Below are 48,360 nucleotides of genomic sequence, written 5' to 3'. Positions count from 1 at the left end.
AGGATTGAAGGAATTCGTTCGTTTCTTAGACGGAAACCGTATTCCAATCATCAGCCATGTCATCAGCATGGAAAATGAAAAAGGCGAAGTGCCTGTAGAGGTGGCTTTGATTTACAACGAAAGTTATGCAGAGAATATTTTCTCTTATGTAAATAATATCAATACTCACGAAGGAGGAACGCATTTACAGGGTTTCCGTATGGGATTGACCCGTACGTTGAAAAAGTATGCTGACGCTTCCGGTTTGTTGGAAAAATTAAAATTCGAAATCTCCGGAGATGACTTCCGTGAAGGATTGACCGCGATTATTTCGGTAAAAGTTCAGGAACCACAGTTCGAAGGACAAACCAAAACCAAATTAGGAAACAGAGAAGTAGTTTCTCCGGTTTCTCAAGCGGTTGCCGAAATGTTAGAGAATTATTTGGAAGAAAATCCAAATGACGCCCGAATCATTGTGCAGAAAGTAATTCTTGCGGCTCAGGCGCGCCACGCGGCCAAGAAAGCCCGTGAGATGGTACAACGCAAAACCGTTTTAGGCGGTGGCGGTTTGCCAGGGAAATTGTCTGATTGTTCAGAACAAGATCCGGCAAAATGTGAGGTGTACTTAGTCGAGGGAGACTCGGCGGGTGGAACGGCTAAACAAGGTCGTGACCGTAATTTCCAGGCGATTTTACCTTTGCGTGGTAAGATTTTGAACGTGGAAAAAGCGATGCACCACAAAGTGTTTGAAAACGAAGAGATTCGAAATATATTCACCGCTCTTGGTGTAACTATCGGAACTGAAGAGGATTCTAAAGCGTTGAACTTAGAAAAACTGCGTTACCACAAAGTAATCATCATGTGTGATGCCGATGTGGATGGTAGCCACATTTCTACGTTGATTTTGACGTTCTTCTTCCGTTTCATGAAAGAACTGATTGAAGGCGGACACGTGTATATAGCGGCACCACCTTTGTATTTGGTTAAAAAAGGAAATAAGAAGGAATACGCCTGGAATGATGACCAACGTGATATTGCTAACGAAAAGATGGGTGGAAGCGCGGCAATCCAACGTTATAAAGGTCTTGGGGAGATGAACGCAGAGCAATTGTGGGAAACTACGATGGACCCGAATTTCAGAACCTTGCGTCAGGTTACTATTGATAGTTTAGCCGAAGCCGACAGAGTGTTCTCAATGCTAATGGGGGATGAGGTTCCGCCACGTAGAGAGTTCATTGAGAAGAATGCGGTGTATGCAAACATTGATGCGTAACTAGCCCCGATGGGAGCAAGCTACCGTGTAGCGCGGACAGCGGGAAATAGCTCCTAAAATTAAAAGAAAGAAACAACAAAATTAATATACAAAATGAAAGTTACGATTGTAGGAGCAGGAAACGTTGGGGCAACATGTGCCGATGCTATTGCTTACAGAAGAATTGCCAGCGAAATAGTGTTGGTGGATATTAGAGAAGGTTTTGCCGAAGGAAAAGCATTAGACATTATGCAAACCCAAACGACTTTAGGTTTCAATACCAAAGTGGTGGGAAGTACCAACGATTACAGCAAAACAGCGGGTAGTGATGTAGTGGTAATTACCTCAGGAATTCCGAGAAAACCGGGAATGACCCGTGAAGAGTTAATCGGAATCAATGCCGGAATTGTAAAATCGGTGGCGGAAAGCTTGTTGCAACATTCTCCGAAAGCAATTTTTGTAATCGTATCTAATCCTATGGATACGATGACTTATTTGGCTTATAAATCGTTAGGCTTACCAAAAAACAGAATCATCGGAATGGGTGGAACGTTAGACAGTTCCCGTTTCAAAACCTACTTGTCTCTAGCTTTAGACAAGCCGGCTAACGATATCCAAGGAATGGTAATTGGCGGTCACGGTGATACTACTATGATTCCGTTAACGCGTTTGGCTTCTTATAATGGCGTGCCGGTTTCTCAATTTTTATCTGAAGAAGCATTAGCTAAAGTATCTGCTGATACTATGGTAGGTGGTGCTACGCTTACGGCTTTATTAGGAACTTCCGCTTGGTATGCTCCGGGAGCTTCGGTGGCTTATTTGGTGGATAGTATTTTGAATGACCAAAAGAAACTGATTCCTTGTTCTGTATATGTAGAAGGAGAATACGGTCAGGATGATATCTGCATTGGTGTACCTTGTATTATTGGTAAAAACGGTGTAGAAAAAATAGTTGACATTAACTTAAATGATGCCGAAAAAGCGTTATTTTCAAAAAGTGCTGATGCCGTGAGAAGCATGAATGATGCGCTAAAAACAGTATTGCAATAATATAAAGTTTTAGGATATAAAAAGGACTGCAAAATTTGCAGTCTTTTTTTTGATATTAATCAGTAAATAATTGGTTAATCTTATATAGAATTATATATTTGCACGTTTCAAAAAAAATAGAATTGTTGTAAATTCAATGCTTTAGCTTATAATGTTTTGAATTTCAACACCTTTTGTTTTTATATAAACACTAACAAAACCAAGAATTAATTAATTTTTAGTAATAATGCAGAATAAAGGACTAGTTAAATTTTTCGCAATTCTATTTGCATTGGTAAGTATCTACCAACTTTCGTTCACATTTGTAGCCAATAAAGTAAAAGATGACGCCAAAGCTTTTGCAGGAGGACATCCTGAAAAAGAAGTAAAATATCTTGATTCCATCGGGAAAGAAGATGTTTTCAATCTTGGATTTACCAAGTTTACTTACAACGAAGTAAAAGATAAACAAATCAATAAAGGTCTTGACCTTGAAGGAGGAATCAACGTGATTCTTCAAATATCGGTTAAAGATGTATTGAAAGGATTATCGAACAATTCTAAGAATCCAATATTCAACAAAGCATTAGAAGATGCTAAAGTTAACCAAAAAGGAAATCAAACCTATTTAGATGCTTTCTTCGAAGCATTTGATGCTATCAAAGGGTCAACCAGATTAGCTTCTCCGGATATTTTTGCCAACCGAAATCTTCAGGGAGAAATCGATTTCAAAATGAGCGATGACCAAGTGAAAAAAGTCTTGGCTAAAAAAGTAGACGAATCAGTAGAGTCAGCTTTCGGTGTCTTGAGAAGTCGTATCGATAAATTTGGTGTTACTCAACCAACGATTGCTAAATTGGGACAAACCGGAAGAATTCTTGTGGAATTACCAGGGGCCAAAGATGTGGATCGTATCAAAAAATTATTGTCAAGCAAAGCAGAATTAGAATTCTGGGAAACCTACAAAGCAGACGAAATGATGGGCTTCCTGAGCTCAGCTAACGAAGCTTTGAAAGCTACTGTTAAAGAAGAAAAAGTTGCAGAAGCCAAACCAACAGATTCTATCAGTAAATTATTGACAGATAAAGATAAAGACTCGGCTGTTGCCAAAAAAGGAAACAATCCTTTATTTGATAAATTCGTTTCTCAAGGTGGTGGACCGGTTTTAGTGGTTGCATCTCCAAAAGATACCGCAGCTATCAACGGTTATTTGAAAAGACCGGAAATCCGTTCTTTATTGCCGGCTGACAAACGTTACGTTAAATTCGTTTGGGGTAAACCAAATGTAAAAGTTGACGAAAAAACGAAAAAAGAAACAGAAACATTAGACTTATACGCTTTAAAAGGAAATAGAGATAATGTAGCTCCAATGAGCGGTGGTGTTATTGTTGACGCCCGTGATTCATTTGACCAAATGGGTAAACCATCGGTTACTATGCAGATGAATGGTGCCGGAGCCAGAATTTGGGAAGAATTAACAGGAAGAGCTTATACTCAAAAAAGCTTCATCGCTATTGCGTTGGATGATGTAGTGTATTCTGCACCTGGAGTATCTTCAGGCCCAATTTCAGGAGGAAGATCAGAAATCTCAGGAAACTTTGAAGTATCTGAAACTAAAGATTTAGCGAACGTATTAAGAGCTGGTAAACTACCTGCTGCTGCTGAGATTATTCAGTCAGAAGTAGTTGGACCATCCTTAGGAGAAATTGCTATCCACGCTGGTTTGATTTCCTCAATCGTAGGTTTCTTATTGGTATGTTTCTGGATGGTATTCTATTACGGAAGAGCCGGTTGGTATGCTAATGCAGCCTTATTATTGAACTTACTTTTCTTATTCGGAGTAATGGCAAGTTTTGGTTTTGTATTAACATTACCGGGTATTGCAGGTATCGTGTTAACATTAGGTACAGCAGTAGACGCGAACATCATTATATACGAGAGAGCAAAAGAGGAATTGCGTGAAGGCAAATCATTAGCCGATGCTGTGAAAACATCATACGGTTGGAAAGGCGCTATGCGTTCTATCATTGATGCTAACGTAACGCACGTTTTGACGGGTACTATCTTATTTGTTTTCGGAACCGGATTAATCCAAGGTTTCGCCTTGACACTTTTGATTGGTATTTTCACCTCATTATTCACGTCAATCTTTATTGCGAGAATTTTTATCGACAGAGATATTGCCCACAACAGAGATTTAACGTTTACAACAGGGTTAACTAAAAACTGGTTTACAGGTTTCCATTTTGATTTCGTTGGAATTAAAAAATGGTCTTACTTATTCTCGTCTGCAGTTGTTGTAGTAAGTTGTGTTTCTTTCTACTTTAACGGATTGGATGAAGGTGTTGATTTCGTTGGAGGAAGAACTTTCCAAATCAAATTCGAAAAACCAGTAGAATCTACGACAGTTTCAGATGAATTATCTAAAGCATTCGGAACCACAGTGGAAGCTAAAGTTTTCGGTGAAGACGATCAATTGAAAATTACTACTAAATACAAAATCAAAGAAGAAGGTGTAGAGGTAGATAAAGAAGTAAACGAAAAGTTATACAATGGTTTGAAAAAGTATTTCGGGCCTGGAGTAACTTATGAAAAATTCATCAATACTTACGACGGTAAAAAAGTGGGAGTATTGCAAGCTTCTAAAGTAGGAGCCGCTATTTCTGCCGATATCAAAACGAACTCGTTCTGGGCGGTTATCGGTGCTATGTTAGTAGTTGGTTTATACCTTGTGATATCGTTCCGTAAATGGCAATACTCATTAGGAGCTCTTGCTGCGGTGGTTCACGACGTTATCTTCGTATTAGGAATCTACTCGTTATTCTACAAATATGCGCCTTTCCACATGGAAATGGATCAGCACTTTATCGCGGCCATCTTAACCGTAATTGGTTACTCGATGAACGATACCGTAATTGTATTTGACAGAATCAGAGAATTCCTTGCCGGAGACAGAAAAGGTCACTTTAAAGATGTGGTAAACGCCTCTATTAATACTACTTTATCAAGAACCTTGAATACTTCCTTAACGATGATTATGGTATTATTGATCATGTTCGTTTTTGGTGGAGAATCAATCAGAGGATTTATCTTCGCTATGTTGGTTGGTATCGTTGTAGGTACTTATTCCTCTTTATTCATTGCAACTCCGGTATTAGTAGATACTATGAGTAAAGAAGCAATTGAAGATATCGAAAAAAGACACGGTAACTAATTCTTTAGTTTCTAGTATAAAAAAAGGGTTGTCAATTTGACAACCCTTTTTTATTGAACTTATTTTTTTTAATTATCCTTTTTAATAATGTTTCTCAAAACCGCTTTATCTGTATAATTTATAACTTCTAAGGTTATTTCTTTGTCTTTAGTGGTTTTCCCGTAGATGACGTATAACTTTCCGCCGTCTATAGGCTTGTTACTTTTATCAAAATCAACATCTCCGTAAGTTAAGGTGTTTTTGACATCTATCGTATCAACCCAATCTTCACTTAATCGTCTGGAAGCTTCTGTGTCGTAGATAAAGGGTTTGTTTCTAATGTCGTTGAGCACTCTCGCATTGGGGAAGTAATTGCATCGGGTATCCTTTCCGCTGAGCACCAAAGCCACAAAAAACAACCCGATTACAAAACCTACCATATAGTAGGCAAATCGTTGGTAAAATTTCATTGTAGATTAATTTTTGGCAAAAGTAATCAATGTTCGATATTCAATAAATTTTAATGAAGTTTTATTTTAGAAAACAATCAAATTAATATCATTATCCGGAAGGTTGAACCAATCCCCAATGGCTTTGTTAGTCAAAATTCCATGATACAGATACACGCCATTTTTCAAACCTTTGTTACAACGTATGGCACTTTCCAAACCACCGTCTTCGGCAATTTGAAGTAAGTAAGGGGTAATGATATTGCTGATGGAAAGCGATGCTGTTTTAGAATAACGCGAAGGAATGTTAGGAACGCAATAATGAATGATATTGTTTTTAATGAAGGTTGGCGATTCGTGAGTCGTCACTTCCGAAGTTTCAAAACAACCACCGGTATCAATGCTGACATCCACAATAACAGCACCTTTTTTCATGTGTTCTACCATGGTCTCTGTCACTACCACCGGACAACGGTCTTTGCCACGCATGGCACCAATAGCAACATCACATCTTCGCAACGCTTTTAATAAAGATTTAGGTTGTATGGTAGAAGTAAAAATTCGTTGGTTCAAATTATTTTGAAGACGTCGTAATTTGGTAATGGAATTGTCAAAAACTTTGACACTGGCACCTAATCCTAAAGCAGTTTTAGCTGCGAATTCACCCACCGTTCCGGCTCCCAAAATAACCACATCAGTAGGAGGAACTCCGGTAATGTTGCCTAATAAAAGTCCTTTTCCAAATTGGTTGTTAATCATCAACTCGGCAGCAATAAGCACCGAAGCAGTTCCGGCAATTTCACTTAAGGATTTTACGGCTGGGTAGGAACCGTCTTCGTCTTTGATGTATTCAAAGGCCAAAGCCGTTATTTTTTTCTTGATTAAAGCTTCAAAATATGCAGCTTTTCTGGTTTTCAATTGAATGGCAGAGATGACGATGGCATTTTGATTGACCAATGCAATTTCTTCCATGGTTAATGGCTCCACCTTTAATATTATTGGACAGCTTAATACTTTTTTGGTGTCTTTAGTAATGGTAGCACCAGCATCACTATATTCTTTGTCTGAATAACTGGAACTCAATCCGGCACCGGATTCAATCATCACTTTATGGCCGTGAGAAGTTAGTGAATTAACCGCATCTGGCGTTAAGCAAATTCGTCTTTCCTGATAAGAAGTCTCTTTTGGGATTCCAATAAAAAGTTCACTTTTATGACGGTATACTTCTAATTTTTCCTCTTGAGGTAAAAGTTGTTGCTTGGTAAAAGGGGTGATAGCCATAATGCGCAATTGTAATTTTGTCCCAAATTACAAAATTTTATTCAATTAGGTCAATCTTAAATGTCTTTTGCCATCCACCGTTTGCGATAAATGGATGACAGAGTGCGCCTCCGGAATGAGGTTCGGAATCTTCTCCGCCCATTCAATAAAGCACCAGTTTCCGGAATATAAATAATCGTCAATACCCATATCCATGGCTTCTGTTTCCGATTTTAGGCGATACACATCAAAGTGATACACATACTGATGGTCATCGGTTTCATATTCGTTAACCAAAGAAAATGTCGGACTGCTTGTGGCCTCATGAACGCCAAGTTCTTTGGCTAACGCTTTGATTAAAGTGGTTTTGCCCACACCCATATTGCCATGAAAAAGGATTACTTTATTCGGTTTTTCGGCTATGATTTTTTTGGCAACTTCTTGTATTTCATCAATTGAAAAAATAATTTCCATTGGTAACTCAAACTATTTTGGATTAAAAACTAAAAACGGCACTATCATTTCTTCCAACGAAATACCACCGTGTTGGTAGGTGTTTCGATAGTAACTTACGTAATGATTGTAATTATTAACGTAAGCCAAAAAATAATCGTTTTTGGCAAATATATAAGAACTACTCATATTGATGGTAGGTAAACCAATTTTCTTAGGATCTCTTACGGCATAAACATCTCTGTCTTCATAAGTCAGGCTTCTTCCGGTTTTGTAGCGAAGGTTCAAACTCGTGTTTTTATCACCAATAACTTTGGAAGGATTTTTAACGTTTATCGTTCCATGGTCTGTGGTGATTATCAATTTGAAACCTAATTTTTGGGCTTGTTGGATGATTTCCAAAAGTGGAGAATTTTTGAACCAGCTCAACGTCAATGAACGATAAGCTTTGTCATCGGAAGCCAATTCTTTTACCACATCCATTTCGGTTTTCGCGTGTGAAAGCATATCCACAAAGTTGTATACTACGGTAACTAAGTTGTTGTCTTTTAATCCTTTGAAATTTTCGGCTAATTTTTTGCCACTGGCCAAATTGGTGATTTTGAAATAATCCTGTTTAATATTCAATCCTAATCGCTTCAAATGAGCAGTTAAGAATTCAGCTTCGTAAAGGTTTTTTCCACCGTCTTCCACATCATTTTTCCAATATTGCGGAAACTGTTTTTCCATCTCCAAAGGTGTTAAACCCGAGAAGATTGAATTTCGGGCATATTGTGTAGCCGTCGGTAAACTGGCGAAATACGGAATTTCTTTTTCTAATTTATAATGATTGGCCACTACACTTTCCATCGCTTTCCATTGATCGTAACGCAAATTATCAATCACGACAAACAAAACTGGTTTGTCTTTTTTGACCAATTCGGGCACGACTAATTCTCTGAACAAAGTGTGTGACTGAATGGGTTTATTGGCTTTTGGTTCAAACCAATCTTCATAATTACGCTCAATAAATTTCCCGAATTGCGAATTGGCTTCCACTTTTTGGCTTTCAAGAATTTCAAACATGCTTTGATCGTTGATGTTTTCTAATTCCAATTCCCAAAACAGTAATTTTTTATACAACTCTACCCAATCTTCATAGCTGTTTACCATGGCCATATCCATGGCAATTTTGCGAAATTCTTTCTGATAATCGAGTGTCGTTTTTTCAGAAATCAATCTGGAGTGGTCGAGGTTTTTTTTCAAGCTCAACAAAATCTGATTCGGATTGACCGGTTTAATCAAATAATCGGCAATTTTGGAACCTATGGCTTCCTCCATAATGTATTCCTCTTCACTTTTGGTAATCATAATGACGGGCGTAGAGGATTTCTTTTCTTTCATTTCGGAAAGGGTTTCCAGACCGCTCATTCCAGGCATGTTTTCATCCAGAAACACAATGTCAAAATTCCCGTCTTCGTAGGCATCTATAGCATCACGACCGTTGTTGTAAGTCGTAACCTTATAATTTTTCTTTTCTAAAAATAAGATGTGTGGTTTCAACAAATCAATTTCATCATCAACCCAAAGTATTTTGATAGTATCCATAGTCATTTATTATTTGGTGCAAATTACTATTTATAAAACGCAGTAATATTAAAATTATTATAAAAAAAAGAAAAGTTTTTTGAAATGAAATGCTTGTTAAATTAGTAAGGCTGTTAAAAATCAAAGGAATGTTAAAGAATGTGGCAGTGTCAAAATATTATATACATTTGGTTCACAATTCACACAAAAAAATAATTTAAAATTTATACACATGAAAAAAGTAATTTCTGCATTAGCTATCGCAGCCTTTTTATTTACTGCAAATGTTAACGCTCAAGCCAAACAAGAGAAGAAAAAAGAAACCGCAAAAACAGAAAAATCTTGTTCTGCCAGTGAGAAAAAAGCTTGTGCTGCTGGAGGTAAAAAATCTTGTTGTGCTGCCAAAAAAATGGAAGAGAAAAAGTAATTTTTGTCTTCCCAAAAAAACATAAAAGTGCCTGAGTTATCAGGCACTTTTTTTTATGGGTTTGCTATGAGATTAAACATATTAGTCTACATTTGGTAACATTTTTATTTTATTTAGTCAAATAGTCATCAAAATAATAATTTATGCAATTAAAAACCAAACTTACCCTCAGTATGTTTTCAGCTTTGCTTTTAATCAGCTGTAACAAAAAAGAAGTACAATTTGAAGACCCGTTAGTTACTAATCGTGATACGACCGTTAGTCCGGGCGAAGATTTTTTCCACTATGCCAATGGTGCTTGGTTCAAGAAACATGCTATTCCAAGCAGCGAAAGCAGTAACGGAATCTTCCGAATGATTGGCGACACGATCAACGCACAAATCAAAGACATTTGTGAAAAATCAGCTAAAAACACCGATGCTGCCAAAGGGAGTAACGAACAAAAAATAGGTGATTTTTATGCGTCAGGAATGGACACTTTAGCCATAGAAAAAGCAGGATTAAAACCATTAGCCATGGAGTTTGCCAAAATTCAGGCCATACAGGATGTACCATCGCTAATGAATACTATTGGTTATTTGCACACGATAGGAGCTGGTCCCGCGTTCTCTTTTTATGTTGCGCAAGATGATAAAATAAGTTCAAAGCACGCCTTGTTCTTTAGCCAGGGAGGTTTGGGTTTAGGCAATAGAGATTACTATTTCAATACCGATGAGCAAACCGTTAAAATCAGAACCGAGTATGTTAAGCATTTGCAAACCATGATGCAATTGATGGGAGATGATGCAACCACTGCAAAATCGGCAGCGGCGACTATCATGAAGCTGGAAACCGATTTGGCCAAAAACAGCCGAAAACTGGAAGCACTTCGCGACCCGGTTAAAAATTATAACAAAATGACTTTGGCACAATTCAAAGCTTCTACTCCGGCAATTGCCTGGGAAAATGTTTTGCCACAATTGGGCGTTGCCAAAGCGGATACGGTTATTGTTGGACAACCTGAATTCTATAAAGGGTTAGACAAAATCGTAACGACTTATTCTATTGCTGATTGGAAAACCTATTTGAAATGGGATTTAGTAAATTCATATGCGTCGTTTTTGAACAATGCTATTGAAAAACAAAACTTTGCTTTTTATTCTACCGTTATGAATGGAGTGAAAGAGCAAAAACCAAGATGGAAAAGAGTAGTGGAAGAAACGGATGGTTCCTTAGGAGAATTGGTGGGGCAAGTCTATGTTTCGGATTATTTGCCAAAAGGCTCGAAAGAAAAATTATTAGAAATTGGGAATAATATTCGCGATGTATATGCTGAGCACATCAAGAAATTAGACTGGATGAGCGAAACTACCAAACAAAAAGCATTGCAAAAATTAAGCAAAATTGTAATGAAAGTAGGCTATCCTGATAAATGGAAAGATATGAGTAGCGTGGTTATTAACAGAAATGCGTATTGTGCCAATGTTATGGCAACAAACAAATGGAGTTATAACTATATGGTGAAAAAATTTGGAAAACCGGTTGACAGAACGGAGTGGGATATGTTCCCGCAAACCTACAATGCTTATTACAATCCAAGCAATAACGAAATTGTAGTTCCGGCTTGTAATATTTTAGTACCTGGTTTTGAAGGCAGAATGCCGGATGATGCTATTTTATACGGAATTATTGGTGGTTCTACCTTTGGACACGAAATCACTCACGGTTTTGACGATCAAGGAAGCCAATACGATGAAAATGGTAATTTGAAAAACTGGTGGACAGCTGAAGATTTGGCTAAATTCCAACAAAAAACAAAACTGATTGTGGCGCAATTTAACAAGTTCGAACCTTTAAAAGGGAAGTTTGTAAACGGAGATGCTACACAAGGAGAAAATATTGCTGATTTAGGTGGTGTTGTCATGGGATTTGAAGCTTTCAAAAAATCGGCACAATACAAAAACAAAGAAAAAATTAGTGGTTTAACTCCTGAACAAAGATATTTCCTGGCTTATGGCTACGCTTGGATGATACATGCTAAAGATGAATATCTGTCTAGACAAATTATGACCGATGTGCATTCACCGGCACAATTCAGAGTGAACGGACCGTTAATGAATATTCCGGAATTTTATAAAGCCTTTAATATTAAACCGGGTGATAAAATGTACCAGCCGGATAATTTAAGAGTTGTTATCTGGTAATACTATAAAATAAAAAAATCCCTATCAATTTGATAGGGATTTTTTTTTGAGGCTATTTTTTGGCGACAGCTTCTTCATACCGCTCGGAGACTTTTTTCCAATTGATGATTTTGAAATAGTTCTCAATGTATTTTTTGCGTTTGTATTGGTAATCCAAATAGTAAGCATGTTCCCAAACATCCAGGTTTAATATTGGTGTGCCCGAAACGGTTTGTTTTGGCATCAAAGGATTATCCTGATTTGGAGTGCTGGTAACCACTAATTTTCCTGATTTGTCGACCACTAACCATGCCCAGCCTGAACCAAATTGTTTTTCGGCAGCATCTGCAAATTGATTTTTAAAAGTATCAAAAGAACCAAAATCACGGTTGATTATGGTAGCTAAAGTATCTTTGGGTTGTCCGCCGGCTTTGGCTGCCATGCCTTCCCAAAATAAGGTGTGATTGTAATAACCGCCGGCATTGTTACGCAAATCAGCATTAGTGACGTCTGATTTTTTCAAAATGTCTTCAATAGACAAATCGATTAATGTTGGATCGGCTGCTACTAATTTGTTTAAATTATTGGTATAAGTCAAGTAATGTTTTGAATAATGAACATTCATCGTAAGGATATCGATACTCGGCGAAAGTGCATTGTATTCGTAAGGAAGGGCTACCAATGAAAATTGTCCGTCGTCAGCTTTAACATCATCAGGATGGCCGATGGTAACTTTTTCTTCGGCGGCCGGTAGTGGCACTTCTACTACTTCTTCGAGTTTTTTTCTTTTGCAGGACGGTATCAAAAAAATAAAAGAAAAACACAATGCAATTGAAAAAATCTTTTTCATAATCTACTTTTTATTTTTTGCTAAGGAGTTGATGGCTTCAATATATAATTCTTTAGCTTCGTCAACCGATAAGTGACTGATTTGCATCCAGGCATTGGTTTTAAAAGCATTTCTTAAATCAAAATTAGAAGCGCTGTTGTAATCAATGGTGCCAAAAGTGGCTTGCTTGTAATAGGCATACAACCGCAGTTGTACATCTTGTGGAAGGGATGACTGTGTCATTTTGGAAGCCGTTTCCACCGCTTCCTGAAAACGAATTTCTAATTCTTTTTCAGACATTGTAGTAAGTGTTATGTTGTGGCAACTATCGTTTTTCCGCCAACCGCTTTGTCATTCAAATGTACATTTATTTTGGTTCCCAAGGGCAAATAAATATCGACTCTGGAGCCAAATTTGATAAAACCGGCATCTTCGCCTTGCACCACTTGTTGGCCAACTTCGGCATAGTTTACAATTCGGCGGGCCAAAGCTCCGGCAATTTGACGGTACAATATTTCGCCAAACTCTTTGGTTTCAATCACTACCGTAGTTCTTTCGTTCTCAGTACTGGCTTTTGGATGCCAGGCCACTAAGTATTTTCCGGGATGGTATTTGCTGAATTTTATTTTTCCATTGGCGGCATATCGCGTAACGTGTACATTGATTGGCGACATGAATATCGAAACCTGTAACCGTTTGTCTTTGAAATATTCTTCTTCAAAAACTTCTTCAATTACCACCACTTTTCCATCAACCGGCGCAATGATATGATGGTCATTAATGGTCACCGTTCTTGTTGGGTTTCGGAAGAATTGCAAAATCATGATCAGGAAAAACAGCGTAACCAATTGAATTCCTTTTTCTAACCAAAAATAGTCGGTAAGGAATTTATAGGATAAAATGTAAATGATTATAGTTAATGAGCTTGCTATAGCAATAATCTTTCCGCCTTCTTTATGAAACATAATATAAAATTTGATAAAACAAATAAACAAATGGTGCTGCAAATATAATACTATCTAAGCGATCTAGAAAACCGCCGTGCCCTGGCATGATATTTCCGCTGTCCTTAACGCCGGCATTTCTTTTAAATTTCGACTCAATTAAATCCCCTAAGGTACCAAAGGTGCTAACTAGTACAGCAATGATAATCCATTGAATGATTGATTCGTCTATATAAAACTGCCCCAATAAAAAGCCAGCAATCATTGAAAAGAATAATCCGCCAACAAAGCCTTCGATAGTTTTTTTCGGAGAAACTCTTTCAAATAGTTTGTTTTTGCCGATGCTTCGTCCTACCAAGTAAGCAAAAGTGTCGTTGGTCCAAATAAGCACCAGTATGCTGATGATAACTTTGGGATGGTATTCATTGGCAATGAAGGGTATTTTAGTAAAAATGATAATCGGAATGATGAGATAGCCTATCAGAAAAACATATTTTGAATTTTGCAATAAGGGTTTGCTGTGCTTTTCAAAAAGAAAAAATAAAGCCCTGAATGAAACCAATAAAGCGGCTATCAACAATAAGATTTCGTTGGTTTTAACGGTGTTGTTTAAATTGAAAAGGATAAAGGCCACTGTCGCCAATAGCAATGGGAGTATAGGTTTGAGGTGTATTAGTTTGCAAAATTCCACCACGGAAAAAACTAATAACAAACCAAATAATAATAAAAAACTATACGGTGAGTATAGTGTAGCGCCAATCAGTAGTAGTACATAAACGGCTCCCGAAATGGCTCTTGTTAAGGTTGTTGACATACTATAAATCTTCTAACAGCAAGAGATATAAATTCTTGGCAGTGCTTCCGTATTGCAGAAAGTCTTCGTCTTTTGCTTTTTCGAAATATTTTATGGTAGTGATATTGGTAGGGTAATCTTTGTCATACTTCTTTTTAATCACCCGAAGACCGTCACTTTTGGTTTCTAAAATCTGACTGGTAGTGGCCAAAATAATGATGTTGATTGGCAAGTCGTTCGGTTTGTTTTGCTTGATTTGATTGGAAGAAAAAAGGACAGAACCTTCATCCGCAATCAGATTTTCGCAACTGGCAAATAAAAATTTCGGATTGGCCGGTTTGTCATAGTGTAGCTTGTTTTCATCCAAAATACTATACAGTTTGGGCTCATAGCAAAGCGCTTCACATTCAAACCAATCATTTTCTTCTAAGATGTTTAAAAACTGGTCTTTTACTTCGTTTAGGTTTTCACAATATAAAAACTTACCGCCATTTTTTTTGAAATTATAAGTAAACTTTTCATCTACAGGAAGTAGCGAAAAGCTGGAAGGAGTATTGTTAAATTCGCTTTGACTTTCTTCGTCAGAGGCATCGTTACCAGCGCCAAAAATTTTTCTGAAAAGACTCATGCTTGTGTGGGTATAATCTAGTTTAGAATTTGAAATCTTTCAAAGATAAAAAAATCTTAATTCAAAAACATGTTTTGAATTAAGATTTTAAAAAAATGTTAAAAAAGCTTTTTAACTAAACTATATCGGTTTCTTCCAGCGGAATATTGAAGGGTCTTTTTCCGAAAATGGTTTCTAAATCATCTTTAAAAATCACTTCTTTTTCTATCAATATATTGGCCAATTGTTCCAGTTTTTCTTTGTTGTCTTCCAGGATTTTAATAGCTCTTTGGTATTCGGTTTCGATTAAATTCGAAATCTCTTTATCAATGGTTTGAGCTGTTTCTTCGGAATAAGGTTTAGAGAAATTGTACTCGCTTTGACCCGAAGAATCATAATAGGTTACGTTTCCTAATTTCTCATTCAAACCATAGATGGTTACCATGGCACGAGCTTGTTTGGTTACTTTTTCCAAATCACTTAAAGCACCGGTCGAAATTTTATTGAACATTACTTTCTCAGCGGCACGACCACCCATGGTAGCACACATTTCATCCAGCATTTGTTCAGGTCGAACGATTAAGCGCTCTTCCGGTAAATACCAGGCTGCTCCTAAACTTTGTCCTCTAGGTACAATTGTTACTTTGACTAACGGAGCGGCGTGTTCCAGCATCCAACTAACGGTTGCATGACCGGCTTCGTGAACGGCAATGGCACGTTTTTCATCTGTGGTAACAATTTTATTTTTCTTTTCTAAACCGCCAACTATTCGGTCAACAGCATCCAGGAAATCTTGTTTGTCAACAGCGGTTTTGTTGTTTCGGGCTGCGATTAAAGCAGCTTCGTTACATACATTAGCAATATCCGCACCCGAGAATCCCGGAGTTTGTTTGGCTAAGAAATCAACATCTAAATCAGCTACTTTTTTCAAAGGTTGTAAATGCACCTCGAATATTTCTTTACGCTCTCTAATGTCCGGTAAATCCACATAAATCTGACGGTCAAAACGACCCGCACGCATTAAAGCTTTGTCTAATACATCCGCTCTGTTGGTAGCGGCTAATACAATTACGTGAGTGTTGGTTCCAAAACCATCCATCTCGGTCAATAACTGATTCAGTGTGTTTTCACGTTCGTCGTTCGAACCTGAGAAATTGTTTTTGCCACGGGCACGACCTACCGCATCAATCTCGTCAATGAAAATGATTGCCGGAGCTTTGTCTTTGGCTTGTTTGAATAAATCTCTAACACGAGATGCTCCAACACCAACGAACATTTCTACAAAGTCAGAACCTGACAGTGAGAAGAAAGGCACTTTGGCTTCACCGGCTACGGCTTTGGCCAATAATGTTTTACCGGTTCCCGGAGGTCCTACAAGTAGGGCACCTTTCGGTATTTTTCCACCAAGAGTGGTATATTTATCTGGGTTTCTCAGAAACTCAACAATTTCCTGTACTTCTTCTTTGGCACCTTCTAATCCGGCTACGTCTTTGAAAGTGATTTTCACATCTGTTTTTTCATCAAAAAGCTTGGCTCTTGATTTTCCGATGTTGAAGATTTGGCCACCGCCACCGCCGGCACCACCGCCTGACATACGACGCATAATCAATATCCAAAGCCCAATAATAACAATGATTGGTAACAACCCCATAATTATTTCGCTCCAATTGCTTTTGGCCTTGAAATCGTAATCTTTCAACTTGCCTTCCTGAGCTGCTTTTTCAATTTTATTCTGGAAGCTTTGATCGTTACCAATGTCAAATGAATAATGTGGCCCTTTGCTGGCATTGCCAAGAATGTCTTTAGCCACTTTAGCATTGGTTTTGTCTTTTAGTGCCGCTTTGGTCAGGTAAGCTTCCCCTTCGGTTTTATTGTAGATAACTACTTTCTCGATTTGTCCTTTTTGTAGTAATTGATCAAATTTTGCCGAAGATATCTTGGCAGCATCCTGAAAACTAGAACCACCGAAGTAAACATTGATGGCAATAAAACCGGCAATCAATGCTACGTAAATCCAAATCGGATTTATTTTAAAATTATTGGAATTCTTTTCGTCAGCCATTTTTTAGTGTGAACTTTTAGTAATTGGTTTGTATGGTAGTGATTTTGGCGTCGCCCCAAAGGCCTTCTATGTTATAGAATTCACGAATTTGTTTTTGGAAAACGTGTACTACGATGTTCACATAATCCATTAAAACCCACTCGCCATTGTCTGTACCTTCTACGTGCCAAGGCTTATCTTTTAATTCTTTCGAAACTAGTTTTTGAATGGAGTTAACAATCGCGTTAACTTGGGTGTTTGAGTTACCGTTGCAGATGATGAAATAATCACAAACTGCCGTATCTATGTCTCTCAAATCCAGGATTTCAATATCATTTCCTTTTACTTCTTCTATGCCTTTGATGATGTTCGCTAGGAGTACATCGGTCTGAACTGCTTTTTTAGCCATGTAGTATTTATGTATGTTTGGCAAAGGTATTACTTTTGTCATTATTTTTGCTTAACAAAAGTCTAAAATTTGCTATTAATATCTGTCACAGTATGCCTATAATCAAACTCGATGCCATAGATTCGACCAACGACTATTTAAAGCAATTAGCGAAAGAAAAGGACTTGGAAAATTTTACCATTGTCATGGCTCGCGAACAAACCAAAGGGAGAGGGCAGATGGGAGCAAAGTGGTATAGCGAACCCGGTAAAAACCTCACTATGAGTGTTTTGGTGAAAGATTTGGCAATAAATACAATTTCCATTTATGATCTCAATGTGGTAGTAGCCATGGCAGCTGTCGATGTGCTGACTTCTACCGGTTGTCCGAATGTCAAGATCAAATGGCCCAACGACATTATGGCAGACAATAAGAAAGTGGGTGGCATACTGATAGAGAACAGTTTTAAAACTGATGGTACTTTTACAGCCGTAGTAGGATTTGGACTGAATCTGAATCAAACCAATTTTGAACACCTGCCACAAGCCAGCTCGTTGACCAATGTAACCGGTCAGACTTATGACCTGGAAGCAACAGCCGATTTATTTGTAAAACAATTGAAACTTCAATTGGATTCGCTGCCTGAAAAAACCAATCTCGTTTGGAACAATTACGAAAAGTTATTGTTCAAGCGAAATAAAGCAGTAGCTTTTGAAGATAGTATCGGCAACCGTTTTATGGGCATTATTGAATCGGTAACCCGAGATGGTAAACTTGCTTTACTGCAGGAAGATGACCTACTTCATCACTACGAAGTCAAAGCAATTAAGATGTTGTATTAATGCTAAGCCGCTATCTTCAGCGGTTTCCCCATGTGAATTATACAACTCATGGGATATATTGTATAAGTTAATTGCCCCCACAAGTAACCACCTTTGTAGTCTCTGACAATCATGTCATAGTTAATACACTACAAGATGAAACTTAATCAAATGTTACCTGCATTCGCTTTACTGACAATCGGACTGTTAGGAAGCTGTTCTAATAATGAAACGGCCACCAACACTTCTAAAGCGATGCCCAATCATAACCAGCCATCCAATAAATTGGCCCCCGTGAATTTGAAAACCGCTGCCAATTTTGCCATACTTTCCAAATCAGGGATTACCAATGTATATCCTTCGGTGGTGACCGGTAATGTGGGCTCCAGTCCTATATCGGGTGCTGCTATTCTTTTGTCATGCCCCGAAGTAGCCGGAACTATTTATACGGTAGATGCCGCCGGGCCACAACCTTGCTATGTAACCGATGCATCTAGACTAACTACTGCTGTAAAAGACATGCAAACGGCTTATACTGATGCCGCCGGTAGAAACAATCCGAATTTTTTAAACTTAGGCGCCGGTTCTATTGGCGGACTAACACTAGCGCCGGGTTTGTACAAATGGAGTACTTCGGTAACCATCCCAACGGATATTACTATCTCGGGAACGGCTACCAGTATTTTCATATTTCAGGTAAGCGGAACACTTAACATGAGTTCAGCAGTACGAGTGCATTTGATTGGTGGTGCTTTGGCAAAAAATATTTTCTGGCAAGTATCCGAAGGAGTAACCTTGGGAACTACCAGTCACTTTGAAGGAACCATTTTAGGGCAAACCTTAATTGCCTTGAATACCGGGGCTACTATAAACGGACGATTATTGGCTCAAACGGCAGTAACCTTGCAAACCAGTACCGTTACCAAACCCAACTAATCCGAACGATATTCTATAAAAAAGCCCCTGTCACTAGGGGCTTTTTTTATTTTCTCGGTGTTATTTTTTCATCATACTTACCGGCAAAACGCTCCAAATTTTTCTCGTCAATGCTGCCCGAAACATCAAGGACTTTTTCGGTAAGCAGGAGTTGGATGAGGAATTTCCAGTTGCGGGGGCGAAGAACTTTTGACTCAATCACTATATTTTGCTTGGCAAAAATCAGTTTTTTATAATCATTAACGGCGCTGGTTTCGCTACCGATATGTTGCTGTTGCAGTACCACTAATTCTTCCTGAGTATTGAGTTTGTACAGATGAAACTCATTGTTCAGGTTTTTTTTGTCAAACGAAAAAGCAGGCTTGTCATCTACCAGTACAGTAGTTTCTTTTAGTTTTACTTCCTGCGCATTTATGGCATTCGTCAGTGTTGAGCAAAGCAAAAGGGTGAGGGCATACATCAAATGTTTCATATCATCAGCATTTTATATTAAGGGGCACTGTTTTGCCTTTTTTGATTAGGACAATTTAACACTAAAAGACAGCTCTCTTTGGTTGTTGCCCAGTGTTTTGTTGTTTTATAACGTTTTTGGTAGGGCTAAGATATAAAATAAAATGCTCCCAAAACAGTGAGAGCATTTATGATTTTTGGCCTGTAGCAGTGGAGTACAGTACTGCCGACTTGTTTTTTTAGTTCAAACGCACGGTTCTTGCCGTTATATTTTCATTGTACTTAGTGGCAAATTTTTGCAATTTTTCAGCGTCAATATTTCCTTCTAAGTCCAACACTTTTTCGGTTAACAATAGGGTTACGATATACTTAAAGCTACGGGCTCTGAATAAGGCTGATTCTATGTTAACATTGTTGTTAGGGAAAATAATTTTTTTATAATCATCTTCCAGATACGAAATGGTACTATTGTTACTGTGTTGTATGTACACTATTTCGTCTTTGGTGTTTAGTTTGTAAATGTGAAATTCAAAACCATCTTTGTCATAATCAAAAGTGGGTTTGTCGTCAACAATTATTTTGTCACTTTTCAATTTAACTTCCTGGGCTTTTACATTATTAGTCACTATAGCAGTGAGCACTAGCGCTAGGGCATACATTAGGTTTTTCATAAATAGTTTTTTTAGTTTTAGTGTAGCTAAGATATAAAATTTATTTTCCATTAATCCTCTTATACACGGCCAATTCTATTTCGAGTTTCTCGATGGTTTTGTTTTTTTCATCCAGTTGAGCCAATAGGTTCGTCTCATTGGCGGTGGTGACCGGTATCGGGAGCTGCTGCGCCACATCGGCAATGAAATTGTGCTGCAATGCCAAGCTTAGTTTCCAGAGGATGCCTACCTGCACCGACTCTCGTTTTACATACTCGGTTAAGCCGTTTCGGTTAATACCTAATTGTTTTGCGAGAGCCGCTCGGTTGCATTTATTTACAGTAAAATAAGTTTTGAGCAAGTGGCCTACATGAATCGAAGTCTCTCCGTGGTTTATTTTGTATTTCTTATTTCTATCAATCATAATCTTAAAAAGTTAGTTGATTGGTTTTTCCTAACAGCTGTTAGTTTTATACTGGTATTGCGTATGTTTATACCAACATTGGTTAGGTTTTGTATGGTATAGAGTTAGTTTTATTATACTGTTTAGAGGTTTTTATACTAACAGGCGTTAGTTTTATACTATGTTTAGTTACTTTAAAAATAACTAATGTTAGTTTTATACTGTGTTTAGTTACTTTAAAAAATAACTAATGTTAGTTTTAAACTGTCATTTTTATATTGGTCCACCCGAAATAAAAGCCCTACCTGATGACAGTATAGGGCTTCTTGGTAGTGGTGTCTAAATTTAAGGAGTTGAAGCTGCTGTTGCAGTATTGTTGGTAAAACGCTCTCGGAGTTGGTCATAAACAGCATCGGCACCGGGAACTCCGGCATCCGCGGCGGCGGCAAAGAGTTTGTAGGCGCTCAAGGCCGATACATAGGCTTCGCTACCAGCCAGCAAATGTGTATCGTCTATTTTTTCCTGAAGTTGCCGTACCAAACTCATTATTTTTTCGAGTTGCATGAATAAATTTAGGTCAATTTGCATATCATTCACTTTAAAAAAGGAGGGTAGCATGCTGTTGTTGTTGACCGCGGCATTGATGGCATCTTCTACAAAAGCTTTGTTGCTCACATCAATTTTGGGTAACGAGGTGCGCTCGTCAGTGGTAAGCCCTAATAGAAAAGGTATTTTGTCCTGAATGGTGACTAGAGCGGTTTTTACAGCGACAATGTCTGCTGCGTCCATCGTGGCGATGATTCGATTGTTGGTTAAATTGGCCATGTTTTATAAATTTTGTTAGTGCCTACTCTTTGAAGGATTTTCGGCGAGGTCCTTTGTTTAATTTAAATGTTGTATTACCCTTTTCGCTCCTAAACCTATTATATAGTTTAAGGAAGTTATCAGATTATTTTCTTTTATTAATGTGTTATCAAAATCTTTTCCAAAAGTTAGAGTCAGAATTTGATTATCTCCTAAATCATAGGAAGCATTTAATACCACTCGCCAACTTGGATCAATAGTATCTTTGTTTAATACACTTCTATAGAGTCCTTCTGTACTTATGGATAGTTTTTGTTTTTCCATCTCTTTGTAAATTAATCTGAAACCACCATCTAAGGTTGAAATATTTTTAGTGTCAATCAAACCAGTTTCGTCAGCAAGGATTTTATCGGGTTGATATAAATATCTAGCTATACCTAAGAAATTCCAATCCTTTCCAGTATCGTAGCTTCCGGTTAACCACGCTCCACCTTTTGAAATGCTACTTCTATTAAAAGTTTGTTCTTGGAAATCTAAGACTGAGCCTACGGCAAAATCTAAAAAGAAGCCTTTCCTGTTGAATTTTAAATCTTTGGTTTCTTTGTTAATTTTATCATTTAAATTCGCCTTTGCTTCAACATCAGCTTCCTTATCTATTTGTTGCTTTCTTAGTAATTCAAGTGCATTAATTTCTTTTAATTTTATAAGTTTTTCACTATCACTAAGAGTACTGTTGCTTACATCAATTTTCATGTTAGTGTATGTGTCTAGTACTGAGTCGCTATTATAAGAACCAGCAGTTTTATTGAGTATGGCTGCTTGGTCTGCTTGGATTGTGTTGATCTTTGCTGTTGTAACATCATCAAATTTTGGTCTAAATATTGAGAATTTTATTCCTAATCCTAGTCTTGTCAATTCTGGCGTTTGAGTATCTTCTTTGAGCTCATTTGAAATTCCAAAAGAAAAAGTAAAAGTCTGCTTAAAAACATCATTAATTTTTTCAGAGTTCAATTCATTTGTAGTCATAGTAGTTTTACCAAAAAGAGTAAACGGTAAAATTTCCATAGCATAGTTAGATGGAATTGAAGTGAAATTATTAGAAGCATTTTGTATAGAGGCAGCAAACGTTGTTAGGTCGGTTGGTTTATCTATACTGCTTGGTGAAATCCCTAATAAATTAAAAGCAACCGAAGATGGCGCAGACAGAGCATCAACATTAACTTCTGTTTGTGAATAAATAACGGGGCATAGAGAGCTTGCTATAATTAAATATATTTTTTTCATAATTTCTATTTTATTTAATACATGAAAATTGAATAGTTAACCTCAATTGTTTGGCCAATTGTATTTAATTCTACTCTATCCAATATTGGATATGCAATAGTTCCCTTTCCTCCTTTAAGTATTAAACTAACTTTAAAGTCAGCAGGTAGTGGTGTAGTTAATTCAGTTGCAGTAGCAGCTAAATAAATATCAAAGGTTTTGTTCATTAAATTTGAATTAGTATCAATCGGATAATCCAGTATTGAACCATGAATGTTTTCTAATCCACCAAATACTTGTTTGTTTAAATAAACATTAGATGTAGTAATGACACCGGTGTTGTAAAACAAAAGAGAAAAAGTTACCATATCATCTGGTGAGCTTTTCAATTTGTATAAATCAACCCAAATAATTTTATTATCGACAATACTCACACTTTCAGTTGAGCTTAATTCATCAGATGCGCTTATCAGTTTATCGATTTTTGTTTTTTCTAAACTGAATAATTTATCAATACTCATAATTTCTAAAATTTAAAATTTTGCCTACTCTGGTTCCTCTTTTCAGCTGCCGAGGTAATTCTTAAAGTCAACTTATTATTTTGAAGCTGCAGTAGAAATTTTATTCACGGCATAAGGAAGTAGTCCCAATCCTAGAGCTAAAAGCACATTTGTGATTTGTGATAAATCGGTGCCAATTCCGCATTCAAAATAGCGATAGAGCCAAAAACTACTAAAACTACTGGCTAATCCTAGTGTCATTATTCCCGAGATAAAAGCTAATAATCGGCTCATACTTTGAGGCTGTATGGTTTTGCCAACAAATGGGGTTGCTGGGTTAGCAGGTGGGAGTGGCGGAACTGCTGGAGGAATAGGTGCACCGCCGTTCTGAACAGGAGGAACAGGATTTGCAGGGGGTGGTGTGTAGGCAGGATTGTCAATAGAAACATCAATGGTTTGATTTTCTCTAAGGGAATCGCCAATTTTATATTTTTCAAGCTGTAATTTCCAGAAAATTACAATTAGCAATACTACATAAAGAAACAGCGGAGCAAACGAGATGATAGTCATTCCATCCGTTATTTTATCTGGTTTACAAGGGGGTACGTCAGCAGCCAATAAAGATTGAGTGCAAAAAAATAGCAATAAACTACTACTACTTTTTAAAATAGTTTTTTTCATAATTTATATAATTTAAGTTGTTAGAGATGCACTTTATATTTGGAGCTTGTTAGGTTTTAATAAATTAAAAAACCTTTATTAATGTCTTGGACTTTTCGTGTGGTTAATCTGAAAACGCCATAGCCATTGCTGCTTTTTTGCTGATTGGTGTTGCCTTCTATGGTGGTTAAGTTGCCACCCTCTACTTTTTCTACTATGCCGGTGTGTCCTTGTCCTGAACCGTGGTCAATGATGAATATGGCTCCCGGTTTTATTAATGAAGAATCGGCTTTGGCTTGTGCAGGAGATAGTTTTTGAGCAGTGGAATGGTTCCAGTGGTTTAATACTCCTGCAGTTTTGTATAACGGATTGGTGATAGCAAGAGCCTTAGCAGCTTCGTCAAAACACCAATATACAAATGCTGCACACCAGCTGTAGTGTTGCCCTTCAGGATCAAGTCCGGCGCGTTTTAAATATTGATCTACTTCAGTCCCTCTGTTGCTGTATAAAGGGTTCTCTAAAACGCCTATTTGTGTTGCAGCTATCTCAAGTGCTTTGCCCAATAAGGAGTTTGGTGCGGTTTCTAGCGTTAAAGTAGATTCGAAGAGTTGATACCAAGTCAGAGCCCCTACAACTCCATCCGCTTTCAAAGCCTGACCTGAAGCATCAGTATGACGGGTTTGGAATAATTTGACAGCACTTTTAGTGATTTCTCCAAAATCACCATCTACAGTTAACGGTCCGCAATTTTTAAGATTAAGTTGTCTCTGAATCGCTTTTACTATTGCTTTGTCGGTGTCTCCTTTTTTAATCATTCTGTTAGGGTAATCCATAATTCCTAAAATTTAAATTATGCCTACTCTCTCCAGTTTTCGGCATCCCTGTAAAGACTCCTTACCCGTTCTACTGGCCACTATTTCCCCCGAAACAGGACAAGAAGGCGGGAAGGAGTTTAGGTATGGGGTCTTGGTGCTTTATCGCAAACTCGATTGCACAAACGTTACAAATGTTCTACGGCTTACTGGGCCGGGCATAATTTGAAAACATCGGTCTACGGCTACCGCTATTCGTACTCGGGGAAATTGAGGGAATTCATCGGCTATGGCATTAATAATATAGCGTCGATCCAAAGGTTTTGGACTGCTGAGAAATTGTTCACCATACATAATTTTACATCGGGTATCTACATTGTTCCAACACATGATTTTTGTTTTGTTTAGTTGTTTGCTTACTCTTGTCAGTTTTCGGCTTCGCTGTTTCGCCTCACCATCCCCCGCTACGTCTCAAGATAGCTGAGGGAGGGAGGAGGTAGGGGTATTTTTAATTCGTTTGATTTCTTTGTATTTGTTTTGGGAACCGATTTATTGTTTCTGAAAATAACCTGCCCTTTTTCAACTCCTAAATACCACTATAGTCTTTGTTTCCGGGCAGGGTTCCTACTTAACTAACCAATTTTTATTTTAAAAAACACCTTTACTTTTGGGGTTGTATAGTGTTTTGTTATTTAAGATTCTACTCTTTCAAAGTTCGAAAACGATATCCAAAAAAAAAATACCTATAAATAGGTATTTTTGCTAATCTTTTTTCTTACTTTTTTACTCTGAAATTATACGAAATATGTTTGTGAGTGCTTTATTTTAAAGGGATAATTGTTTTTGAAATTCAAAAAGGAACTCCAAAAAAAGGAAATGTAAAATTCTGAAATGGCTAGTTTACGGGAAGGAATTTGGAGTGGTTTTTAACAAAATATTCTTGGTTAAAAATCATATTTGCGTTCTACGGCATACCGAATGAGATCTGTTCTGCCATGAATATTAATTTTTTGCATGATGTTTTTGCGATGGGTATCTACAGTGGTTTTTACAATGCACAGAATGTCTGCTATTTCCTGAGAGGACTTTCCATCTCCAATAAGTCTTAAAATTTCTTTTTCGCGGGTACTCAGAAGGATTATTTCTTTGGTTAAATCGTTCATGGTACTAATAGAATCATCAAAAAAAGTTTCGTTAAGCGCAACGACTCTTATGGCCTGCAATACGGTTTGGAGCGATGAGTTTTTCATAATGTAACCAGAGGCACCCGCAGCTCTCATTTGTTGTACGGCTTCAAATTGATCAAACATGCTGAAAGCAATTACTTTGGTCTCCGGAAATTCTTTTTTTATGGCTCGTGTAGCGGCAATACCATCACATTTAGGCATGCGAATGTCAGTAATGACAACATCAGGTCTTTTATTTTTGACCAATTGAATTAGGGCCTCTCCATCAGTAGCTTCACCTACGATTTGAATATCTTCTTCGTTTTTAAGAAATAATTTCATGCCATCAATAAGGGCTTGATGATCTTCGGCTATAGCTAATGTTATCATAAGGGTATGTCAATTATAATAGAGGTGCCTTTGCCTTCGAAACTATCAATAGTAAATGTTCCTCCCATTTGTTCTACTTTTTTTTCAATATTAGTTAATCCCATACCTTCTTTTTTATCTACTTTTTTGGGATTGAACCCTTTACCGTTGTCTTCAACAATGATGTTCAAACTTTGTTGGTGTTGGGTAAGATGGATGTTGATTTCTGAAGCTTCAGCATGTTTTATGGCATTGGTAAGTATTTCTTGTACCATTCTGAATATGCTGACTTCGATGGCATTTTCCAATCGTTCATCAAGTCCAAAAGGAATAACATGTACAATAAGTTTGTTGGGAATTGTTATTTTTTTAGCAATGTTTTGAATGGCTGGGACTAACCCTTCATTACCAATTACGCCCGCATTTTTGGTATGGGCTATGCCTCTCACTTTTTGATAAGCTTCTTCGAGTAAGGCGTCAGTTGTATCATAGAGTTGGTCTTCTTCGTCCTTACGTTCTCCTTTTCGAAGTTTTAAGTTTTGGAAATTAAGTTTCAATGTGGCTAATAAACTGCCTAAGTTATCGTGAAGATCATTAGCGATTTTGATGCGTTCTTTTTCTTGTCCTTCTAACAATATGTCAATTTCATGAAGCTCCTGCTGTTTGAGGATGTTTTCGAATTTTTGTATTTCTATCAGTTTTTCTTGTTCGGCTATTTTTTTCTTTTTTCGTAAGTTTTGATAGCCCAAAATAATTAGTACTAAAACAACTAATAAAAGGATGATCACCATTCCACCTTTTTTTAAGGTGCTTTTTAGCCAAATGATTTCATGTTTATTCTCTTTCGTTTGGTACTTTACATCAATATCTCTAATGGCTTTGAGTTGCTCTTTTTCGTTGGCAATGTTTTCATATACTTTTTGTCGGTCACTATACTCAATGGCTTTTTTGTAGTTTTTCATGTCTTTATAGGTTTCTGACATTAACCTGTAAAGAAGAATTTTGTTATTGGTTTGATAGTTTTTTACATACAACTTATCCGCTTTATTATAAGTAGCGATGGCGGAATCATATTTTTTTTCTTTTCTAAAAATAGAAGCTGTATTGATATAATTATAAGAAATATATTCCGTTAAATTGTGTTTTTGGAAATACTGTAAGGCAGACGCATAATAGCTTCGCGCCTTTTTAAATTGATGAAGATCTTCCGCATACACTAACCCTATGTTCATGTTTAATTTGGCTTCAAATAAAGAATCGTTTACTTTTTTATTTTCAAGTTTTGCTTTTTGATAGTAATCAATTGACTTTACAGGAATCTTTTCTAGGAGGCTGTTGCCAATTTCTTTGTAAGTCGTACATAGTAACGGTATGTTTTTTTTTTCTTTAGCATAGGCTACTGCTTCATCTAATAAATATTTATAGTCCTTATAGGCATAATTGGAGAGTCTTTTTATTTCTGCAATAGTAAGGTTCAATTCAATAATCTTATCGTAGTTTTTTTGGATTTTATAAACTTCTTTGGCTTTCATAAAATACTCTAAAGCATAATTTCCCTTGCCATTTTGATAGTAAGTTTTTCCCAAAAGATAATAGTAGTTAGCTTTATCATTTTCGGATAATTGTTTTGGATTCAGGCTTTGAAAAAACGCTACTCTGTTGTTAAAATTCAAATTTTCAAAATTTGATTCAAAACTCTTTAATGATTTGTTTTGAGCCATAGTAAAAACAGTAATAAAAAATATTATTACTGTTTTTACAAAAACTCTATTTATAGTATACTTTTTCGTCATATGTCTTATACAACCACTCCATCACCATGAGAACCCGGAGGCGAACCGGCAGCGAGATATACATAAGTGTCAATCTTATAATTTTCAATATACCTTCTATCATCTGCATTAGTAACTGGATTAAATCCAATGGCATGATGTACATATACTTTAATCTCTTCTCCTTTAGTAATGTGGTCTATATCTTTGTCTCCTGCATTTACGTAGTCTTTATTAAGTGTTCTAAAGTCGATGTCGTCCGAAATGAATGCGCTATTGGGCTTGCAGGCACTCATATCGTAATCATTATCTTTTGCAGTCGATAAGATTAATAAAACACCATAACGTGTGGTATTGCAGATATCATAACACTGCCTTACTTCAAATTCATCAAAACCAATAAGAGTAGTTTGTATGGCTTGTTTAAACGTTTTCTGTACTTCATCAAAAATTCCAAAGGATTCGTAGATTCTCATAATAAATTGTTTTTAATGTTAGATGATTCAAATTTGCAACATTTAATTTAAAAAAAAATCCCTATTAATAGGGATTTTTTAATTATTTTATGTTATAAATAGTACAAATCGATATGGACTTCGAACTTTACTAAATCAAAAACGATATTTGAGGTTGCTTTTTAGTCCCAAAAAAACGCTGTTTTAACGCATTGGTCTTATTTTTATAGCTGTTTTTCTAAGTGGAGCATTTCTTACTTTGATTTTTTTGACTTTTAAATTTCCCGAAGGTACTCTTCTGAATGAAGCATTTCTGATAATAATAGATTTGACATTATGTGACCTTGCAGCTGTTGTTCTGCTATTATTATGTATCACTAAAGCAGAGGAATGTCTAACTGGGGTATACATGTTTCTTGCCATTGCAATTCTTCGTATGGAAGCCGAATGATAATACAAGCGATGAGGAGCGCAGCGTACATAAAATGTAGAGTACAAAAAAGGATGCCAGGGTCTCCACCAATAAGCTCGAAACCCCCAACGGTAAGGTGATGCCCAAACAATATAATTGGGGGCATATATATAACTAACACAGGGCCAAAACCAAACATTAACCAGTAGCGATTGTATTTCAATAATTGGTGAACTGGGCCCGCCATCAGTTTTTTTGATGGTTTCTTTTTCTTCTGTAGGTTCAATTATTGTATTTTCAGCATATAAATCTTTGTCGCCTTCAATTTGAAGCACAGCTTCCGTTTCTCCTGTTTTTTCTATTGAAATGGTGGCTATGTCTTGCTTTTCGGTGTCATTAAGATAAGTACTTATTACTATAACATGCGTATTCCCTTCTTTAATGTCATGAACATTTATATAGTCAATTTCACCATCATTGTTTAAATCAAGATTGGTAACGTTATTTTTTTTGTCATTGATGAGCCGCTCAAAATTTTCTAATGAATTCGATTGTTTGAACATGGCCAAAGCCCCTTCCAAACTAAAGTTGTCACCAATGTTTACCGGAAGATCTTCTTCTTGCCCCAAAACGGTTGTTACAGACAAACCAATAACTAACAAAAAAAGTATTTTTTTCATGACAAACAGATTTTTAAATTAGGACTATTTTAGGGATTAAAGGTTTAAAATAATTGTATAGGATGGAGGAGATTTAACGAAATATTATAACAAGTATTAAAAAAATGTATCTTTGGACTCAAATCGATTAAAGGAATGATTACCACTGAATCTCAAACAAAATTAGAACAACATTTCCAACCATTTCGCGAGCAGATTATTGGCATAAACCAAGAGTTTGAATCGCCTTTTGGTACCAAAAAAATTGTTTATACCGATTGGACCGCCAGTGGTAGATTGTATCGCCCAATTGAGGAAAAACTAATGAATGAATTTGGTCCTTTTGTGGCTAATACCCATACTGAAACTACCATTTCAGGAACCGCCATGACTATGGCATATCATGAAGCTAAACATATCATCAAAAAACATGTAAAGGCCAATGAAAATGATATTCTGATTAATACCGGTACAGGAATGACTGGGGTTGTCAATAAATTTCAACGCATATTGGGTTTAAAAGTTCCGGAGAATTTAAAAGAGTTTACGGCTATTCCAAAAGCACTTAAACCCATAGTTTTTATCTCTCACATGGAACACCATTCTAACCAAACTTCCTGGTTGGAAACTATAGCTGATGTTGAGGTTATTCCGGCTACAGAAGAGGGTTTGTTCTGTATGAACGAATTCAAAAATTTGCTCGAAAAATACAAAGACCGTAGTTTCAAAATTGCTTCGATTACTTCTTGTTCCAATGTCACAGGAATTAGCACTCCCTATCATGAAGTGGCTAAAGTAATGCATCAAAATAACGGTGTTTGCTTTGTCGATTTTGCATGCTCTGGTCCTTATGTTGCTATTGATATGCATCCCGATGAAGAAAGCTATTTAGACGCTATTTTCTTCTCCCCTCATAAGTTTTTGGGTGGCCCGGGGACTTCAGGTGTTTTGATTTTCAATAAAAATTTATACAAAAATAATATCCCTGATTGTCCGGGTGGCGGTACCGTGAGCTGGACAAATCCTTGGGGACAACATCAGTATATTGATAACATTGAAGACCGGGAAGACGGAGGTACTCCTGGGTTTTTACAAGTGATTAAAACTGCTTTAGCTATCCAATTGAAAGAACAAATGGGGGTCAAAAATATCTTGGAACGCGAACATGAAATTGTAGATTTTATCTTTTCGGAATTGAATGCGATTGACAACCTACATATCTTGGCCAATCAACATCAGGACCGACTTGGGGTCATTTCATTTTACATTGATGATTTGCATTACAATCTGGGCGTAAAGCTATTGAATGACAGATTTGGTATTCAAACCCGTGGCGGTTGCAGTTGTGCCGGGACTTATGGTCATTATTTGCTTCACGTTGATCAGGAAACCTCTCACGATTTGGTTTGCCAAATTACTTCCGGCGATTTAATCAAAAAACCGGGATGGATTAGAATGTCTATACATCCAACGACAACCTCGGCAGAAATTCAAATGGTTTGTGATAGTATCAAAGCCTTAGCAGAGCATCACAAAACGTGGTCTGTGGATTATGAATACAATTTCAAGACCAACGAGTTTGTGCACAAAGCAGCCAAGCATCAGGAAAAGGATATGGTAAAAAGCTGGTTTAAAGTATAAATTCTACTTTCGTTTATGTTTCCAACGTTTGTGTGTCCACAAATAATATTCGGGAGCTTCCAAAATTTGTTTCTCCACTCTTCTCAAAAACTCATCTGAGATTTGATAATTCGGAACTTCTTTAGGATTATCGACTAAATATTCAAAAGTCGCTTCATAATACCCGCGTTTCACTTTTCGGGTTTTAAGAAAAATAACATTCATGTCAAATCGTTTGGCCAACATTTCGGCACCAGTATGAACCGGAGTTTCTATACCCATAAACGTGGTCCAATGATGCGTTTTACTCAATTGTGGGGATTGATCGCTGGCAAAACCATAAATCCCTAAATGATTGTTTTTGGCATTCTTTTCAATGACAGAAATGGTTTCTCTATTGGTAATTAAAGTGGCTTTGAATTTGGAACGAATATCCCTAACCAACTTATCAAAATACTTATTGGCAATTTTTTTATAGATGGCAAAACCTTCAAAATTAATGATGCTGTTCATTGAAATGGCCCATTCATACGAAGCATAATGCGCCATTAATACCGCAATGCTTTTTTGTTTTTTTTCCAATTCTAAATACAAATCAATATTCGTGAAAGTGTATCTTTTATCCATCTCTTCTTTCGAAATGCTCATGGTTTTTATCATTTCCAAAAACATATCGCACATGTGATGATAGAATTTTTTCTCAATGACTAATCGCTCTTCCGTTGATAAATGGGGCAATGCCATAGCTATGTTTTCACGGACAATTTTCTTCCGATACCCGATTATGTTGTAAACTAATGCATAAACTCCGTCTGAAAAAGCATAAAGTAACCGAAACGGTAGTATCGAGATAAGCCAAAGAATAGGGTAGAGCAGAATAAAGACAAGAAATTGCATGCGTATAATTTTATGCAAATATAAAGTTAAAAGTTATTTTAATCGACAGCCATTAATAAAACCTAAGGAAGTATTATTATTTTTACTGAAATATTTCAATTTATGGACAACCTGTTTTTATTGGTTATTATTCTTGCCAATGTACTCATCAGTATTAAAGGATTTAACGATGAGTATTTCTTTCGAAAATATCAATTTCATGTAGGGAGTATTCGAGCCGGAGAGCAAATCAGAATGGTCTCATCGGCTTTCCTTCATGCTGATTTTATTCATTTAGCTTTCAATATGATTGCTTTGTATTCTTTTGCTCCTGTGGTATATGGAGCACTGGGTAATTTTACCTTTCTTTTGGTGTATGCCGGAAGTCTCATTTTCGGTAGTTTACTCACTATGGTTTTTCATGGCAATGATTACAGCTACCGGGCTGTTGGAGCTTCGGGCGCTGTTACCGGTATAATCTATTCCGCTATTTTGATTTATCCTGATATGACTATTGGCATTTTTGGAATTATTCCGATACCGGCTTATATTTTTGGGATTGGTTATTTATTGTATTCTATTTACGGAATGAAAGCCAAAAATGATAATATTGGCCACACAGCGCACTTTGGTGGAGCGATTGGCGGGTATGCGATTACTCTGTTAAAAGACCCAGTATTACTCGAAGAACATACCTTTATGGTCATTCTATTAGCCATTCCGATTATTGTTCTTTTTATCATGGCGAAAGCCGGAAAATTGTGATTGGCACAACTTTTGGAAACAACATATCATTATCCATTAAATAAACAAACTATGAAATCGAAAATTTACAAACACACAAAAAACAACTTTGCTTTGGTGAGTAAAAAAGCAGTTGTATTGGTAGCCTTATTTTTAGCTATCACCGTTCAAGCCCAAGAGCAAAAGCCTCAAGTACCTCAAATCTCGGTGACTGGAGAAGGCAAAGTAAAAGTAACACCCGATCAGGCTGTGGTTACCGTTGGTTTTCAAAATTCGGGTAAAGATGCCAAAGAGGTGAAAACACTCAACGATGAAGTGGTGGACAGAGTGATTAAGTTTTTGAAGAAAAGTGGCATTCCCGCTACGGATTATAAAACCAATACGGTGAGTTTGTATAAAAGTTATGATTACGAAAAAAAGAAAAGCAATTTTCAAGCGAATCAAACTTTAACCATCACGCTGAAAGATTTGTCTAAATACAATGATATCATGATGGGATTAAATGATGCCGGAGTTAACACAATACAAGGCGTTGAATTCAAATCTTCTAAAATGGAAGACTACGAAAAAGAAGCCCGCAAAAATGCGATGTTAAATGCCAAACAAAAGGCAGCTGATTACGTTTCGGTTTTGGGGCAAAAAGTAGGCAAAGCACTTTTGATTACGGATACTTCGCAAGTTTATATTCCACAACCTATGTACAAAGGCAACAGGATGACTATGGCGGCTGATGCTTCAGAAAGCACAGAAACGTTAGCTGTAGGAGAAATAGAAGTGAATACAAATGTAAGCGTGACTTTCGCTTTGGAATAAAATTCTCAGGTAATAATAAACAAAAAAGTCTCTATGAAAATAGAGACTTTTTTGTTTGTGGGGAGAGCAGGATTCGAACCTGCGAAGTTCTCACAGCAGATTTACAGTCTGCCCTCGTTGGCCGCTTGAGTATCTCCCCGTTGCCGTAGCGATTGCAAATATAAAAACACTTTTGACGTTCACAAATAAAAATGAAGTATTTCGAAGAACTATTTTTTAATGGTTTGGTTTTGAATAAAATAAAAAAATCTCCCGAAGGAGATTTTTAGTATCAACGATTAGGCGTTTTTTATTTTGCTGCTAAAAGTTCGTTAATTTTAGCTTTCAAGGCTTCACCTTTTAAATCAACTGCTACGATTCTTCCGGTGGCATCTAATAAGAAGGTCGAAGGAATTAAAGAGATTCCATATTGAAGCGCAATAGGATCTTTCATTTCTTTTAAATTCGAAACGTTGGTCCAGGTTAATTTATCTTTAGCAATAGCTTCTTTCCATTTGGCTGCATCAACATCCAGCGAAACACTGATGATGTTAAATCCTTTGCTGTGTAATTCATTGTAAAGTGCTACGTTATTTGGATTTTCTGCTCTGCATGGTGCACACCAAGAGGCCCAAAAATCAACCAAAGTAACTTTGCCCATACTCTCTTTTAAAGAAGTTATTTTTCCCTCAGGAGTTGGTGCTTTAAAGTCGGGAGCTATAGTTCCTACTGCTACAGTAGCTTTAGCTTTGTCTTGTTTCTTTAAAGTATCAATACTTTCTTTAACTGTTTTTCCCGGTTTGGTTTTTTTCAAAGACTCGTCAAGTGTGTTGTATACCGCCTCAATGTCTTTTACTTTGAAATTTTTATTATTAAACATAGCCTGTACAATCAAAACGCTGATGAATGATTTTGGGTGTGTTTTTGGATATCCGAAAGTATAATCAGTAATATCTTTTTGAAGCAAATCGTATTGTTTTCTTAAAGAATTGATGGTTACCGTATCGTTGTTTTTACGGGCCTCATTCATTTTAGCCATGTTTTTCATTTGAAAATCCATTACTTTCTTCTGCAATCCTTTTTGAATTTTATTGGATTCTTTATTGAAGTTAGAGAACTCGTCATTGCTGTAAGTTCCTGATAATTTCGATTTGAAAATACTGTCTTTATCCACTTCAATTGCAATTTCTCCTTCTTCTAATATGAAAGGGATTTTACCGTTTACTTTTTGAATTTCAAGAAAGTTTATACTTGGTTCGCCCGCTTTTCCTTTGATTTCAAATTTTCCGTCAACCACTTTTACGGTGTCAATATTGAGGATTCCCATTCCGTTAGGGTTTTGCTTTTGTAAATATACTAAGCCTGTTTTCATGCCTTTTATTTCTCCGGAAATAAGATATTCACCATCTGCTACCTTCTTACATGAAAATAGAACTACAGCTACGGTTACTAAAAGAATTAATTTTTTCATTTTTATATATTAAAATTTTTGTGCAAATGTATCTAATTTGCTTTGTGAATAATTAGTTATTTGTTTTTTTTTGAAATTTTATTTTTTGGTCGAAGGACATACAAAATGGGTACAGTTGACGGTAGTTTTTTTGATGCCACTCATTCCTTTTTCAATATTAATAAGATTGTGAATGCCTCTTGATTTTAGGATAGAAGCCATGATGACAGAACGGTAACCACCAGCGCAATGCAGGAAGAAAACAGTGTCTTTTGGCACACTTTGAAAATTTTCATTAATGGTGTCTAAAGGAATATTGATAGCGTTTTCTACATGTTCTGCTTCAAATTCACCGGGTTTACGGGCATCAACAACTATGCTGTCCGGAGTTAAGGCAGTAGCAAAAGTTTCCGGAGTTATAGAGTTTATAGAATCGGTTTCAAAACCGGCTGTTTTCCATGATGCTATTCCTCCTTTTAAATAGCCCAATACATGGTCAAAACCTACTCGCGACAGTCTTGTAATTGCTTCTTCCTCTCGGCCTTCGGGAATAACCAACAATAATTTTTGATTTACATCTCGAAGCATCGAACCTACCCATGGAGCAAAATTGCCCTGAATTCCAATAAAAATAGAATTAGGAATGTGCGATTGAACATACTCATCTTCATGGCGAACATCCAAAATAACTACATCACCCTGATTGGCAACGGCTTCAAAAGCAGCTGGCGAAAGTGCTATGTTACTGTTTTGGATAACAGTATCCAAACTTTCATAACCTTTGATATTCATCAGAACATTTTGAGGGAAATACGCAGGAGGAAGCCCCAGACCGTCTAATAGCTCTTTAGTAAATTCTTCTTTGGTCATATCTGCTCTTAACGCATAATTGGTTCTCTTTTGATTGCCCAAAGTATCGGTGGTTTCTTTACTCATGTTTTTACCACAAGCGCTGCCGGCACCATGACTAGGATAAACGATTAAATCGTCACTTAGCGGCATAATTTTATTTCGCAAAGAATCAAAAAGATATGAAGCCAATTTTTGTTGAGTCAACTCTTCTACCAGAGCTTGTGCTAAATCAGGACGACCCACATCTCCAATGAAAAGAGTATCTCCTGTAATAATTCCGTGCTGTTTTCCGTTTTCATCGGTTAGCAAATAGCAAGTGCTTTCCAAGGTATGACCGGGAGTGTGAATCGCTTTTATGGTATAATTACCCACTTTAAATTCCTGATTGTCTGTAGCGATAATAGCTTCAAATTCGGGAGCTGCAGTAGGACCATAAACAATTTCGCCACCACTTTTCTTAGCCAGGTCTATATGTCCTGAAACAAAGTCGGCATGAAAATGGGTTTCAAAAATGTATTTTATTTTGGCGTTATCTTTTTGAGCTCTGTCTAAATAAGGCTGTACTTCACGAAGCGGATCAAAAATAGCGGCTTCTCCATTATTTTCTATATAATAGGCAGCTTGCGCTATGCATCCGGTATATATCTGTTCAATTTTCATGATAGAATGTTTTGTGCAAATTTAAAGATTAGACTAGTATAATGAGTTGATTTTAGAATACTTTATGAAAAAAGTTCTTTGAAAAGGATAAAGAGTGACATCAATAAAACGAAAATCCCAAATATTTTTTTCAACTGTTTTTCGTTGATATGCTGCTGAATTTTTAGGCCAATAAAAATTCCCACTACGGAAATAGCCGTGAAAACTAATAAAAATGACCAATCAATAGCAATGTTTTGCACATCCCCCAAAAAACCGATTAAGGAATTGATGGTGATAATTAACAACGAAGTGCCAATGGCTTTTTTGATGGGCAATTTGGCCAATTGTATCAAAGCCGGAATAATTAAAAAACCTCCGCCTGCACCAATTAATCCAATCAAAACCCCCACTAAGAACAACTGAATAATGACAATAAAAACGTTTTTGTTTTTTTCTTCCAACTGTTTTTCCTGCTGTGGTTTTAACATCGAATAGGCTGCAAGAAACATGACTACAGCAAAAATCAACATCAAAAAAGTAGCTTTGGTAAGTTGTAAGGAACCAAAATAAAAAATAGTATCCGGCAACTTGTGAATGATAAATTTTCGCGTTAAGTAAACGCCAATTACTGAAGGAATTGCAAATTGAATTGCTGTTTTGGGAGCAACCAATCCTTTTTTTAGATTTTGTATCGTGCCGAAAGCCGAGGTGGTTCCCACAATGAACAACGAATAAGCTGTGGCAATCAGTGGATTTAAACTCAATACGTAAACCAGTATGGGAACGGTTAGTATGGAGCCACCACCACCGGTAATTCCGAGTACCAAGCCAATACATAAAGCACCAACATATCCTAAAAGTTCAAACATTTTTTAAAAATAACGAGGTAAAAATAGTGTAATTAGTTATAAATTAGGATTTATTTTGTGGTTTGTTTTTAGCTTTTGGTGATATGTTTGGTGATTTCCAAAATCTTATTGCTGTCTATAGGTTTTGAAAAATAGCCCATGATTTCAGGGAATGTTTTGGCTTTTTCTTTGTCTTCATAAGCAATAGATGAACTCACGATATATATCGCCGTTTTTTTGGTTTTTTCGGCAAGTGATTTTTCTATTTGGTTCATGAAATCCCAACCATCCATAATAGGCATCTCAATATCCAGCAGAATGATCTCGGGTAATTTTTTGTTTTCTTTCAGCGTTTCTGAAAAACTTTCTAAGGCTTCTTTCCCGTTTTTAAAGGAAATAACATCATACTCTGTTTTTGACATGGCAATAATCTTATTAATCAATAATTGATAAATAGGATCGTCATCGATAATACAAATTACTTTATTTTTCATTTGAAATAAATGGTAAAAGTGGTTCCTTTATTGAGTTCGCTTTCGGTTTGGATTCTTCCGCCCATGGCATCAATTTGGTTTTTGGTAATAAACAGCCCAATGCCTTTTGAATCGGGATTGTTGTTGAATGTTTTATACATACCAAACAATTTTTCGCCATTTTTCACTAAGTCGATACCAATGCCGTTGTCTTTGATTTTTAAAGCTTTAGTTTTTTCGTCAAAAGTAAAAAAGATCTCTGGTTTCCGGTTAGGGTCACTGTAACGAATGGCATTGGAAAGAAAATTCAAAAGGATGCTTTCCAGATAAGCCGTATTGTAATTGATTACAACTGTTGGCGCCACCATATTGTGAATCGCAGCTTGTTTTTTATCAATTTGTTCACTTAAAACAGTCTTAGCATTTTCAATATAATCGTAGAGATTTAAGGGCTCTATTTTTAAATTAACATTGGTTCTGATACTGACTACTTCGTTTAAATTCACCATCGTTTCGTTCAACGAAGCCGATACTTTTTTGAGCAATTCAATCATTTCATCACGTTCTTCTTTGGTTTGGGCCGTTTCCAAAAAACCCGAAATGATTTCAATATTACTAGTATGTGACCGTAGGTTATGCGAAACAATATAGGAAAAATTCAATAGCCTTTTATTTTGGTCAGAAACCAATTCAAAAGATTTTTTTAATGCTTCTTCTGCTTGTTTTTTTTCTGTAATGTCTTCTATTATGGCAATAGTATTTACAGGCTTTCGATCCGATTTCCATAATTTGGAAACGATAAGGTTACCCCATACAATTTTTCCTGATTTATGAATGTATCTTTTTTCAATGGTAAATTCATTGATAAACCCCTTTTTTAGTTGGTACATGCAGTTTACATCTTGTTCTGCATCTTCAGGATGCGTGATTTCCTGGAAATTGATTTTTTTCAATTCGCTTTCCGTGTAACCTACAATTCGACAAAACTCATCATTGACTTCCAAAAAATTTCCCGTATGCATTTCTACACGGGCTATGCCCACTGGAGCTTGCTCAAAGATAGTTTTGAATTCCAGCTCGGTATGAAATATTTTTTTGGCCTGTTCATAAACTTGCAGTTGCAATTTGGCGGGTTTTTTCATGATAGACGCCACCCAAAGCCCACAAATAAGCGACAGTAAAAAACCCAGTATGCTCGACGTAATAATTTGGTAAAACAATCCGTTTTTGTCCCGGGCAATTAGATATAGCTTCCAGTCCCCATCAGGAATGATAGCGGTTTGGAAGTATTTCCTTGAAAAGTCCTCTTTTTTTGGTAGAAAAAATTCTTCTTTGTGAGTGTAGGGATTAACTTTTGAAAATTGAAAATAATACTTTGTGTCATCAATCGACTGTATTCCCGACATCTTAAACAAAGTTTCCAATTTAATGATCACAGCAGAAAATCCCCAAAATTTGTTTTTCTTAAAAACCGGTAATCTTCCCACAACGCCAACGCCTCCTTGTTTTAATTTAAGCGGCCCGGCAAAATAAATCAACTTCGTTTTAATCGATTTTCGAGCCTCTTTCTGTACACTTGACGTATGCAGTATGTCATAATTCAGGGCGGCTTCATTGCCATCTATAGGATACACATATTTAATAACCCCATTGGGTACTAATTGAACGGCATCAATACAAGCATTGGAATTAATGAGTTTAGGGGCAATTTTAGTAAAGTTTTCAGGTTCACCCTCATCATTGATAGACATGGCAAGTGTCAACGTAGCTGTATAAGTATTTTTGAGGATTTGCTGAAAGTTTTGATGTACAACATTTATAATGTTTGACATCTCACGACGACGGTTTTCTTTAACAACACTGTAGCGCAATCCTACCACAAAACCAACCAACAAGAGTAAAAACAGAAAAACAAGGGTTCCCGTTGTATTTGGTCTTGTTAAAAACCATTTAGAAATTTTTATCCAAGTTCTTTTGAAACTCATAAAGGACTTTTTTGATTGCGAGGGAAATGATAGGAGTTATAAAGATAGGAAAAAAATTAGCTTAACAAGAAATAGAATGCAATTTTAGTTTTATTTCCCGATACAGAAATTGGCGAAAATATTTCCAAGCAACTCATCGTTAGTTACTTCGCCTGTGATTTCTCCAAAATAATACAAGGCTTGTTTGATATCAATAGCCATCAAGTCTGAAGACAATTGCGTATCCATGCCAAAGCGCACTTTCTGAATTTCTTCCAAGGCTTTTAACAACGAATCATAATGCCGGGTGTTGGTTACTATGGTTTCGTTATTGCGCAAAGCACCGGTGTTTACAAAGGATAATAATTGATTTTTCAAACCTTCAATTCCTTGTTTTTCTTTGGCAGACAGCAACACGATATTTGGAATTTGAGATGTAAGATTTGAGATTTGTATTTCTGATAATTTATCGGCTTTGTTGCCAATGACTACCAAAGCTTTCATTGGAAACTGATTCTTTATCTTTTCGAGTTCGATTTGAACTTCCTTCAGATTTTGATTGTCCAATGTTAATTGCGAACTGTCAATCAGGTAAATGATAACTTGTGCCTGCTCGATTTTTTCAAAAGTTTTTTTGATACCAATGCTTTCCACCACGTCTTTAGTTTCGCGTATTCCGGCAGTATCAATAAAGCGGAAGCCGATGCCTCCAATAGTTAATTCATCTTCAATAGTATCCCGCGTAGTTCCGGCAATTTCGGAAACAATAGCGCGTTCTTCGTTTAACAGAGCATTTAGTAAAGTTGATTTTCCCACATTGGGTTCCCCCACAATCGCTACTGGAATTCCATTTTTAATGACATTACCCACAGCAAAGGAATCGATTAGTCTTTTTAAAACAAATTCGATACGGTTCAGTAAATCTCTAAATTGAGTGCGATCAGCAAATTCTACATCTTCTTCGGCAAAATCGAGTTCGAGTTCAATTAACGAAGCAAAGTTTAACAGTTCTTCTCTTAGTTTGGCAATTTCATTACTGAATCCACCACGCATTTGTTGCATGGCAATTTGATGACTGGCTTCATTGTCCGAAGAAATCAAATCGGCCACAGCTTCAGCTTGCGACAAATCGAGTTTGCCGTTCAAGAAAGCTCTCAGCGTGAATTCGCCGGCCTGCGCCATTCGACAGCCTTTTCGCAATAACAATTGAATGATTTGTTGCTGAATGTAAGTTGAGCCGTGACACGAAATTTCAATCACATCTTCACCGGTATAGGAATGTGGATTTCTAAAAATAGAAAGCAAAACCTGATCATACACTTTGCCATCTTCTATGATGTGCCCTAAATGAATGGTATGCGTTTTTTGCTTGCTGATAGTTTTTCCCGAAACCGACTGGAATACCTGCTCGGCTATAGACAAAGCAGCCACACCCGAAATTCGGATTACCGCAATGGCACCAGCACCCGAAGGTGATGCTAAAGCAACTATAGTTTCTTGTGAAATCATTTTTTACCCATTTGTTGGCAAAGATACTAAAACTCTAAAGGAGTAAGGTTTAAAATAATACAGACCGATTAGCCGTTATTAAATAGTTAATTTCCTGATAATTGTCATTTATTTATTAGCTAAATAAGTGTAATTTTGATAGAAATTAAATCCATTTACTCATGAAAAAGATATTGGTTCCGTTAGATTTTTCTGAAACGTCAGACAATGCGTTTATTTATGCGCTTGAATTGGCCAAGTTTTTTAAAGCCGAGTTGGTTTTATTACACACTTTTGAGTTGCCAATAGTGGATAGCCAATCCATGCCGATTAATTATGCTACAATATATGATGCTATTGAGTTGACTAATTTTGATCATTTTAAAGAAAAAATGCCAAAACTCAGAGCCTTGGCTGCCGAACGGAACTTAGACCATATTGTGATGAATCACATCTTGATGGATGGTGATTTGGTTTTCAATATTAAAAAAGTGGTCAAACAGGAAAGTGTCGATTTCGTGGTGATGGGAACCAAAGGTGCCACAGGTTGGGTTGATTCGTTTATTGGAACCAATACGGCCTCTGTTATTTCCGATGTAATGGTTCCGGTTTTAAGCGTTCCGATCGAAGCCAAATTTGTTAAAATTGAAACCATAGCGTTTACCACGCGCTTTCGGGAAAAAGATATAGAAGCGTTGCAGGTGGTTTTGAAAATAGCCAAAAAATTACAGGCCAACGTTAAATGTTTGTATGTTAAAAAATCATCGTCAGATGTTACTGATGAAACGATTAAAAGATGGCAGTCGCATTTTGAAGAGGAAGAAAAATTACAGTTTTTTATTCTGCCAGGCGAAGATGTAGAGGCTGCAATAGAGGATTTTCTACTGAATCAAAGTGTTGATTTATTGGCGCTGCTGACTTATAAAAGAAACTTTTTTGTAGAGCTTTTCACGACCACGACCACACAAAAATTATCTCAACATTTAAAAACACCAATTTTAGTTTTACACTAATAAAAAACCGCAACTTCTTTCGAAGTTACGGTTTTCAGGTATAAAGGTTAGTTTATATTATTAGTTATTCAGCATTACCGGCATTACCAGCATGGTAACGGTTTCGCCTTCGTCTAAGCCATCAATTGGGGTTAGAATTCCGGCACGGTTGGGCATCGACATTTCCAACATGATTTCATCCGATTGCAGGTTAGTCAACATCTCTGATAAGAATCTAGAGTTGAACCCAATTTGCATGTCATCGCCTTGGTAATCACAAGTCAAACGCTCTTCGGCTTTGTTAGAGTAATCAATATCTTCAGCAGAAATGTTCAATTCGGCACCGGCAATTTTTAAACGAATCTGGTGCGTAGTTTTGTTAGAGAAAATCGCAACACGACGCACGGAGTTCAATAAAAGAACACGGTTAATCATCAATTTGTTTGGATTTTCCTTTGGAATTACCGCTTCGTAGTTTGGATATTTACCGTCAATCAAACGACAAGTCAATACATAACTGTCAAAAGAGAACGTAGCATTTGAGTCGTTATATTCAATAGTCACATCGGATTCAGATGTTCCTAAAATACTTTTTAAAATGTTCAAAGGTTTCTTTGGCATAATGAAATCCGCCACTTGCGACGCTTTTACATCGGCACGGGCATATTTTACTAATTTGTGTGCATCAGTGGCAACAAAGATTAAACCTTCCGGAGAGAATTGGAAAAACACTCCGCTCATTACCGGTCGCAAATCATCGTTTCCGGCGGCAAAAATGGTTTTACTGATAGCAGTTGCCAAAACATCTGAAGGCACTACAGTAGAGGATGGTTCGTCCAAGCTTACTGATTTCGGAAACTCTTCTCCCGGAGCATAAGCAATAGCATATTTCCCTGAATTGGAGCTGATTTCAATCGTGCTGTTTTCTTCCACAGTGAAAGTCAACGGTTGCTCCGGAAATGTTTTCAGTATGTCTAATAACAATTTCGCAGGAACAGCCACGCTGCCTTTGCTGGTAGAATCAATTTCTAAAGTAGCCGACATGGTAGTCTCTAAATCAGAAGCCGATACGGTTAAGGTTTTGTTGTTTAATTCGAACAGAAAATTATCTAAAATAGGCAAAGTGTTACTGCTGTTAATAACGCTACCTAGTACTTGTAGTTGTTTTAATAAGTATGAACTCGATACTATGAACTTCATTTTAATTTATTTTTTACAAATATATCTTAAACTAATAGATTTCAAAAAGTTTTTTATTAACATTACTTGCTGTATTTGCGCTTGCGCAAAATGGTAAAGACCACGCCAAATACCAAGAGGATAACAATTGGTACTGCTACAGTTATGACCTGCGAGTAGGTGTACTTGGCATAGACTTTTTCTTTATCCAAAATCGGCAAATCCACTTCCTTGCTGCGAATGTTAATAAGTCCGTTGTCATCCAGTAAATAATTGACGCAATTCATCATAAACTCTTTATTGGCGTACAAATTGTTGGTCCATTTGTCATAACCCAATTCTAGTGGCTGGAAGTTTTTATCCAATTGATTTTTAATCACATCGCCATCCGAAATGACAATCATTTTGGTGTCTTTGCCCACATTTTTAAACGAAGATTCCTTAAACGGCAACACTCGGTTTTCATACGTCGAACGGAATTGTCCTTCTAACAAAAGCGCCACCGGGAAGTCTCCGGTATTGACAAAATCTTTTTGCTCCGGGCGGTCGGACACCATTTTCAAACTGATTTCAGCCGGCGTGCCCACCAATTTGGAATAAGGTGACGAATGCAGCAGCACTGTCTTTTTAATGTCGTTTTTCAAAGGCTCAATCGGGCTCGTAAATTGAAACTTAATCCCGTCAAGATTACTGACTATAGGGTGTTTTGTTTTTTCCGAAGGATAAATCATAGGCGAAAAAAACCATGGATATTGCGTGTATTGTGTGGCACTGCCTTGTTCGCCGGTGGCCAAAGCAATAGGCGTATTCTGCACATCATAAATCAAATCCGGACGCAAACGGAAACCATATTTGAAGAACATATCGTTTAGATTCAAGTCTCTTGGGAAAGCCAGATTGGAACCGTTTTGATTGTACAGACTGTCCATTTCCATATTCACTTGATCCACCAGCCAAAGTGTTTTACCACCATTCAGAACGTATTGATCCAATACTTCTTTCTCTTCTTCGGTAAAGGCTTCTGTTGGTTTGGCAATCACCGCTAAGTCATATTTGTTCAAATATTTCAATGTCTCATTCGGACTTTTAGCTACTGAGTCCAAAGTAAAAGTTCCAATGAAATAATTATCGCGAACCGATTTTACAAAGTCGGCAATCAGGATGTCGTGCAATTCGCCATTTCCTTTGATAACGGCTACTTTCTTTTGTTTTGTTTTGGAAACGGTATTGATGGCATTCGCGAAAGCGTACTCTAAATGCTGTACCGAACTCACTACTTTTTCAGCGGTGGAAGCGCCCATCATATTTTTCAACAACGGTACTTTTACGGAACGATTGCCACAAGTGGCTACTGCCCACGGGAAAACCATTTCCTGAGTTTGCTGTCCTTTATCATTTACAGTAACATTAACCGGTGTCATGTCGCGTTCTATAAACGATTGCATGGTTTTGTCTTTTTGGTCTTCGTCTTCCAGCGGATTGACAAACTGGAAAATGATATTCGAGTTTTGTGACTTGAATTCCTCTAATAATTGCTGGGTTTCCGTCTGCAGTTTTTTGAATTCTCCCGGAAATTCTCCTTCTAAGAAAACATCAATGTATAAAGGTTCTTTCACTTCGCTAACAATGTTCAAAGACGTTTGCGAAAGCGTATAGCGTTTGTCAGCAGTCAAGTCAAATCGCTTGAAAACAAAGTGACCAGCCAAGTTTAAGACCACGATTATAAAAACGGTGGTCAGTATTTTTTTGAAGTTATTTTTTGGCGCACTCATTACGATTTCAAAGATTTTAATTTAAACACGGTAAACGATAAAAATAAGAAAGCCACACTTATAAAGTATAAAACATCGCGAGTATCAATCACGCCGCGCGACATGCTTTTGAAATGATAATCCATCCCGATGCGGGCAATGACATCTTCAAAACCTTTTACATAAGTGGAAATGCCTTCAAATCCAAAGTAAAATACAAAACACAAAAACACCGAAAGTAAAAACGCTACAATCTGATTTTCGGAAAGGGTAGAAGTAAAGATGCCTATGGCGGTATAAGAAGCAATCAAAAACAACAAACCAAAATAGGAACCCATGGTACTGCCCATATCAATATTACCTTCGGGCATGCCTAAGCCATAAATCACATACACATAAACCAAAGTTGGAATCAAGGCAATTACAATTAACAGAAACGAGCCTAAGAACTTCCCGCTGACAATTTGCCAAATGGATAAAGGTTTGGTCAATAGCAACTCAATAGTTCCTTGTTTCTTCTCATCCGAAAAACTGCGCATCGTCACCGCCGGAATCAGGAAAATCAAGATCCAGGGTGCTAACGTGAAGAACGGACTCAAATCGGCAAACCCGCTTTGTAAGATGTTGTATTCGCCATCAAACACCCAAAGGAACAAGCCGTTGAGCAAAAGGAAAATGGCAATCACCAAATAACCGATGGGCGAACCAAAGAAGGATTTTATTTCTCGTAATGCGATTGATTTCATAGTATTTTTTATTTCGTAATTATGGCAAACTTACCATTTTGTTCACACTCCAGGCTTCGGGTTTGTCGTTGAATAGTTTTTTGGTGAAGGTCCAAACATCATCAAACAAGGCCGATTGTCGGTACTTTTCCAAATCGTCTTCGGTTTCCCAAAAGCTATACGTAAAGAAAATACACGGATTGTTTTTGTCCTGATACAATTCCAGAAAACGATTGCCTTCGGCACCGCGTATCTTTTCTTTGATGCTGTCAAAATTCTCCAAAAACTTCGGAATATGCTCCTCGTGAAAACTCATTTTTACTATTCTAACAAACATTTTCTAATTTTTAAATTCAATAGTAACTCCATCCCGGTAACTCAATCCCAATAAGGAAGAGGCGGAACCCACGGTGTCCGGATTGCTTCTGAAAATGGCAATTTCCAGAAAACCGGCTTCGTTGAATATCGCCAGCTTTTCGCCTTCATAGTACTTCAAAGGATATTTTTCAGATATACCAATGTCAGAGTATTTGGGTAAGATGGTTTTAATGGTTTGATTTTTAAACTTGATTTCATACGGCCGTCCTTTGCCCATTTCCAGAAATAATTTCTTGGAGATATTGGTCACGGCATTGCCCAAATGGTCGCTGTAAATCACATAGCCCTTGATTTGATTGTCCTGAACCACAGCCTGTAATTCGGTTACTTCTTTAATCGTTTTGATTTCTTTGCCAATAACGTTCAGCAAACCACCTTTGGCCAAATGGCAGGCCACTTTCACAAACACATCCAAATCGGTAGCATCGCTCGGCAATCGGTCATGGATATTAATGGCTACCAATTTTTGCGGTACAATCTTTTGAATCAGCATGCTCAGAATCCCATTATCGGCACAGATAAAGTACTGATCATTCCATTGCATGGCAATGTGTTGGTTTTCGGCATTCAGTTCGATATCCACCCCAATTAAGTGTACGGTTCCTTTGGGGAAACTGTTGTAAGCGGCTCCTATAATATAAGCGGCTTCTGCTACATTAAAAGGGTCAATATCGTGGGAAATATCAATAATGGTGGCTTCGCGAAACTCCGATAACAATTTACCTTTCAAAGAACCAACAAAATGGTCTTTTAATCCGTAATCGGTTGTTAAGGTAATTATTGACATAGATTGTTTATAACTTGGTTGAAATAGGATTTTAAAATTGTAAAACCTATTCCTTTATTTGATTAAATTTGGATACAAAGCTAATTTATTTTAGCGAATTTTTTTAATTTAATACTACTGCTTTTGAACGAACGTATCATTGAATTACACGACATCGCACCCAAAGAATTTTGGGGCGCTCAAGATGCCCATCTTGAAACCATTAAAAGATATTACCCTAAACTCAAAATCGTAGCCCGAGGCACTACATTAAAAGCATTCGGAGAGAAAGAAGAGTTAGATGAGTTCGAAAACCGCTTTAACCGACTAATGCTGCATTTTACACGCTACAATAATATAGATGATAACGTCATCGACAGAGTGATACACAGCAATTCCCATGAAGAGCAGCGTATGCCGGACAGTGATAAAATTTTGGTACACGGTATAGGAGGAAAGCTTATTAAAGCCATGACACCTAACCAACAAAAACTGGTCGATTATGTAGCTAAAAACGACATGGTATTTGCCGTAGGTCCTGCCGGAACCGGTAAGACCTATACCGGCGTTGCCTTAGCCGTAAAAGCACTGAAAGAAAAGCAGGTCAAGCGCATCATTTTGACGCGTCCGGCAGTGGAAGCAGGGGAGAACCTTGGTTTTTTACCGGGTGATATGAAAGAAAAACTAGATCCGTATATGCAACCTTTATATGATGCTTTGCGCGATATGCTACCACCACAAACCCTGGAAGATTATTTGCTCAAAGGAATCATACAAATAGCACCACTGGCTTTCATGCGTGGAAGAACGCTGGATAATGCCTTTGTGATTTTGGACGAAGCTCAAAATACAACGCATTCGCAAATGAAAATGTTCCTGACCCGTATGGGGAAAAATGCCAAGTTCATCATCACCGGTGATCCCGGACAAGTAGATTTACCACGTAGAACGATATCAGGTTTGAAAGAAGCTATCTTAGTGTTAAAAGATGTTGAAGGCATCGGTATCATCTATCTGGATGATAAAGACATTGTTCGCCACCGACTTGTGAAAAAAGTAATCGATGCCTATAAGAGCATTGAGAATAATGATTATTAAATAAATAGTATTTAAAAAAAGCAAACCCTGTCAAAATAGAACTTGGCAGGGTTTGTTTTTTAGTAATCCTATTCAAAAAGCAATCACCAACTTCCGAAAAGCAATAATTCAAGTTAAAAATCGAATCATTTACTTTTAAAAAGTAATCTCAAATCCCTATTTTTGCACCAACAACAACACTACCTAATGAATACACTAACTACAACTGATTTTCAGTT

The 48,360-nt window shown here is 37.0% G+C and carries 47 protein-coding genes and 1 tRNA gene; 12 read left to right on the top strand and 36 right to left on the bottom strand.

What is annotated here, in order from left to right; genetic code table 11:
• The 3 genes from V7D82_RS07145 to secDF all read left to right on the top strand — a co-directional run.
• The coding region (locus V7D82_RS07145; RefSeq protein ID WP_333600292.1) for a toprim domain-containing protein at positions 1 to 1,252 on the top strand (1,252 nt) is incomplete at its 5' end.
• A 93-nt stretch (positions 1,253 to 1,345) separates the two neighbouring features.
• A complete protein-coding gene (mdh, locus tag V7D82_RS07140) occupies positions 1,346 to 2,281 on the top strand; it encodes a malate dehydrogenase (protein ID WP_333600291.1) in 936 nt (311 codons plus the stop codon).
• A 226-nt stretch (positions 2,282 to 2,507) separates the two neighbouring features.
• Entirely contained in the window at positions 2,508 to 5,474 is a 2,967-nt protein-coding gene (gene secDF / locus V7D82_RS07135; RefSeq protein WP_333600290.1) for a protein translocase subunit SecDF, read from the top strand.
• Between the two features lie 68 nt (positions 5,475 to 5,542).
• Here the strand turns inward: secDF and V7D82_RS07130 are convergent, their stop codons facing one another.
• From V7D82_RS07130 to porX, 4 genes are all read right to left on the bottom strand, one after another.
• A complete protein-coding gene (locus V7D82_RS07130) occupies positions 5,543 to 5,923 on the bottom strand; it encodes a DUF4258 domain-containing protein (RefSeq protein ID WP_333600289.1) in 381 nt (126 codons plus the stop codon).
• 66 nt (positions 5,924 to 5,989) lie between these two features.
• A complete protein-coding gene (locus tag V7D82_RS07125) occupies positions 5,990 to 7,183 on the bottom strand; it encodes an alanine dehydrogenase (protein ID WP_333600288.1) in 1,194 nt (397 codons plus the stop codon).
• Between the two features lie 45 nt (positions 7,184 to 7,228).
• Entirely contained in the window at positions 7,229 to 7,636 is a 408-nt protein-coding gene (gene tsaE / locus V7D82_RS07120; RefSeq protein WP_333600287.1) for a tRNA (adenosine(37)-N6)-threonylcarbamoyltransferase complex ATPase subunit type 1 TsaE, read from the bottom strand.
• Between the two features lie 12 nt (positions 7,637 to 7,648).
• On the bottom strand, positions 7,649 to 9,202 hold the full coding sequence (gene porX, locus V7D82_RS07115; RefSeq protein WP_333600286.1) for a T9SS response regulator signal transducer PorX: 1,554 nt from the start codon (positions 9,200 to 9,202) through the stop codon (positions 7,649 to 7,651).
• A gap of 211 nt (positions 9,203 to 9,413) precedes the next feature.
• Between porX and V7D82_RS07110 the strand changes: the two genes are divergently transcribed.
• The gene (locus tag V7D82_RS07110; protein WP_333600285.1) at positions 9,414 to 9,608 is read left to right on the top strand and encodes a hypothetical protein; all 195 of its coding nucleotides are present in this window, start codon (positions 9,414 to 9,416) and stop codon (positions 9,606 to 9,608) included.
• Positions 9,609 to 9,751: 143 nt separating this feature from the next.
• Complete coding sequence (locus tag V7D82_RS07105; RefSeq protein ID WP_333600284.1) at positions 9,752 to 11,791, top strand: M13 family metallopeptidase; 2,040 nt, start codon at positions 9,752 to 9,754, stop codon at positions 11,789 to 11,791.
• Positions 11,792 to 11,843: 52 nt separating this feature from the next.
• On the opposite strand, the gene V7D82_RS07100 is transcribed toward V7D82_RS07105, so the two are convergent.
• The 7 genes from V7D82_RS07100 to rsfS all read right to left on the bottom strand — a co-directional run bounded on the left by V7D82_RS07100 (position 11,844) and on the right by rsfS (position 17,393).
• Positions 11,844 to 12,620, bottom strand: coding sequence for a superoxide dismutase (locus tag V7D82_RS07100; protein ID WP_333600283.1), 777 nt, complete (start codon positions 12,618 to 12,620; stop codon positions 11,844 to 11,846).
• A gap of 3 nt (positions 12,621 to 12,623) precedes the next feature.
• Complete coding sequence (locus V7D82_RS07095; RefSeq protein ID WP_333600282.1) at positions 12,624 to 12,899, bottom strand: acyl-CoA-binding protein; 276 nt, start codon at positions 12,897 to 12,899, stop codon at positions 12,624 to 12,626.
• 11 nt (positions 12,900 to 12,910) lie between these two features.
• Entirely contained in the window at positions 12,911 to 13,564 is a 654-nt protein-coding gene (locus V7D82_RS07090; RefSeq protein ID WP_333600281.1) for a phosphatidylserine decarboxylase family protein, read from the bottom strand.
• A complete protein-coding gene (locus V7D82_RS07085) occupies positions 13,554 to 14,357 on the bottom strand; it encodes a phosphatidate cytidylyltransferase (protein ID WP_333600280.1) in 804 nt (267 codons plus the stop codon). Before V7D82_RS07085 ends, V7D82_RS07090 begins: the two co-directional genes overlap by 11 nt.
• A 1-nt stretch (position 14,358) precedes the next feature.
• Positions 14,359 to 14,964 (bottom strand): lactate utilization protein B/C, encoded by a 606-nt coding sequence (locus V7D82_RS07080; RefSeq protein WP_333600279.1) that lies wholly within the window; start codon positions 14,962 to 14,964, stop codon positions 14,359 to 14,361.
• Positions 14,965 to 15,079: 115 nt separating this feature from the next.
• Positions 15,080 to 17,005: an ATP-dependent zinc metalloprotease FtsH gene (gene ftsH, locus V7D82_RS07075; protein WP_333600278.1), complete on the bottom strand. Its 1,926-nt coding sequence runs from the start codon at positions 17,003 to 17,005 to the stop codon at positions 15,080 to 15,082.
• Between the two features lie 16 nt (positions 17,006 to 17,021).
• Positions 17,022 to 17,393, bottom strand: a complete 372-nt coding sequence (gene rsfS / locus V7D82_RS07070) for a ribosome silencing factor (protein ID WP_333600293.1) — start codon at positions 17,391 to 17,393, stop codon at positions 17,022 to 17,024.
• A 92-nt stretch (positions 17,394 to 17,485) separates the two neighbouring features.
• On the opposite strand from rsfS, the gene V7D82_RS07065 reads away from it, so the two are divergent.
• Together V7D82_RS07065 and V7D82_RS07060 are read left to right on the top strand one after the other, a co-directional pair.
• Positions 17,486 to 18,214, top strand: a complete 729-nt coding sequence (locus tag V7D82_RS07065; protein WP_333600277.1) for a biotin--[acetyl-CoA-carboxylase] ligase — start codon at positions 17,486 to 17,488, stop codon at positions 18,212 to 18,214.
• A 150-nt stretch (positions 18,215 to 18,364) separates the two neighbouring features.
• Positions 18,365 to 19,129 carry an ice-binding family protein gene (locus V7D82_RS07060; protein WP_333600276.1) on the top strand — a complete coding sequence of 255 codons (765 nt, stop codon included), beginning with the start codon at positions 18,365 to 18,367 and terminating at the stop codon, positions 19,127 to 19,129.
• 46 nt (positions 19,130 to 19,175) lie between these two features.
• Here V7D82_RS07060 and V7D82_RS07055 read toward each other — a convergent pair whose 3' ends face one another.
• From V7D82_RS07055 to V7D82_RS07000, 12 genes are all read right to left on the bottom strand, one after another.
• Positions 19,176 to 19,601, bottom strand: coding sequence for a hypothetical protein (locus V7D82_RS07055; RefSeq protein ID WP_333600275.1), 426 nt, complete (start codon positions 19,599 to 19,601; stop codon positions 19,176 to 19,178).
• A 217-nt stretch (positions 19,602 to 19,818) separates the two neighbouring features.
• Positions 19,819 to 20,250 carry a hypothetical protein gene (locus V7D82_RS07050; protein WP_333600274.1) on the bottom strand — a complete coding sequence of 144 codons (432 nt, stop codon included), beginning with the start codon at positions 20,248 to 20,250 and terminating at the stop codon, positions 19,819 to 19,821.
• Positions 20,251 to 20,290: 40 nt separating this feature from the next.
• Positions 20,291 to 20,653: a hypothetical protein gene (locus V7D82_RS07045; RefSeq protein ID WP_333600273.1), complete on the bottom strand. Its 363-nt coding sequence runs from the start codon at positions 20,651 to 20,653 to the stop codon at positions 20,291 to 20,293.
• A gap of 324 nt (positions 20,654 to 20,977) precedes the next feature.
• On the bottom strand, positions 20,978 to 21,457 hold the full coding sequence (locus tag V7D82_RS07040; protein ID WP_333600272.1) for a hypothetical protein: 480 nt from the start codon (positions 21,455 to 21,457) through the stop codon (positions 20,978 to 20,980).
• Positions 21,458 to 21,514: 57 nt separating this feature from the next.
• A complete protein-coding gene (locus tag V7D82_RS07035; protein WP_333600271.1) occupies positions 21,515 to 22,720 on the bottom strand; it encodes a hypothetical protein in 1,206 nt (401 codons plus the stop codon).
• Between the two features lie 14 nt (positions 22,721 to 22,734).
• Positions 22,735 to 23,220 (bottom strand): hypothetical protein, encoded by a 486-nt coding sequence (locus V7D82_RS07030; protein ID WP_333600270.1) that lies wholly within the window; start codon positions 23,218 to 23,220, stop codon positions 22,735 to 22,737.
• Between the two features lie 75 nt (positions 23,221 to 23,295).
• Positions 23,296 to 23,880, bottom strand: a complete 585-nt coding sequence (locus V7D82_RS07025) for a hypothetical protein (RefSeq protein ID WP_333600269.1) — start codon at positions 23,878 to 23,880, stop codon at positions 23,296 to 23,298.
• Positions 23,881 to 23,936: 56 nt separating this feature from the next.
• Entirely contained in the window at positions 23,937 to 24,692 is a 756-nt protein-coding gene (locus tag V7D82_RS07020) for a CHAP domain-containing protein (RefSeq protein ID WP_333600268.1), read from the bottom strand.
• Between the two features lie 923 nt (positions 24,693 to 25,615).
• On the bottom strand, positions 25,616 to 26,227 hold the full coding sequence (locus V7D82_RS07015; RefSeq protein WP_333600267.1) for a response regulator transcription factor: 612 nt from the start codon (positions 26,225 to 26,227) through the stop codon (positions 25,616 to 25,618).
• Positions 26,224 to 27,879, bottom strand: coding sequence for a tetratricopeptide repeat-containing sensor histidine kinase (locus tag V7D82_RS07010; protein ID WP_333600266.1), 1,656 nt, complete (start codon positions 27,877 to 27,879; stop codon positions 26,224 to 26,226). The genes V7D82_RS07015 and V7D82_RS07010 overlap by 4 nt, the downstream gene beginning before the upstream one ends.
• A 125-nt stretch (positions 27,880 to 28,004) precedes the next feature.
• Complete coding sequence (locus V7D82_RS07005) at positions 28,005 to 28,454, bottom strand: hypothetical protein (protein WP_333600265.1); 450 nt, start codon at positions 28,452 to 28,454, stop codon at positions 28,005 to 28,007.
• 183 nt (positions 28,455 to 28,637) lie between these two features.
• Positions 28,638 to 29,525, bottom strand: a complete 888-nt coding sequence (locus tag V7D82_RS07000; RefSeq protein ID WP_333600264.1) for a hypothetical protein — start codon at positions 29,523 to 29,525, stop codon at positions 28,638 to 28,640.
• Between the two features lie 135 nt (positions 29,526 to 29,660).
• Here V7D82_RS07000 and V7D82_RS06995 point away from each other — a divergent pair, with 135 nt between their 5' ends.
• On the top strand, positions 29,661 to 31,145 hold the full coding sequence (locus tag V7D82_RS06995) for an aminotransferase class V-fold PLP-dependent enzyme (RefSeq protein WP_333600263.1): 1,485 nt from the start codon (positions 29,661 to 29,663) through the stop codon (positions 31,143 to 31,145).
• Between the two features lie 3 nt (positions 31,146 to 31,148).
• Here the strand turns inward: V7D82_RS06995 and V7D82_RS06990 are convergent, their stop codons facing one another.
• Entirely contained in the window at positions 31,149 to 32,021 is an 873-nt protein-coding gene (locus V7D82_RS06990) for a lysophospholipid acyltransferase family protein (protein ID WP_333600262.1), read from the bottom strand.
• 102 nt (positions 32,022 to 32,123) lie between these two features.
• Between V7D82_RS06990 and V7D82_RS06985 the strand changes: the two genes are divergently transcribed.
• Complete coding sequence (locus tag V7D82_RS06985; protein WP_333600261.1) at positions 32,124 to 32,765, top strand: rhomboid family intramembrane serine protease; 642 nt, start codon at positions 32,124 to 32,126, stop codon at positions 32,763 to 32,765.
• 51 nt (positions 32,766 to 32,816) lie between these two features.
• A complete protein-coding gene (locus V7D82_RS06980; protein WP_333600260.1) occupies positions 32,817 to 33,557 on the top strand; it encodes an SIMPL domain-containing protein in 741 nt (246 codons plus the stop codon).
• A gap of 58 nt (positions 33,558 to 33,615) precedes the next feature.
• On the opposite strand, the gene V7D82_RS06975 is transcribed toward V7D82_RS06980, so the two are convergent.
• The 7 genes from V7D82_RS06975 to mnmE form a co-directional block, all read right to left on the bottom strand.
• Positions 33,616 to 33,696: transfer RNA gene (locus V7D82_RS06975), tRNA-Tyr, on the bottom strand.
• 150 nt (positions 33,697 to 33,846) lie between these two features.
• Entirely contained in the window at positions 33,847 to 35,007 is a 1,161-nt protein-coding gene (locus V7D82_RS06970; RefSeq protein ID WP_333600259.1) for a TlpA disulfide reductase family protein, read from the bottom strand.
• 78 nt (positions 35,008 to 35,085) lie between these two features.
• A complete protein-coding gene (locus V7D82_RS06965) occupies positions 35,086 to 36,498 on the bottom strand; it encodes an MBL fold metallo-hydrolase (RefSeq protein ID WP_333600258.1) in 1,413 nt (470 codons plus the stop codon).
• A 62-nt stretch (positions 36,499 to 36,560) separates the two neighbouring features.
• The gene (locus tag V7D82_RS06960; protein WP_333600257.1) at positions 36,561 to 37,349 is read right to left on the bottom strand and encodes a sulfite exporter TauE/SafE family protein; all 789 of its coding nucleotides are present in this window, start codon (positions 37,347 to 37,349) and stop codon (positions 36,561 to 36,563) included.
• A 68-nt stretch (positions 37,350 to 37,417) separates the two neighbouring features.
• The gene (locus V7D82_RS06955; protein ID WP_333600256.1) at positions 37,418 to 37,822 is read right to left on the bottom strand and encodes a response regulator; all 405 of its coding nucleotides are present in this window, start codon (positions 37,820 to 37,822) and stop codon (positions 37,418 to 37,420) included.
• Positions 37,819 to 39,786 (bottom strand): sensor histidine kinase, encoded by a 1,968-nt coding sequence (locus V7D82_RS06950; protein ID WP_333600255.1) that lies wholly within the window; start codon positions 39,784 to 39,786, stop codon positions 37,819 to 37,821. Before V7D82_RS06950 ends, V7D82_RS06955 begins: the two co-directional genes overlap by 4 nt.
• A 90-nt stretch (positions 39,787 to 39,876) precedes the next feature.
• Positions 39,877 to 41,274: a tRNA uridine-5-carboxymethylaminomethyl(34) synthesis GTPase MnmE gene (gene mnmE, locus V7D82_RS06945; protein WP_333600254.1), complete on the bottom strand. Its 1,398-nt coding sequence runs from the start codon at positions 41,272 to 41,274 to the stop codon at positions 39,877 to 39,879.
• Positions 41,275 to 41,435: 161 nt separating this feature from the next.
• Here mnmE and V7D82_RS06940 point away from each other — a divergent pair, with 161 nt between their 5' ends.
• The gene (locus V7D82_RS06940; protein ID WP_333600253.1) at positions 41,436 to 42,266 is read left to right on the top strand and encodes a universal stress protein; all 831 of its coding nucleotides are present in this window, start codon (positions 41,436 to 41,438) and stop codon (positions 42,264 to 42,266) included.
• 60 nt (positions 42,267 to 42,326) lie between these two features.
• On the opposite strand, the gene dnaN is transcribed toward V7D82_RS06940, so the two are convergent.
• The 5 genes from dnaN to V7D82_RS06915 form a co-directional block, all read right to left on the bottom strand.
• A complete protein-coding gene (gene dnaN, locus V7D82_RS06935; RefSeq protein ID WP_333600252.1) occupies positions 42,327 to 43,445 on the bottom strand; it encodes a DNA polymerase III subunit beta in 1,119 nt (372 codons plus the stop codon).
• Positions 43,446 to 43,507: 62 nt separating this feature from the next.
• The gene (gene gldG, locus V7D82_RS06930) at positions 43,508 to 45,196 is read right to left on the bottom strand and encodes a gliding motility-associated ABC transporter substrate-binding protein GldG (RefSeq protein WP_333600251.1); all 1,689 of its coding nucleotides are present in this window, start codon (positions 45,194 to 45,196) and stop codon (positions 43,508 to 43,510) included.
• Positions 45,196 to 45,921, bottom strand: a complete 726-nt coding sequence (gene gldF / locus V7D82_RS06925; protein WP_333600250.1) for a gliding motility-associated ABC transporter permease subunit GldF — start codon at positions 45,919 to 45,921, stop codon at positions 45,196 to 45,198. Before gldF ends, gldG begins: the two co-directional genes overlap by 1 nt.
• A 19-nt stretch (positions 45,922 to 45,940) precedes the next feature.
• Complete coding sequence (locus V7D82_RS06920) at positions 45,941 to 46,237, bottom strand: putative quinol monooxygenase (RefSeq protein ID WP_333600249.1); 297 nt, start codon at positions 46,235 to 46,237, stop codon at positions 45,941 to 45,943.
• A gap of 3 nt (positions 46,238 to 46,240) precedes the next feature.
• A complete protein-coding gene (locus V7D82_RS06915; protein ID WP_333600248.1) occupies positions 46,241 to 47,065 on the bottom strand; it encodes an SAM hydrolase/SAM-dependent halogenase family protein in 825 nt (274 codons plus the stop codon).
• 123 nt (positions 47,066 to 47,188) lie between these two features.
• Here V7D82_RS06915 and V7D82_RS06910 point away from each other — a divergent pair, with 123 nt between their 5' ends.
• Positions 47,189 to 48,142 carry a PhoH family protein gene (locus tag V7D82_RS06910; protein WP_333600247.1) on the top strand — a complete coding sequence of 318 codons (954 nt, stop codon included), beginning with the start codon at positions 47,189 to 47,191 and terminating at the stop codon, positions 48,140 to 48,142.
• The last annotated feature ends 218 nt before the right edge of the window (positions 48,143 to 48,360 follow it).

It is taken from the genome of Flavobacterium sp., assembly GCF_036741995.1.
In the GTDB taxonomy this organism is placed as follows: Bacteria; Bacteroidota; Bacteroidia; order Flavobacteriales; family Flavobacteriaceae; genus Flavobacterium.
Note: the sequence above shows the minus strand (reverse complement) of the source record. Positions and strands in the feature narration are given on the sequence as shown.

Bases quoted from the DNA above. Each gene is read 5' to 3' on its own strand.
- V7D82_RS07045 (WP_333600273.1), bottom strand. From the start codon at position 20,653: ATGATTGATAGAAATAAGAAATACAAAATAAACCACGGAGAGACTTCG.
- ftsH (WP_333600278.1), bottom strand. From the start codon at position 17,005: ATGGCTGACGAAAAGAATTCCAATAATTTTAAAATAAATCCGATTTGG.
- V7D82_RS07125 (WP_333600288.1), bottom strand. From the start codon at position 7,183: ATGGCTATCACCCCTTTTACCAAGCAACAACTTTTACCTCAAGAGGAA.
- V7D82_RS07035 (WP_333600271.1), bottom strand. From the start codon at position 22,720: ATGAAAAAAATATATTTAATTATAGCAAGCTCTCTATGCCCCGTTATT.
- mnmE (WP_333600254.1), bottom strand. From the start codon at position 41,274: ATGATTTCACAAGAAACTATAGTTGCTTTAGCATCACCTTCGGGTGCT.
- V7D82_RS06940 (WP_333600253.1), top strand. From the start codon at position 41,436: ATGAAAAAGATATTGGTTCCGTTAGATTTTTCTGAAACGTCAGACAAT.
- V7D82_RS07080 (WP_333600279.1), bottom strand. From the start codon at position 14,964: ATGAGTCTTTTCAGAAAAATTTTTGGCGCTGGTAACGATGCCTCTGAC.
- V7D82_RS06985 (WP_333600261.1), top strand. From the start codon at position 32,124: ATGGACAACCTGTTTTTATTGGTTATTATTCTTGCCAATGTACTCATC.
- V7D82_RS07015 (WP_333600267.1), bottom strand. From the start codon at position 26,227: ATGATAACATTAGCTATAGCCGAAGATCATCAAGCCCTTATTGATGGC.
- V7D82_RS07085 (WP_333600280.1), bottom strand. From the start codon at position 14,357: ATGTCAACAACCTTAACAAGAGCCATTTCGGGAGCCGTTTATGTACTA.
- V7D82_RS06995 (WP_333600263.1), top strand. From the start codon at position 29,661: ATGATTACCACTGAATCTCAAACAAAATTAGAACAACATTTCCAACCA.
- V7D82_RS07040 (WP_333600272.1), bottom strand. From the start codon at position 21,457: ATGGCCAATTTAACCAACAATCGAATCATCGCCACGATGGACGCAGCA.
- V7D82_RS07025 (WP_333600269.1), bottom strand. From the start codon at position 23,880: ATGAAAAAAACTATTTTAAAAAGTAGTAGTAGTTTATTGCTATTTTTT.
- V7D82_RS06970 (WP_333600259.1), bottom strand. From the start codon at position 35,007: ATGAAAAAATTAATTCTTTTAGTAACCGTAGCTGTAGTTCTATTTTCA.
- V7D82_RS07105 (WP_333600284.1), top strand. From the start codon at position 9,752: ATGCAATTAAAAACCAAACTTACCCTCAGTATGTTTTCAGCTTTGCTT.
- rsfS (WP_333600293.1), bottom strand. From the start codon at position 17,393: ATGGCTAAAAAAGCAGTTCAGACCGATGTACTCCTAGCGAACATCATC.
- V7D82_RS07065 (WP_333600277.1), top strand. From the start codon at position 17,486: ATGCCTATAATCAAACTCGATGCCATAGATTCGACCAACGACTATTTA.
- V7D82_RS06980 (WP_333600260.1), top strand. From the start codon at position 32,817: ATGAAATCGAAAATTTACAAACACACAAAAAACAACTTTGCTTTGGTG.
- V7D82_RS06950 (WP_333600255.1), bottom strand. From the start codon at position 39,786: ATGAGTTTCAAAAGAACTTGGATAAAAATTTCTAAATGGTTTTTAACA.
- V7D82_RS07030 (WP_333600270.1), bottom strand. From the start codon at position 23,220: ATGAGTATTGATAAATTATTCAGTTTAGAAAAAACAAAAATCGATAAA.
- V7D82_RS06915 (WP_333600248.1), bottom strand. From the start codon at position 47,065: ATGTCAATAATTACCTTAACAACCGATTACGGATTAAAAGACCATTTT.
- gldF (WP_333600250.1), bottom strand. From the start codon at position 45,921: ATGAAATCAATCGCATTACGAGAAATAAAATCCTTCTTTGGTTCGCCC.
- V7D82_RS07095 (WP_333600282.1), bottom strand. From the start codon at position 12,899: ATGTCTGAAAAAGAATTAGAAATTCGTTTTCAGGAAGCGGTGGAAACG.
- mdh (WP_333600291.1), top strand. From the start codon at position 1,346: ATGAAAGTTACGATTGTAGGAGCAGGAAACGTTGGGGCAACATGTGCC.
- V7D82_RS07055 (WP_333600275.1), bottom strand. From the start codon at position 19,601: ATGAAACATTTGATGTATGCCCTCACCCTTTTGCTTTGCTCAACACTG.
- dnaN (WP_333600252.1), bottom strand. From the start codon at position 43,445: ATGAAGTTCATAGTATCGAGTTCATACTTATTAAAACAACTACAAGTA.
- V7D82_RS06920 (WP_333600249.1), bottom strand. From the start codon at position 46,237: ATGTTTGTTAGAATAGTAAAAATGAGTTTTCACGAGGAGCATATTCCG.
- V7D82_RS06990 (WP_333600262.1), bottom strand. From the start codon at position 32,021: ATGCAATTTCTTGTCTTTATTCTGCTCTACCCTATTCTTTGGCTTATC.
- gldG (WP_333600251.1), bottom strand. From the start codon at position 45,196: ATGAGTGCGCCAAAAAATAACTTCAAAAAAATACTGACCACCGTTTTT.
- V7D82_RS06965 (WP_333600258.1), bottom strand. From the start codon at position 36,498: ATGAAAATTGAACAGATATATACCGGATGCATAGCGCAAGCTGCCTAT.
- secDF (WP_333600290.1), top strand. From the start codon at position 2,508: ATGCAGAATAAAGGACTAGTTAAATTTTTCGCAATTCTATTTGCATTG.
- porX (WP_333600286.1), bottom strand. From the start codon at position 9,202: ATGGATACTATCAAAATACTTTGGGTTGATGATGAAATTGATTTGTTG.
- V7D82_RS07060 (WP_333600276.1), top strand. From the start codon at position 18,365: ATGTTACCTGCATTCGCTTTACTGACAATCGGACTGTTAGGAAGCTGT.
- V7D82_RS07090 (WP_333600281.1), bottom strand. From the start codon at position 13,564: ATGTTTCATAAAGAAGGCGGAAAGATTATTGCTATAGCAAGCTCATTA.
- V7D82_RS07000 (WP_333600264.1), bottom strand. From the start codon at position 29,525: ATGAAAAAAATACTTTTTTTGTTAGTTATTGGTTTGTCTGTAACAACC.
- V7D82_RS07050 (WP_333600274.1), bottom strand. From the start codon at position 20,250: ATGAAAAACCTAATGTATGCCCTAGCGCTAGTGCTCACTGCTATAGTG.
- tsaE (WP_333600287.1), bottom strand. From the start codon at position 7,636: ATGGAAATTATTTTTTCAATTGATGAAATACAAGAAGTTGCCAAAAAA.
- V7D82_RS07110 (WP_333600285.1), top strand. From the start codon at position 9,414: ATGAAAAAAGTAATTTCTGCATTAGCTATCGCAGCCTTTTTATTTACT.
- V7D82_RS07130 (WP_333600289.1), bottom strand. From the start codon at position 5,923: ATGAAATTTTACCAACGATTTGCCTACTATATGGTAGGTTTTGTAATC.
- V7D82_RS07100 (WP_333600283.1), bottom strand. From the start codon at position 12,620: ATGAAAAAGATTTTTTCAATTGCATTGTGTTTTTCTTTTATTTTTTTG.
- V7D82_RS07020 (WP_333600268.1), bottom strand. From the start codon at position 24,692: ATGGATTACCCTAACAGAATGATTAAAAAAGGAGACACCGACAAAGCA.
- V7D82_RS06955 (WP_333600256.1), bottom strand. From the start codon at position 37,822: ATGAAAAATAAAGTAATTTGTATTATCGATGACGATCCTATTTATCAA.
- V7D82_RS07005 (WP_333600265.1), bottom strand. From the start codon at position 28,454: ATGAGAATCTACGAATCCTTTGGAATTTTTGATGAAGTACAGAAAACG.
- V7D82_RS06960 (WP_333600257.1), bottom strand. From the start codon at position 37,349: ATGTTTGAACTTTTAGGATATGTTGGTGCTTTATGTATTGGCTTGGTA.